This window comes from Falsiroseomonas sp., assembly GCF_051860665.1.
Taxonomy (GTDB): Bacteria; Pseudomonadota; Alphaproteobacteria; order Acetobacterales; family Acetobacteraceae; genus Falsiroseomonas.
Genome location: NZ_JBHYDM010000010.1, coordinates 112,903 through 170,573 on the forward strand (window position 1 = coordinate 112,903; position 57,671 = coordinate 170,573).

Consider the following 57,671-nt stretch of genomic DNA (forward strand, 5'->3'; position numbering starts at 1 on the left):
GGCTGCTGCGCGACCTGGCGGATCGACTGGAGGCCGCGCCGCAACCGCTGGCCGATGTGGCGGCGATGCTGGCGCTGCGGCGCGGCCATTTCCGGCATCGCCGCGCCGTGGTGGCGCAGCATGAGTCCGAACTGCCGGCGCTGCTGCGCGCGGCGGCGGCGCGGCCGGCGCGGGAAGCGCCGGCCGAGGGCGACCCCATTCCCGCCATCGCTTCCGCCTGGGCGGCCGGGCGCGCCGCCGCGCCGCAGGACCTGGCGGCGCTGGCCGCGCTGCATGAGGCCGGTGCGCGGATCGACTGGCAGAAGCTGGCGGATGGGCGAAGGCCGGTGCTGGTCCTGCCGGGCCATCCCTTCTTCCGCGCGCGCTACTGGGCCTTCGATGCCATGGCGGGCTTTGCCGCACCCGCCGCGGCGGAACTGGTGCTGGAGCCGGGCCTGCCGCTGCTGCGCGACCATGTGGTGCAGGGGCGCAGCATCCTGCCCGGCACGGCGACGCTGGCGATGCTGCGGCAGGCGGGGCTCGGCGATGCGGCCGGAACGCTGCGGGACATTGCCTGGCTGGCGCCCGCGCTGCCGGGCATGGTGCTGCGGGCTGCGGCGGAGGATGCGGGCTGCACGGTCTCGGAGAATGGGCGCCTGCTGGCACGCGCCGCGGTGGATCGCGCGCCGCCGGCCATAGTGCCGCCGATGGACCTGGGTGCGCTGGCGGCGCGCTGTGCGCGGATGATGACTGGAGAGGACTGCTACGCCGCCTTTGCGCGTCTCGGCTTTGCTTATGGCCCGACGCTACGCGTGTTGGCGCGGCTTCGGCTGGGCCAGGGCGAGGCGCTGGCCTTTCTGGTGCCGGGCGCGGGGCTGGATGCGGCGCGGCTGGATGGCGCGCTGCAGGCGGCCGCGCTGATCGGGCTGGAGGCGGCGGGCGCCACGGAGGGCGCGCGCTTCGTTCCGGCCGGCCTGGAGGCGCTGGAGATCCACGCCGCGCCCGCCGCTGGCATGCCGCTGGTCGCCCATGCGGCACTGCGCGCGGATGCAACGGCGGAAGCGCCGGGCTTCGACATCACGGTGGCGGAAGAGAGTGGCCGCGTGCTGGCCGTGCTGCGCGGCCTGCGCGCCCGCCGCCTGCCGGCCGAGGCCTCGGCCGCCATCGGCACGCTGGCCTTCGTGCCATGCTGGCAGGCAGCGGAACCTGCCGCAGGCGCCTTGCCGGAGGGCGAGTTGCTGCTGCTGGCCCGCGATGCGGCACTGGCCGAGGCGCTGCGCGCCGCGCTTCCGGCCAGTCTGCGGCTGACGCTGGCGCGGCCGGACCACGACTTCGATCCCACCGATGCCGAAAGCTGCGCTGCGCTGCTGCAGCGTTTTGCGCCCACGGTGGTGGTGAACGCGCTGCGCCTCGACACCGCCCTGGGCGAAGGGGTGGGCCAGGCGCTGGCGACGATGGGCGTGGAGGAGGGGGCACGGCTGCTCTTCCTGCTCGCCCGCACCGCGCGGCCCATGGCGCTGCTGCATCTGGAACCCGCGGCGGAGGGCGGCGCGGGCAGCGCCGCCGCAGCCCTGCTGCGCAGCGCGGTGGCGGAGAACGGCGCCCTGCGCGGCCGCGTGCTGCGCATGGCCCAGCCGAGCGCCGCCGCGATCCTTGAGGAACTGTCCGAGCCCTGGCCGGAGGTGGCGGAGATTCGCCGGGACGCGGCGGGCCGCGCCCTGCTGCGTCGCAGCCCCGCGACGCTGGCCGAATCCCCACAGGACTTGGCGCGCGCCGGCAGCACCTGGCTGGTCACCGGCGGGCAAGGTGGGCTCGGCCTTGCGCTGGCGCGGCACCTCGCGGCGCAGGGGGCTGCGCGCATCGCGCTGCTGTCGCGCGGCGCGCCCGATGCGGCGGCGCTGGCGGCGGTGGAGCAGGCGGGCGCCGTGGCGCTGCACCTGCAGGCCGATGTGGCGGACCCCGTCGCCCTGCGCGCGGCATTGGCAAGAATGCGGCGCCAGTTCGGGCCGCTGCATGGCGTGGCGCATGCCGCGGGGCTGCTGCGGGATGATCTGCTGGCGCGACAGGCGCCGGAGGATTTCGATGCTGTGCTGGCGCCCAAGGCGGCCGGTGCGGTGGCGCTGGACCAGCTGACAGCGGCCGAGCCGCTGGAGGCCTTTGTGCTGTTTTCCTCCACCGCGGCGGCGCTCGGCGTGCCGGGGCAGGGGGCCTATGCGGCGGCCAACGGCTTTCTCGGCGGTTTCGCCGCGCAGCGGCAGGCATCGGTCGCAGCGGGCCGGCGGCAGGGGGCGACGCTGGCGGTGGATTGGCCGCTCTGGCAGGGCGGCGGCATGGCCCCGCCGGCGGAGGTGGTGGCGGAGTTGGACCGGCAGCTCGGCCTGGTGGCGATGCCGCAGGCCGAAGGCCTGCGGGTGCTCGGCGCCGCGCTGGCGCTGGGCGTGCCGCGGCTGCTGGTGCTGCATGGACGCAGGGACCGGCTGGGCAGCGCGCTGCGGCCGGCGCGGCGCGCCGCCGTGGCAGCCGGTGGCCATGTCGAGCCAGCGCAGGTCGTCGCCTATCTCGCGCGGTTGCTGGAGGAGGTGATCCGCCTGCCGCCCGACCGGCTCGATGCCGATGAGCGGCTGGAGGAATACGGCCTCGATTCCATCGGCATCATGCGCCTGAACGCGCGACTGGAGGCCGATCTCGGTGATGTCTCCAAGACGCTGTTCTTCGAGCATCGCACGGTGCGCGACCTCGCCGCGCGACTGTTGGGCGACCATGGCGCGGCGCTGGGCGCGCTGCTGGCGCCGGGCGCCACGGTCGCGCCGCCGCCGGGCGCGGAGGCGCTGCCCGCGCCACGCGCCGTGGCGGCGCCGGGAAGCGGTGACATTGCCATCATCGGCATCGCCGGAAGCTATCCCATGGCACCGGATCTCGACATTTTCTGGGAGAACCTGCGCGAGGGTCGGGACGCCATCACCGAAATTCCGCCGGAGCGTTGGCCGATCGAAGGTTTCTGGGACGCCGATCGCGCGCGGCCGGAGACCAGCTACACGAAATGGGGCGGTTTCCTCGCGGATGCCGACTGTTTCGACGCGCGCTTCTTCGGCATCTCACCCATCGAGGCCGACAGCCTGGATCCACAGGCGCGCAAATTCCTCGAAACCTGCTGGGCGGCGCTGGAGGATTCGGGACGCACCCGCGCCACCTTGTTCGAGGGCGATGCGGCACCCGAGGCCCGGCGCGGCGGCGTCTTCGTCGGCGTGATGAATGGCGACTATGCGCTGCTGGGGCCGGAGGAAGCGGCGCGCGGCAATCTCATCGGGCCCAATGCCTCCTACTGGAACATCGCCAATCGCGTCTCCTGGATCCTCGACCTGCACGGCCCGAGCCTGGCGCTGGATACCGCCTGCTCCGCCTCGCTCAGCGCCATCCACGCCGCCTGCCAGGCGCTGCGGGCGGGGGAATGCAGCATTGCGCTGGCCGGGGGCGTGAATCTCATTCTGCACCCCAGCCGGCACTGGATTCTCTCGAAATCGGGCTTCGCCGCCCCGGACGGCCGCTGCCGCAGCTTTGGCGCGGGCGGCGACGGCTATGTGCCGGGGGAGGGCGTGGGCGCGGTGGTGCTGAAGCCGCTGGAGCGGGCGCTGGCGGATGGCGATCGCATCCATGCCGTCATCAAGGGCAGCGCGCTGAACCATGGCGGCCGCAGCGGCGGCTTCACCGTGCCGGACCCGGCGGCGCAGGGCGCGCTGGTGGCGGAGGCGCTGGCGCGCGCCGGCACGCCGCCCGCCAGCATCTCCTACATCGAGGCGCATGGCACCGGCACGGCGCTGGGCGACCCGGTGGAGGTGGCGGGTCTCGGCCGCGCCTTTGCGGGGTTGCCGGTGGAGTCGCTGCCGATCGGGTCCGTGAAATCGAATATCGGGCATCTGGAGGCAGCGGCGGGCATTGCGGGCCTCACCAAAGTAGTTCTGCAGCTGCGGCACGGGATGCTGGCGCCGAGCCTGCATGCCGAAGTGCTGAATCCCGATCTCGGCCTGTCCCGCACGCCGCTGCGCGTGCAGCGCCAGGCGACGCCCTGGATCGCGCAAGGCGGGCCGCGGCGCGCTGGCATCAGCAGTTTTGGCGCGGGCGGCGCCAATGCGCATCTGGTGGTGGAGGAAGCGCCGTCGGTCGCCACGCCGCGGGCGGCTCCTGGGCCCTTCGTGGTGCCGCTTTCGGCCGCGACGGATGCGGCGCTGCGCCGGTCTGCCGCTGCCCTGGCCACCTGGCTGCGGGCGCATCGCGAGGTGCTGCCCGCCGATGTGGCGCGCACGCTGCAGACGGGGCGGGAGGCGATGCGCTTCCGGGCCGCCTTCGTCGCCAGCAGCCTTGCGGAGCTGATCGCGGGCTTCGACGCCATCGCCGCCGGCCAGGGCTTTGCCGAGGGCGAGGTCAAGCGCGATTCCAGCGGCCTGGCGCCGGAGGACGACCTACCGGCCCTGGCCCGTGCCTGGGCGCGGGGCGCGGCAAGGCTGGACTGGGACGCGCTGGCACCCGGTCGGCGCCCGCCGATCTCCCTGCCCGGCATCAGCTTCGAGAAGCGGCGCTGCTGGGTGAAGGTCACGCCGCGCGCCGTGCCGGCGAAACCCGCGCTCGCCCTGCCGCGCGGCGTCAGCCTCGGCACGCCGGATGCGGAGGGCCGCTGCGCCATCGCCATCGCGGCGGAGGCGCCGGTGCTGGCGGAGCATCGGGTGGGCGGCGCGACCATTCTGCCGGGTGCCTTGCTGCTGGCGCTGGCGCTGCGCGCCAGCGGGGCGCGGGCGCTGGCGGATTGGCGCTTCCTGCGGCCGGCGGACACGGCCGCCATCGCGGCGGGCCTTTCCGTTCAGCTGGCCGAGGGGCGCATCGCCCTTGATGGCGGTGCGCGTCTCGCCGAGGGCCGCGTGGCGACCGGCGTGGCGACGCCACCCGAGCTTGCCGTGGCGGCCGAAGACGCCCCGCAGCGGATCGAGGGCGCGGCGGCCTATGCGCTGCTCTCCGGGGCGGGGGCCGATTACGCCGGTGGCTTCCGCCGGCTTGTCTCGTTGCAACGCGGTGCCGAGACCGCAGTGGCGAGGCTGGAACCCGGCGCGGCGGATTGGGCGGAGGCGCTGGACGCCGCCTTCCAGATCACCTTCGCCCTGCTGCCCGAGAATGCGCCGCCCGGTGGCTACCTGCCCGCGGCGCTGGAGCGGCTCGACATCCTGGGCGAGCCCCAATCCGTCACCCGCATCCTCGGGCACCGTCGCAGCGCGGAGGGCGCGGACATCGTGCTCGACCTGGTGCTGGAGGATGCGGCCGGCACGCCGCAGGCCGTCCTGCACGGCTTCGTCGCCCGCCGCGCCGCCGCCCTGCCGGCGCTGGAGGCCTGGCACGCGCTATGGGACCCGGTGCCGATGCCGGAGTCGGTCGCCCCGCCGCGCGCGCCCGTGCTGCTGGCGCCGCATGCCGATCCAGCACTGGCAGCGCGGATGGGCGCGGTGCTGGGCGTGCCGCCCGGCGCGGGCGCGCTCGACCTCGGCACCGATGCCGTCTGGCTGCTGGCCGGCGGCGTCGCCGACCCGGCCGCGCAGGTGGAAGCGGCCGTGCTGCATCTGGCGGCGCTGCTGCGCGACCTCGCCGCCCGCCCCGCGCCGCCGCGGCTGGTGGTGGTGACGCTCGGCGCGCAGCGGGCCCGGCCCGGCGAGCGGCCCTGCCCGCTGGCCGCCGCGCTGGCCGCCTTCAGCCGCGCCGCCGCGCGGGAGCAGCCGGAGCTGCGCCTCGCTCTGCTGGATGTCGATCCCGCCGATGCGGAGGCGCTGGCCCTGGTGCCGGCGCTGGCCGCACCGGGCGCGGACCTGGCCCTGCGCGATGGCGTGCCGCTGCGCCGCGGCTTTGGCGCGCTGGACCTGCCGGCCAGCCCGGCGCCGGCGGAAGGCGTGGTGCTGATCGCGGGCGGCGCCGGCGGGCTCGGCCGGGCACTGGCCGAGGATCTCGCCGCCGGGGGCGCCCGCGTGGTGCTGCTGGGCCGCAGCGCGGCGAGCGCGGCGGTCACCGAGACCCTGGCCCGCGCGGCGGGCCGCATCCTGCATCTGCGCGCCGACCTGGCGCAGCCGGCGGCGCTGGAGGGCGCGCTGGCCGAGGCCACGGCGCGCTTCGGCCGCATCACCATGGTCGTGCATGCGGCGATGGACCTGCGGGAGGGCCGCGTGCTGGCGCAGCCGGATGTGGATATCGCCGCCGTGCTGGCGCCCAAGACCATCGGCCTCGCCAATCTTCTGGCCGCCCTGGCGCGGCAGGAGGCGGACGGCCCGCCGGCGCGTCTGGTGGTCTTCTCCTCCGCCAATGCCGAAACCGCCAATCCCGGCCAGGCCGCCTATGCCGCCGCCAGCGCCTTTGCCGATGCCTTCGCGCTGCGCCAGGATCGCCCGGTGCTGGTGCTGGATTGGGGTTTCTGGGGGGAGGTCGGGGCAGTGGCGACCGCGGCGCATCGCGCGAGCCTCGCGCGCATCGGCGTGCATCCGATCGGTACGGCGGAGGGGCTTGTGTTGCTCGGCCGCGCCCTGGCAGCGCCGGGGCTGGAGCGCCTGATGCCGCTGCGCATCGCGGACCGTGTGGCGGCGGAGCTGCGCGCCGATCCCCGGCGCCGGCTGGCGGTGCCGGCGGAGCCGTCGCTGCGCCTGCTGCCCGCCGCGCGCGCGGCGGCAGAGGCGGTGCAGCAGGCGGGCGGCACCGTGCTGCGCAATGCGGCCCGGGATTTTGTGGCCATGAACCGGCACGGCGCCGCGCTGGCCCGTGCCGCGCTTTCGGCCGCCGGCTTCCCGCAGGCCGCCCCGTCGCAACAACGCCTGCAGGCGGCGGTGGAGGCGATGCTGGCCAGGGCGGAGCCGCTGGAGGCCGCGGCGCAGGAACGGCTCGCGCAGGACCCCTCCGCCGCGCCCTATCTGCGTCTGCTGCAGGCCTGCACCCGGAAGCTGCCGGAGGTGCTGACAGGCGAGGTGGATGCCAATGCCGTGCTCTTCCCGGGCGGCCGCTTCGACCTGGTCGCGCCGATCTATGCCGGCAATCCGGTGGTGGACCATCTGCAGGAGATGCTGGCACAGGCGGTGGCCGCGGCGGTCGCGGCGCGGCCGGGGCCGGTGCGCATCCTGGAAGTGGGCGCCGGCACCGGCGGCACCACACGCTTCGTGCTGCGCGCCCTGGCGCCCTTCGCGGACCGCATCGACTACCTCTTCACCGATATCGGCCCGGCCTTCCTGGAACAGGCGGAGCGCGAGCTGCGGCGGGAGGCACCCTTCCTGCGCACCGCCTGGCTCGATATCTCGGCCTCCGCCGCGCCGCAGGGTTTTGCACCGCGCAGCTTCGACATCGTGATCGCGGCCAATGTGCTGCACGCCACGCCGCGCATCGCGCAGACCCTGGCCAATCTGAACGCGCTGCTACGGCCCGGCGGGCTGGTCGCGATCAACGAGGCGACGGCGGCGCAGGAGTTCAACACGCTGACCTTCGGCATGACCCGCGGCTGGTGGCTTTTCGCGGATCCCGAGGCGCGGCTGCCGCATGCGCCCCTGCTGGACCTGCCGCGCTGGCGCCACAGCCTGGCCGCGGCCGGCTTCGCGGGCACCACGGCGCTGGGCGACCCGGCGCTGCAATGCATCCTGCTGGCCGAGGCGGATGGCTTTGCCCGGACCGCGCCTGCCGTCGAGGCACCGCGCGTGGCGGCTGCACCGCAACGGGTGGATGACGACATCGAGGAAAAGCTGCGCATCACGGTGGCGGAGGCGCTGCGCCTGGCGCCGGAAGAGGTGGAGCCGGAGGCCAGTTTCTCGGAATACGGCGCCGATTCCATCATCAGCGTGGAGCTCGTACGCCGGGTGAACGAGGTGTTCGGGATCGACCTGAAGACCACCGCGCTGTTCACCTACGCCACGGTGCGCGAGCTCGCCGCCTATATCCGGCTGGAACATGGCGCGGCGGGGCCCGTGCCGGCGGTGCAGTCAGAGGTGGCAGATCGTATCGCCGGGTCGCGGGAGCGAACCGACCGGTTGCGCAGCCTGATCCGCCGGCGCATGGAAGCCAGTGCCGAGCCGCCACCGCCGGAGGAGGGCGCCAGCGACCTGGCCAGCCTGCTGCGGCGCCTCGAGGCGGGGGAGATCGGCTATGAGGCTGCGATGGAGATGCGCGTGACCGATGCCTGATCCCGTCAGCGGCTTTGCGCCCAATCTGTTCCGCGGGCGGCGCGTCTTCGTCACCGGCGGCGCCGGCACCATCAACCTCGGCATCGCGCGCGGTTTCGCCGCACTCGGCGCCGACCTCGCGCTGTGTGGCCGCAACCGCGAGACGCTGGAGGCGGCGGCGGCGGAGTTGCGCGGGCTCGGCGCCACGGCGCTGCCGCTGGTCGCCGATGTGACGGATTATGCGAGCCTGGAGGCGGCCATGGCGGCCTCTCGCCAGGCGATCGGCGCCATGGATGTGCTGGTCTGCGGCGCCGCCGCCAACTTCCCCGCGCCGGCGGAGCAGATGACGGCGGAGGGATTCCGAAAAGTCATCGCGGTGGACCTGATGGGGTCCTTCAACGCGGCGCGGGCGGCCTTCACGCAACTGAAGGCGCAGCGCGGCAATATCATCTTCGTCTCCGCCACCAATGCGCTGATGCCCTTCGCCTTCCAGGTGCATGTCGGCGCCGCCAAGGCGGGGATCGACAGCCTGATGCGCGGCCTGGCGCTGGAATGGGGCAAGCACGGCATTCGCTGCAACAGCGTGCTGCCGGGCCCGATCGAGCGCACCGAGGGCCTGTCCCGCCTGCTGACGGCGGAGGATATCGACACCCTGAAGGGCTATGTGCCGCTCGGCCGCTTCGGCACGGTGGAGGATATCGCCAATGTCTGCTGCTTCCTCGCCTCCCCGATGGGCGGGCTGCTGACCGGCGTGGCATTGGTGGCCGATGGCGGCCAGAGCTTTTCCGGTTCTGCCATGCTGGCGGAACTGATGATGAATCCCTGAGAGGCAGGCATGGACCGCTCCGAGATTTTTGGCATTGTCGCGCGCCAGATCCGGGCCGTGCTGCCCGATGTGCCGCAGGGCGAGATCCGGGAGGATCGGTCGATGGTCGAGCTCGGCGCGAATTCCATGGACCGCGTGGATGTGCTGGTGGGCTCCATGGAGGAGGTCGGGCTGGCGCTGCCGATGACCAGCTTTCTCGGCGTGACGAGCATCGGCGGGCTGGTGGACCTGCTGTGGTCGCGGCACCAGGCGGCGCATGGCTGAACCCCGGCGCGTCGTCATCACCGGCCTCGGCGTGCTGGCGCCCGGCGGCGTGACGGATGCCGCCGGCTTTGCGGAGATGCTGCGCGCGGGGCGGGTGGCGCCGCTGCAGGACGAATGGCCGGGGCTGGCGATGCGGCTGGGGACCATCGATGCGGCGGCCTTGCCGAGATCAGCGCAGCGGGTGGCGCGGGGCGGGTCCCGCGCGCTGATCGCCACGCTGTGTGTCGCGCTCGCCGCCTTTGCGGAGGCGCGCGTTGTGCAGGCCGCCGCCTTTGGCGTGCTCGTGGCGGGCAGCAACATCGCGCAGGCGCGCGGCTTCGATACCGCGCGCAAGTTTCAGCAGGAGCCGGCCTGGACGCCGCCGCGCCACGCGGCGGAAGTTTTTGATACGCATCTCGCCGCCGTGGTGGCCGAAGCCGCTGGCGCGCAGGGGCCGGGGCTTTCCGTCGGCGGCGCCTCGGCCAGCGGCAATGCGGCGGTGGCGGTGGCCGCCGACCTGATCGCCATGGGGCGCATGCCAGGCTGCCTGGTGGTGGCGCCGCCGCCGGATTTCGGGCCGGTGGAATGGCAGGCGCTGGCCGCGCTTGGTGCGCTGGCGCCACCGGGCGCCGCCTGCCTTCCCTTCGACCGCGCCGCCGCCGGCTTCGTGCCTGGCGAGGGCTGTGGGGCACTGGTGCTGGAATCCTTGGAGTCAGCGCAGGCGCGCGGCGCCACGCCACTCGCCGAAATTGCCGGCCATGCCCAGGCGCAGCAGGGCCGCGCCGGTGTGGCGCCCGATGCCGGAACGGCGCTGCGCGTGATGCGCGCGGCGCTGGGCGACCTGCCGACAGCGTCGCTCGGCTTCGTCAGCGCGCATGCCACGGGCACGCCCGCCGGCGATGCGGCGGAGGCCGAGGCGCTGGCGACATTGCTGCAGGGTGCGCCAGTGCCTGTGAACGCCACCAAGGCCATGATCGGCCACGCCATCCAGGGCGCCGCGCTGCTGGAGCTGGTGGCCTGCGTGCTGCAATTGCGCGGCGGCTTCGTGCATGGCACGCCCGGCCTGACCCAGCCGATCACCGACCAGCTGCATCTGCCGACCACGACGCTGATGCGGCAGTCGCACTACGCGCTCAGCCCCGCCTATGGCTTTGGCGGGCTGGCCACGGCCGTGCTGTTGCGCAACGCAAGGAATCTCGCATGAGCGACGCCATCGGCATCGAGGATCTCGGCGTCTATGCCGGCCGCGCCAGCCTCGACGTGGCGATGCTGGCCGAGGCGCGCGGCTTGAACCATGCGCGCTTCGCCAATCTGCTGATGAAGCGCAAGAGCCTTTGCGCGCCCTGGGAGGATGCGGTCTCCTTCGCCGTCAATGCGGCGCGGCCGCTGGTCGCGGCCCTGTCGCCGGCACAGCGCCAGGCGATCGAGCTGGTGATCATCGCCACCGAATCCGGCCTCGACTGGGGCAAGTCCGCGGCGACCTATGTGCATCACTACCTCGACCTGCCGAAGCATTGCCGCCTGTTTGAGGTGAAGCAGGCCTGCTACGGCGGCACCGCAGCCCTGCAGATGGCGGCGGCCATGGTCGCAGCCTCGCCGAATCCCGAGGCGCGGGCGCTGGTGATCGCGACCGATCTTGGTCGGCCGGTGCCGCATTCCTATGCCGAACCCTCGCAGGGCTCCGCCGCCGTGGCGCTGCTGGTCTCCCGCAACCCCGTCGTGCTGGCGCTGGAGAGCGGGGCGAGTGGTGTGCATGGCTATGAGGTGATGGATGCCTGCCGGCCGACGCCGGAGATCGAGACGGGCGATGCGGATCTTTCGGTGCTCAGCTACCTCGACTGCCTGGAACACAGCTTTCGTGCCTATGCGGCGCGGCAGCCTGGCGTCGATTTCGTCACCCACTTCGCGCGGCTGGCCTGGCACACGCCCTTCGGCGGCATGGTGAAAGGCGCGCATCGCAACATGATGCGAAAATTCCGCCAGGCGCCGCCCAGCGCGGCGGAGGCGGATTTCGAGGCACGGCTGCGCGGGTCCCTGCTCTTCTGCCAGGAGGTGGGGAACATCTATTCCGGCACGGTCTTCCTGGCGCTGGCCGGTGCCCTGGCATCGCCGGATTTCGTGCCGGAGGCGCCGGTGCGGATCGGGCTCTTCTCCTACGGCTCCGGCTGCTGTTCGGAATTCTATTCGGGCCTTGCGGATGCGCGCTCCGCGCAGGCGGTGTGCGCGCGCGGCATCAGCGCGGCGCTGGTGGCGCGGCGGCCCATGGACATGCCGCGCTACGAGGCGCTGATCGCGCGCACACGGGATGGGCTGGTGGGCACGAAGCAGATCACGGTGGCCAGGGACGGCCTGGAACAGCTTTGGGAGGAAGGGTTTGCCGGCAGCGGCCTGCTGGTGCTGGACCGCATCGAGAACTACCAGCGGCGCTACCGATGGGCCTGAGCCTCGCCCGCCGCGGCAAGGTCCTGGCCGCGACGCTGGACGCGCCGGCGCGCGGCAACCCGCTGAGCCGCGCCAGCATCGCCGGGCTGCATGCCGCGCTGGATGAGGCGGAGGGCGATGCGGCGCTGCGCATCCTGACCATCCAGGGCGCCGGCGGCATCTTCTGCGCCGGCATGGATTTTTCCGAGGCCACCGCCACCAGCGACATGGACGAGGACGGCATCCGCGCCCTGGTCGGCAGCCTGTATGACCTGTTCGAACGCTTCGGGGCCAGCGAGATCGTCACCGTCGCGCTGGTCGATGGGCCGGCGACAGCGGGCGGGCTGGGGCTGGTCGCGGCCAGCGACGTCGCCATCGCCACGCCGCGCGCCAGTTTTCAACTGTCCGAGATCCTGTTCGGCCTGCTGCCTGCCACCGTCGCGCCCTTCCTGGTGCGGCGCATGGGGGTGCAGGACCCGTATCGTATGACCCTGACCGCCGAACGCATGGACGCTGCGACCGCGCTTTCGCGCCGCCTGGTGGACGAGGTGACGGAGACGCCCGCGGATTCGCTGCGCCGCCTGCTGATCCGCATGGACCGCGTGGCGCGGCGCGATGTCGCGGCCAGCAAGGCCTATTTCCGCCAGCTCTGGATCATGGACGCGGCCACCCGCGGCCACGCCATCGAGACCATCGCCACACGCATCGCCGATCCGCGCAGCATGGCCGCGATCCGTGCCTTTCTCGAATCGGGGGGCGCGCCGTGGAGGACGCCGTAGCCCTGCACTGGCAGAACGAGATCGCCGTGGTCACGCTCCAGGACCGCGCCGGCCGCAACACCTTCTCGGTCGCGCTGGTCTCCGGCCTCGCCACCGCCTTTGCCGCGATCGCGGCGAACCCCTCAGCGAAGGTCGTGGTGCTGCATGGCGCGGAGGGCATCTTCTGCGCGGGCGGCACGCTTGAGGAACTCATCGGCATCGCGGACGGGCGCCAGAAGTTCGACGAGGCCGGCTTCTACCGCATGCTGCTCGACTGTCCGCTGCCGGTGATTTCCGCCATGGACGGGCATGCGCTGGGTGGCGGGCTGGTCTTCGGCCTCTATGCGGATCTCTCCGTGCTCGCGGTGGAATCGCTCTACGCCACCAACTTCATGAAATACGGATTCACGCCCGGCATGGGCGCCACGCTGATCGTGCCGCATCGCCTCGGTCCTGCGCTGGCGAACGAGATGCTGTTCACCGCCAACGGCTATCACGGCGGCGCGCTGCGCGAACGCGGCATCGGCCTGCCCGTGGTGAAACGCGCGGAGGTGCTGCCCACCGCGCTGCGCCTGGCGCGCGACCTGGCGGCAAAACCCGCCGTGGCGCTGCGCCTGCTGAAGGCGGCGCTGGCTGACCCGATCCGGGAGGCGCTGCCCGCCGCCGTGGCGCGCGAACAGGCGATGCATGAGGTCACTTTCGCCCAGCCCGGCATCCACGAGCAGATCCGCAGCCGCTTCGGCGCGTAAACCTCAGAGCTGGGATTCGATCGGCAGCCAGCGCAGCACCCGCGCCAGCACGCGACGGCGCAGGGAGGCATCGGGTTCGCGATGCAGCTTGCGCAGCACACCCTGCGGCCCGGCGCCGGTCCAGGTCAGGCGGCCCTGCTCCAGCCCCAGCCGCCAGCTGCGCGCCGGATCGGCCAGGCGGTCATGCTCGGCCCGCAATTCCCGCGCCAGCACCGGATGATCCACGAAGGCGCCCATTTCGGTGTTCAGCGCGGCGGAGCGGGGATCGAGGTTGAAGGAGCCGACGAAGATCGGCCCGTCATCCACGACGAAGGCCTTGGTGTGCAGGCTGGCGCCGCGGGATCCGAAGGCGCTTGTCTCCTCATCCTCGCCGCTCGGCTTCAGCTCGAACAGCGCGATGCCGGCGCGCAGCAGCGGCTCCCGGTACCCGGCATAGCCGCCATGCACCGCCACCACATCGGTGGCCGCCAGGGAATTGGTCACCACGGAAACGCGCACGCCGCGCGCCGCCATCTCCAGCAGCAGCGCCAGGCCGGCCTGTCCGGGGACGAAATAGGGGGAGATCAGCAGTGCCTCCCGCTGCGCCTTGCGCAGGGCATCGGCGATCTCGGGCGCGATGCCGCCGGCGGCGCGGGCCAGGCGCCGCGCCGCCAGGCCGCGCTTCGCCTTCTCCGGCGGGTCCGCCACCACCTGCACCGCGGCGGGGGCGATGGCCACCATGCCGCGCGCCAGCGGCGCCGCGGCGCCGCCGCATTCGCCGAGATGTGCCAGGTAGCGCACCGCCTCCGGCTCCGCCGCCGCCTCGGCCAGGGCGCGGCGCAGCTTCGGCAGGCCGCGATGCTTGTCGGCGGGTGGGCAGACCACGGCGGCGGGGCGGGCCAGCCTGTTGTGCCAATAGCTTTCGAAGACGCGTTGCGTGCCGCTCGCCGCGGCGCCCGCCAGCACCAGGTCGAGGTCGCGGAAATTGAACTCGCCGGCCTTGGCGCCGAAATACTCGTCGCCGAGATTGCGGCCGCCGGCGATGGCCACCCTGCCATCGGCGATCCAGGCCTTGTTGTGCATGCGCCGGTTCAGGTGCCAGCCGCCGAAGACCATCTCCAGCAGGAAGCCGGCGCGGCCGAAGGCGCGCCAGCGCGTGCCGTTGAACAGCCGCACCGCGATCATCGGATGGGAATCCAGCGCGGAGAGCACGCGTTCCCGCCCCAGCGCATAGGCATCGTCCAGCAGCAGCCGCACCCGCACGCCGCGATCCGCGGCGGCCAGCACCTCGCGCGCCAGCAGCCGGCCGGTCACGTCGCCGTGCCACATGTAGTATTGCAGGTCGAGGTTGCGGCTGGCGGCGCGGGCGGTGGCCACGCGCACGGCAAAGGCATCCAGCCCCTCAGGCACCAGGGCTGCGCCCGCCTGGGCGCCACCCAGCCCCGCCAGCACCTCCGCCAGCGCCTCGTCGAGTGCCGAGCCGCGGCGATCCGCCATCGGCCCGCCATCCGGGCGGGGTGCCAGCGTCATGGCCGGGGTCTCTCGCATGCCGCTCCTTTCCGCCAACGGGCGCCGCCTGGATGGATCTGGCGACGCGCATGGCCCGCCGCAAGCGAACGGCGCAGCAGCGTGACGGTTGCAACGGTCCTGCCGGTCAGGCGGCCTGGTGCAGCGCCTGTTCCGCGCCCAGCCGGACGGAGGCGGTGAGTGGCAGGTGGTCCGAGGCGACACGGGCGAGGGCGCTGTCATGCGCCGTGACATCCGCCACGATGCCGCGCGGCCAGCCCAGGATGCGGTCCAGCGCCAGCACCGGAAGCCGCGTCGGGAAGCTGGCCGGGCCCTGCGTCACGGGACCGAAGAAGGGCTCGAAGGCGCGCAGGGAGGATTTGGCGCCGGGGCGCCATTCGTTCAGGTCGCCCAGCAGCAGAGTGGGGATCGGCTCCTCCCCCTCCGGCTGCTCGGCCAGCGCCTGCAGGATGGCGGCCGCCTGCCGGGCGCGGCAGCGGCGCAGCAGGCCCAAATGGGCGGCCACCACACGCAGCCGGCCGGCTGGCAAGTCGAGCTCCGCCACCAGCGCGCCGCGGGGTTCGGCGCCCGGCAGGGCCAGGCGGCGGATGCGCGCGGGCGTGCCGGGGCGCACCAGTATGGCATTGCCGTGCCAGCCATGGCCATCCGGCAGGTCGGAGACCGGCAGGGGGGCCAGCCCCGTCTCCCGCTCCAGCGCCACCGCGTCCATCAGGCCGACACGGCGGCCGAAGCGGCGATCCGCCTCCTGCACCGCGACCAGGTCGGCGCCGAGTTCCGCGATGACGGCCGCGGTGCGGGCGGGGTCGAAGCGGCGATCGGTGCCGACGCATTTGTGGATGTTATAGGAGGCGACCCGCATCTCACCCGGCCCGCAGGGCGGCACGATGGTGCTGAGCGGCGGCGTGCGGGCCGGGCGGCGCAACTCCACCATCAGCCCCTGCACGGCCGCCTGGGTACGGCGCAGGCGTTCGGCGACCTTGCGGCGCGTGGCTTCCGCCCCCGAGGCGGGGCGGCGGGCGTGATGCATATCGGTCATGCGTGGTTCGGGGCCGGATTCCGTCTGACGGGGCGCTCCGGCGACCCGATGGGAGAGGGGAACAGCGCCGCAGAAGTAGTCCCTGCGGCGGCGGCTTCCAAGGTCCCATCGCGGCCGGATGCATGAACATCCTGCGCCTCAGGGATGAACGCGGCGTTGCAACTCTGGCGGGACAGCTCCGTTGTCCCGGCGCCCGAGACAGCGCCTGCCGCAGCAGTCGGCCGCGCCGGAGGATCCACGCTTGCCCCCTGCCGATGCCGAGGTCATGCCCGCCGCCATTGTCACCGCGCCCGGCACAATCCGGATCCCGGCTTTGCCGCGGCCGGCGCCGGGGCCTGGCGAGGTGCGCGTGCGGATCGAGGCGCTGTGGCGGCGGCGCAGGACATCGACCTGCTGCACCTGAACCTGCCGACCCAGGCCGCCGCGTTGCGCACAGGAATTCGTCCTCGCGGCGGGGCGCTGGTGGGATGAGGGCAAGGGCGGCGCGCTGCCGGACGCCGCGGCGGGTCGCATCGCCTAGCCGGTGCGGGCGGCTGGCGCCTGTCGCGGCGTGAATGGCCAGGGCTTCGCCTTCCAGCATCCCGTGCCGCTGCGGCGCGAGAGATCCGCGCAGGCGCAGCGATTCACGGCGGCCCGGCAACTCTTGGCCCTGCTGGCCGCTTATTACGCAGCAGCCTCAGTTTCCTGATCTTCCCGCGTGGAGTCGCCATGCGCTTCGTATTCTACACGCACTCGCTGGTCTCCGACTGGAATCACGGCAACGCCCACTTCCTGCGCGGCGTGATGCGGGACCTGCTGGCGCGCGGGCATGACGCGGTGGCGCTGGAGCCGGCCTATGGCTGGAGCCGGCAGAATCTGCTGCAGCAGGCCGGGCCGCAGGCCGTGCCGGATTTCGCGCGCGCCTTCCCGCAGCTGCGCCATCAGACCTATGAGGATGATTTCGACCACGCCGCCGCCACGGCAGAGGCGGATGTGGTGATCGTGCATGAGTGGACCGATCCCGCCCTGGTTGCCGCGCTCGGCCGGCTGCGGCGCCAGGGCGCGCGCTTCCGCCTGCTGTTCCACGATACGCATCATCGCGCGGTCTCCGATCGCAAATCGATCGCGGCGATGATGCTGCAGGACTACGACGGCGTGCTGGCTTTTGGCGAGACGCTGCGCCAGCGCTACCTCGACAGCGGATGGGGCGCGCGGGTCTTCACCTGGCACGAGGCGGCGGATGACGCGCTGTTCCGCCCGCTCGCGGCGCAGAAGACCGGGGAGCTGGTCTGGATCGGCAACTGGGGTGATGCCGAGCGGACGGAGGAGCTGCATCGCTTCCTGATCGAGCCCGCAGCGGCGCTCGGCCTCTCCGGCATCGTGCATGGCGTCCGCTACCCGGAGGCGGCGCTCGAGGCGCTGCGTGAGGCGGGCCTCGATTATCGCGGCTGGATTCCGAATGCCGGGGTGCCCGCGGTCTTCGCCGCGCATCGCGTCACGCTGCATATTCCGCGGCGCCCCTATGTCGCGGCGCTGCCCGGCATTCCCACCATCCGTGTCTTCGAGGCGCTGGCCTGCGGCATCCCGTTGATCTGCGCGCCCTGGGAGGATGTGGAGGGCCTGTTCCGCCCCGGCACGGACTATCTTCTGGCGCGCGACGGCGCGGAGATGCAGCAGCGGCTGCGCGAGGTGCTGAACGATCCCGCTTGCGCCGCATCGCTGGCGGCGGCGGGGCTCGAGACGATCCGCGCAGGCCACACCTGCCGCCATCGCGTGACCGAACTGCTGGAGATCCTGCGGCGCCTCGATGCCCCCCTCGAGGAAGCGGCATGACGGTCGCCTTCTACGGATCCAGCCTGCTCTATCTGCAGACCGGCCAGCGGGCCAATCTGGCGGAGCGGGAGCGGCATGCGCGATTCCGCTTCGTCCACCACGATGTCTGCGATCCCGTCGAGGCGGCGCAGCCGGTGGACGAGGTCTACAACCTCGCCTGCCCCGCCTCCCCGCAGCAATACCAGGCGGATCCGGGCCGGGCGGAGGCGCTGCTGGGCTGGCGGCCGGAGGTGGCGCTGAAGGATGGGCTGCAGCCGGCCATCGCCTGGCTCGCGGCATTGCAGAACCGGCCGGCCCCGGCCGAGTTGGTCGCGGCGCTGCCCCCGGCCGCATAGCGCCATCCCTTTCGGCTTGTGCCGTTGCGAAGGCTTGCGGCCGGAGCCAAGTCACCTCAAATCCTGCGCAGTCAAAGCTGGAACCATATCCGTGGCGAACTGGGAATGATCGGTCACGTTGCTCACGGGAATGTGAATCTCAGGCCGAAAGGAAGAACTGACTTGAGCTTGAGAGCAATAAATTGCGCGACGCGAAGATTCGTTTCTGAAAATTGTTCGCGTTTGTAGCGCGGCACGACCATGGGGTGAAGGCAAAGGCACTCAAATATTTGGGTGCAGCGCCGATTCCGGGCCTGGATGTCATTGCGTTAATGCTAAACCGTCCCGGTCACGCAATCCTGCAAACAAGAGGTCTCGTGCATGGCTGGTGCCGGTCAGGGCAGTGCCGATGCGGCGCGGGTGGCGCGAGAGGATGCGGCCTTGATCGTCCTTCTGCTCGGCGCCACTCCGGCCGCGCTCGACACCATCCTGGAGGGGCTGACGTGGCCGGAGGATGTGGTGCTGCTGCTGCGGCCGCTGCCCGGGCAGGCCGCCGCCCTGCTTCGGCCGCGGGCCTGCGGCGCCGCGCCGCAGCTGGCGGAGCAGGGTGCGCCGCTGCTCGGCGGCCGGATCCTGGTGCTGCCGGCGCATGTCGCCTTCCGGATCCTGGACGGCCGCCTGGAGGCGGGCGAGGCGCCTGATCCGCAGGGGGCGCCGGATGCGCTGCTGGCCAGCCTTGCCGAGGCGCTGGGCCCGCGCGGCGTCGCCGTGCAGCTGGCCGGCGCGCTGGCCTCGGCGGAGGGTCTCGCGACGCTGCGGCGCGCCGGCGGCTGGGTGATGGCCGAGGCGGCGCAGAATGGGCCGCCCGAGGATGCGATCGACCAGCGGGTGCCCCTGCTCGCCATCGGTCCGGCGCTGACCGCCTGGGCCAGGGCCCTGCGCCGTGGCTTTGGGCAGGAGATGCTGCAGGCCATCCACCAGCCCGTGGCGCTGCTCGATTCCGGGCGCCAGGTGCTGGCCGCCAATACGGCCTTCGAGGCCGCCTTCGGCCGCGCGCCGGAGCGGCTGGAAGCCGCCCTGCGCGGCGCCCCGCGGCTGGAGGCGCTGCTCGCGGCTTCCGCCAGTTCCACGGCGGGCAGCGCGGAGTCCATCGTGGAAGTGCCGCAGGGCGATGGCGAAACCCGGCTGCTGCGCGTCTCCGCGTGCCGCGTGCCGGGTGGCGAGAGCGCGGCGCGCACGCTGCTGGCGATCGAGGATCTGACGGAGCAGACCCGCCTGGCCGGCCGGCTGGAACTGGCCAAGGCGGTGGCGGAGCGGGCGGATCGCGACAAGTCCCGCTTCCTGGCCGCGGCCAGCCACGACCTGCGCCAGCCGCTGCAGAGCATGAGCATGCTGCATGGCCTGCTGGCCGCGAAGGCGACCGATGCGGGCATGCTGCGGCTGATCGGCCGGCTGGACGAGACCATCGATGCCATGTCGGGCATCCTGGATGCGCTGCTCGACATCAACCGCATGGAGGTGGGCCGGGTGCATGCGGATATCGCCCCGGTGCCGCTCGGCGCGCTCTTCGCCAGCCTGGAGCGGGAATTCGCCGACAGCGCCCGCGCCGCGGGCCTGGCCTGGCGCATGGTGCCGAGCGATGCGGTGGTGCTCAGCGATGCCCGGCTGCTGCGGCAGGTGCTGCGCAACCTGCTGTCCAATGCCCTGAAATACACGCGCCAGGGCCGCATCCTGCTGGGCTGCCGGCGTGCCGGCGGGCGGCTGCGGATCGAGGTCTGGGACACCGGCATCGGCATCCCGCAGGGCCAGATGCAGGCGGTGTTCGAGGAATTCCATCAGATCGGCAAGACAGCGCGCGCGCGCAGCCAGGGGCTCGGCCTGGGGCTGGCCATCGCGCGGCGCCTGGCCAAGCTGCTGGGCCATCCCATCGGCGTGCGGTCGCGGGAGAATGTGGGGTCCTGCTTCCATCTCGACCTGCCGCTGGCGCATGGCGGCGCGGAGGCGGAGGACCCGGCGCAGGGCGTCCCGGACGCCGCGGCGCATATCCTGGTGATCGAGGACGATCCGGCGGTGGGCGATGCGGTCTGCATGCTGCTGCGGCAGGCCGGCTACACGGCTGTGCTGGCGCATGACGGATCGCAGGCCATCGCCCTGGCGGCCGACCAGGCGCCTGCGCTGATCATCACCGACTACAACCTGCCCGGGCCCTTCAATGGCGTGGAGCTGACGCTGCAGCTGCGCCAGGTGCTGGTCCCGCCGCCCGCCGCCATCATCCTCACCGGCGATACCTCCGCGCGCACGCGTCAGGAGATCGGCCTGCTCGAGGTGGAGCACGCGCCGAAGCCGATCCGCGCCGATGACCTTCTGGCGCGGGTGCGGCGCCTGCTGCCGGTGCCGGTGCCCGTGCCGGTGCGCCCGGCCCTGCCCACGCCGGCGCTGCACCCGGCCCGTGCCGCGGCGGCGCCGGATGCGATGCCTGACCTGCCGGTGCCAGCTTCGGCGGATGCCGGGCCGGCCGCCGCACCGCCCGCGAAGGTGCGGACCGGCGGGCAGGTCTTCATCGTGGACGACGACGCCATGCTGCGTCGCGATGTCGGCGAATGGCTGGCCAGCAATGGCTGGTCGGTGCAGAGCTTCCCCAGCGCCGAGGCCTTCCTGCAGGCGGATGAGCCGACCCGGCAGGGCTGCGTGCTGGTGGATGCCGTGATGCCGGGCATGGACGGCCTGGCGCTGCTGGCGGCGCTGCGGCCGCATGCCCAGCGGATGCCCGCGATCATGGTGACCGGGCATGGCGATGTGCGCATGGCGGTGCGGGCGATGACGGCGGGTGCGATCGATTTCATCGAGAAGCCGATCGGCCGCGCCGACCTGCTGCGCAGCATCGCCACCGCCAATGCGCGGATCGCCAATGCGATGAGCGAGGCGACGGCGCGGGCGGAGATGGCGGCGCGGCTGACGCGGCTGACGCCGCGGCAGCGCGAGATCCTGGATCGTGTCGTGGCGGGATCGCCGAGCAAGATCATCGCGGCGGAGCTGCTGTTGAACCAGCGCACGGTGGAAAACCACCGCGCCGCCATCATGGCCAAGATGGGCGCGCGATCGCTGCCGGAGCTGATCCGCAAGGTGGTCTCCGCCTCCGGCGCCGGCGGCTGAGCCGGCGGCGGCCGGCAGCTAATCGGTGCTGCCGCCCGGGGCCTGCATCGGCTGGCCGCGGGCGACGGCGCGGGCGAAGGCCATCAGCGCCGTCCGGCGGCGCGGGTCGCTGATGGTGGAGAAGACCTGCACCAGCTCCACCAGCTCATCCGTCGCCCCCTCGGCGAATTCGGCCAGCGGCTCGCTGCGCGGCGCGGCGGTGCCGACGAGCGCCTCCGGCCGCACGCCGAGCGCATTGGCGATGCCGAGCAGCCGGCTGGTGGCGATCCGCGTCGCGCCCGTCTCATAGCGATGGAATTGCGCGCCGGTGACGCCGACGATATCGGCGACCTCCTTCTGCGTGCGGCCCGCGGCGCGGCGCAGTTCCTTGATGCGCCCGCCGACATTCGCATCCGCGAGGGTGGGGGAGCGGTTGCCGCCGGGCGCCGCCGCGGCGGGCTCGGGGCCCATCGCATCCTCCTGCGCGAAGCCGGGGGTGCGTGCCTCGATGGCGGCTGCCCGGATCGCGGCGGGAATAGTCTTTGCCATGCCGTGCATTCTACTGGTCCTTGGACGGGCGGCAACGCGCCGCATCTTCGCAAGCCGGATTGTTTCCCGCCGGCGTGGGGCGGGGCGCACAGGCTCTCGCCTGCGGGATCGGAGCGAACCGTCGGCTCCGCGCTTGCATCGGATTACAGGCGTTTGCGCCTGCGTGGCAGGACCGGAAAATACTCACGTAAAGAACAGCGGCAGGCACCGCGGAAAGCGAGTGTGCGCGGTGCCTGCAATACGTCGCCTGGGTTGTGTCAGAACTGCAGGAACACGTCGCCGTTCATCAGCAATGCGGCGCCATCGTGCAGTGTCTCTCCGTTCATTGAGAGATAGTCGATGTGGAGGTTGCGATCCGTCGCGCCGGTGCCGCCCCAGGCATCGTTGATGAAACGTACGCCCAGCACGTGATCGCCTGCGTCGAAGTCGCCGCGCAGCGCGTAGATTTCCACCTCTCCGGCGGCATGGGAGGCGCCGACGCTGCGCGGGCCGCCGAGCTGGACGCCATCGAGGAAGAGCAGGAATTGCGCATCCTCTCCCCACCGATCCTGCGATAGCGCCAGGCGCAGCAGATCGGGCCCGCTGCCGATCGTCTCCACCACGCCCTGCGCCGGCGTGCCGACGATGTCGAATGTGACGGAGCCGTTGCGGATGAGCGAGGCGGACTGGTCCAGGTCCGTACCGTTCAGCGAGATCGCCTCGACATGCAGGTTGCGATCCTTGCCCTTCACCCCGCCATAGGCGTCGTTCAGGAAGGTGATCGCAAGCTTGTGCGGCGCATCGGCGAAGTCGCCGGTCAGGGTGATGACCTCCGACTCTCCCTTGGCGCGTTCCGCGCCGGCCAGGCGGATGCCGCCCTGCTGCACCTCGTCCAGCGTGATCACGTAGCGCGCATGGCCCTTCCAGGCATCGCCGGAGATGCGGATGGCCAGAACGTCCTGCGGCGGTTCCGGCGCGCTCACCAGTTCTTCCGCCTTCAGGACGAAGGTGGCTTCGCGCGTGGTCTCCAGCATCTCGGACCGGCCGGTTGCGACGCCGTCCACCAGGATGGACTTCACATAGAGGTTGCGGTCCGCATCCGGGCTGCCGCCATAGGCGTCGTTCAGGAAGGCCACCTTGATGACGTGGTCGCGCCCGGCCGCGACCTCGCCCAGCTCGTAGCGCTGGCCGCCGGCGCTGTGCAGGGCGGAGACGGCGCCGCGGAACAGCTCCACGCCATCTACCTTGACCACGGCGATGGGATTGCCGCGCCAGCTTTCCGCGCCCAGCACGATGGCGAGCGGCACCATGGCGGGCGCCGCGGGCGGTTCCACCGGGGGAACCACGATGGGCGGCACGACGATGGGGGGGGTGGCCGGGCTGCCGCCGCCTGGCGCCTCGATGGCATAGGTCGGGTTGCGGCCGAAATCGTCCGGGGTGGAGAAGGGCGCCTTCTCCGCGATCAGCGCCTCATAGGCCGCCTTGGCGGCGGCGGAGCCGGTGACCTCATGGATGCCGGCGAGTGTCGCCAGCGCGAGCTGGGCATAGTCGCCCTCGCTGTGCTTCCAGCTGTTGTCGCCATTGCTCCAGCCGCGTGCCGCGGTCTGCGCGCCGATCTCCTCCCAGCTCGTATAGATGCGGCCTGTGGTGGCGTCGCCGATCGCGATGAGATAGGCGGCGCCGTCGCGCGTCTCGAAACCCTCATCCTCCGCCATGAAGCGGCCGACGAGGAAGTTGGACTGCCACTCCAGGAAGGTCTTCGCATCCGCATTGCCCTGGCGGGCGGCGGCGATGACGGTGGAGGCGAAGTAGTCCTGCTGCCAGGGCGGCAGCGCGCCGGCGGTGCCATAGGCGCCGGGCACCCAGCCATGCGCCTCGCCCTGCTTCGCGGTCCATTCCGGGATCATCGAGACCAGCCAGGCGTAGTTCGCGGCCGAGGCTTCCTGGAAGAAGGCCTTCTCCGCACTGCCATCCGGGCTGACCAGGGCGGCCTCGTCGATCTGCCGCAGCGACCAGGCGGCGCCGCGCACCTGGTTGCTGTCGACCACGTTGTCGGCATTGCCGCCGCGCACATCGGGCCATTGGCCGAGGATGTTCCAGGCCGCCTGCGCCTGCAGGTTGTCCAGCATCCAGCGCGCGCCGGTCATCAGATAGGGCACGTAGGACAGGTCCGGCTGGTGCGCCGCGTCGGTGCTCCAGCCCGAGAGGGAATCGAGCTGTTGCGTCAGGCCCTTCGAGCCGGCATCGCCTGGCCGGCCGTTGCCGCCACGGCCATCGAGCCAGAGGTTCGGATAGGCATCGGTGTCCAGCCAGCGGCCATTGGCGGCGTCCCAGAAGTGCCAGGGCACGGCGCTGGCGGTCTCCGCCTGGCCCAGCGCATAGGCCGCGGCGCGGGCATCCTGCGTCATCAGCCAGACGGTGTTCGGCAGGGTGGTGAAGCCGATATCGGCGCGGCCGCCGGTGCCGGGCATATAGGTGGCGACGCCGTTGGTCGCCATCGGCGCGTCCCAGCCGGGGGCCTGCATGGCCTGGGCATAGCCGGCGAGAAGCTTTGGATCGACCGCGAGGCCGAGGTCGTAATTCGCCACCGCGCCGGTCGCCTGCAGATGGGCGATGTCATGCTGGATGTTCAGCCAGCCCGCGGCGGGTGATCCGCTGCCCTGGCCGCCATCCCGGGCGTTGCTGGCGAAGCTTTCGTGCCAGTTCTGGTACTGGCTCTGCGTCACCGTCTCCCGCGCCACGACCTTGCCGTCCATCCGCACGGTGATGTCGGTGCTGGCGCGGCCGCCCTGGGCCTGCATCGCCTGGTCGTTGTTGAACTGCGCCTCCACCGCGAAGCCGCCGCCGCGGAAGGCGGTGACGTCGAAGACCATGCGCTGGGAGCCGGGCAGGTCGATCTCGACCCGCGCCTGGCTGGCGAGCGGGCCCTGCTGCCAGAAGCTGGCGCTGCCATCCTTCAGCGCCGCGCGCAGCGCCGCCAGCACCTCGACCGTCTGCTGCGCGCCGCCATGGATGGCGATGTCGACGGTGAAGGAATGGCCTTTCAGGCCCTGCGCCAGGTCGAGGGCGGCGGGCGGGGGGCCGGACTGGGTGCCGGAGAGGACGAGGTGCAGGCTCTCACCCGCAGCGAGCGCCGGGCGCGCGACGGAAAGCACCGCCATCTTCACCGACCCGTCCTCGTAGCGGGTCTTCACATCCATCTGCACGGCCAGGCTGGTGCTGCCCGCCTGGGCTGTGATGGCGGCACCGGCCGGCACTTCGCCGCGCTGGAAGACCTGGCCGAAGGTGGCGATTCCGGCGGCGAGCCTGCCGGCGCCGGCGTTCTGGAACACAAGGTCGTGGGTTGTATCAGTCATTCAAGGTTCCCCCGGCGCCAAGGCAAGGCGACGCCACTGCGACCGGAGGTTGCATCATATTTTCGCGAGTGTCGGTTACAAACACGTTAACTTCAACTTTCGTACTTGGAGTGTAAAAGCAGCCACGCCTGCCGCAAAGATCGGTGGCCGGGGTTTTCGCGTTCAGCCCATGTATCCAGGTCTGTTACGACAGATAAGTCTGCTGTCGGGGCCGAAATGCCACGCGAATTGTCACCGATTTTATTTCATCGGTGTCGGGTCGCCGCATTTTGAACGTGTCTTTGGCGATCTCATGGCTATGCCGGCTCGCTTGACGCGCGCCGCGCCTCTGACTTCTCCAAAGGATTCCGCGATGCCGGGTACCCACACCACCATCCGCATGCCGATCTGGCGCGACAGCCGCCGGCGCCGGGTGCTGTCCGGCCTGGCGCGCCCCCTGGTCTGGCTGCTGAACCGCCCCGCCGCCGCAGGACTCGGCCGTGCGCTGTATGACCTCGCGCTGCGCTGCAACGGCATCGGCATCAACTTCCCCGGCCGGCACGGCCTGACGGCGGCGGAGGAAGCCTTCCTCGCCCGCAACGCCGCCCGTCTGCAGGGCGGCGTGCTGCTGGATGTCGGCGCCAATGCCGGCCACTACGCCGCGCATCTGCGCCGCCTGGCGCCCGAGGCCCGCATCCTGGCCTTCGAGCCGCATCCGCGCACCTTCCAGGCGCTCTGCGCCGCGCTGCAGGGCAGCGGGATCGAGACGTTGCAGCTGGCGCTGAACGCGGATGGCGGCAGCCTGGAGCTGCACGACTTCGCCGCGGGCGACGGATCCACCCAGGCCAGCCTGAGCCGCGAGGCGGTGGGCTTCTACAGCGCCGCCACCGTCTCCCACCAGGTGGACTGCGCGCGGCTGGACGATGTGCTGGACCAGCAGGGCATCGGCCGCGTCGCGCTGCTGAAGGTGGATACCGAAGGCTTCGACCTTGCGGTGCTGCAGGGCGCGGCGCGTGCCATCGCGGATCGCCGCATCGACATGATCCAGTTCGAATTCATCCCCGCCAATATCGCCACGCGCGTCACCATGCGCGACATCTACGCGGCGCTGCCGGGCTATGCTATCCACCGCCTCTGCCTGAACGGCGCGCTGCTGCCGCTCGGCGGTTACGACGTGAAGTGGTGCGAGATCTATGTCACGCAGAACCTGGTCGCGCTGCCTGCCTGAGGCAGCGCGGTTCAGCCCTCGATCAGCGCGGCATAGGCCTGGAACATCGCCTCCTCGCTGAAATCCAGCACGGCGCGGGACCGGTTGGCGGCCCCGATGGAGCGCCGCCGCTCCGGCTCCTCCAGCAGCGTCGCCAGGGCAATGGCGAAATCCGCATCGTCCTTCGGCGTCACGAAGGGCAGGTTCGGCGTGGCCAGCATGGCGGAGACATCGCCCACGTCGGTGGCCGCCACCGCCAGGCCCGTGCCCATCGCCTCCAGCACCGAGAAGGGCATCTGCTCGGTGTCGGAGGACAGCGCGAAGACGTCGAAGGACCGGTAGGCGGCGGCGGGGTCCGGCACATGGCCGGCGAAGGTGACCTGCCCGCCGATGCCGAGTTCCGCCGCCAGGGCCTGCAGCCGCGCGCGGTCCGGCCCATCGCCGAGGATCGCCAGGCGGAAAGGGGTGCGCCGGCGCGCCAGCAGCGCGCAGGCCCGCAGCAGGCGGTCCAGCGCCTTCTCCGGCCGCAACGCCGCCACGGTGCCGATCAGCGGGATCCCGGCCGGGCCGGGGGCCGGGCTGGCCACCGGGCCATCCGGGCGGAATCGGTTCAGGTCCAGCCCGTTCGGCACATAGCGCAGCCGGTCCTGCGGCAGCCGCCATTCCTCCTGCGCCAGGCGCAGCAGCGTGACGGAGGGCAGCACCACGGTGCTGCGCCGCAGCGCCCAGCGCCGTGCCAGCACGCGCCGGCGGAACTGCTGCGTGGCTTCCTCCGGCCCGAAGCCGTCCTCGATATGCAGGTGGCGCAGCCCGGGGACGGCGTGCTGGGCGATGGCCCAGTCCATGCTGCCCCAATTGCCGGTCACCAGCACATCCGGGCGCAGCCGGTGCAGCAGGGACTGGATCTGCCAGATGCGCCCCGCCGTGCCGCGCGCGCGCGGCGGATCCAGCAGGGTGAAGGGCACCTGCGCGCCGATCCGTGCGGCGCAGGCGCCATCGCCGTCCAACGGCACGACCACATGCCGCCAGCGCGCGCGGAAGCGATTGGCCAGCGCCGCATAGCGCACCTGCGCGCCACCCACCGCGAAGCTCGGGAAGACATGCATCACCAGCCGGGTTTGCGCAGGGCTGCCGGCCTTCCGGGTGCCCCGCATCCGGCCCTTCCCCGCCTCCGGCCGGGCATCGCTTAGCCGTGCCAAAAGCGCGGCGGCGGGCATCAGCGGCGCACTCATGCCTGCGCCCGCCGCGACAGCTTCGCGCGCGCGCCATCCGGGCGCAGGGCCGCGCATTCGGCCTCCGCGATCGCCACCACGCGGCGGGCATTGCCGGCCCAGGTCAGGTCGCGCGCCACCACCTCCGCCCGCGCCGCGGCGCCGAGGCGCGCGCGCAGACCCGCATCCTGCGCCAGCCGCGCGACGGCGCCCCAGAAGCCGCCGGCCTCGCGCGGATCGAACAGCAGCGCGGTTTCGCCGTGCCGCAGCACCTCCCGCAGATTGGGTTGGTCGGGGGCGACGATCGCGCGGGCGGCAGCCATGTATTCGAAGACTTTCAAGGGAGAGGCATAGGGCACCGCGGCCGGTTGCAGCGCGATGTCGAAGCCGGCGACCAGCGCCGGGATGTCTGCGCGCGCGGCGAGGCCGGTGAAGTGGACGCGATCGGCGATGCCGAGCTCGGCCGCGAGCTTTTCGAGTCCCGGTCGCGCGGGACCATCCCCGACGACAACCAGCGACAGGCGCTGCTCACCGCGCCAGGCGGCGATGCCGTGCAGTGCCTTGTCCAGCCCGTGCCAGTCCCGCACGAAGCCGACGAAGCCGAGCACCAGCGTCTCCCGCATCCCGGTCTCCACAGGTTCCGGGAAATCCGCCAGGTCGATGCCATTCGGCACCACGGTGATGCGCGCGGCGGGCACGCCGGCGGCGGCGACACGGCCGGCCAGCACGTCCGTCACCGGCAGCACGCGCTGCGCGCCGCGCCAGGCCAGGCGCTCGATCCAGGCGGAGAGGCGCGGCAGGCCGAGACCGCCGAACTTCGCCCGCTCCTCGGCCAGGGGCGCATTCACCTCCAGCAGCAGCGGCACGCCGCGCATGCGCGCCACGATGCGGCCGGCAAGGTGGTACAGGTTCGCGCGCTCGTAGATCACATCCGGCGCGAAGGCCGCGGCGGCGCGATGCAGCCGCCAGGTGGCGGGCACCGCATAGGCGATCTCGGCCAGCGCCTGCGCCCAGGCCGGTAGCAGGCGGCGCAGCCGGGCCAGACCGCGGCTTTCCCCGCCCAGCGCCGCCTTGTCATAGCCCGCGGGGCCGGTGACCCGCACCTCATGCCCCGCCGCCCGCAATGCGGCCACCATGGAATCCAGATGCACGCCCTGCCCGTCGCGGGAGCGGATGCGGTGGCTGTAGAGAATCCTCATCGTCCCATCCATCCCGCAAGGCGCCGCCGCAGCAGCGCGAGCAGCCCGAGCGGATGGCCCGCATGCGCCAGCACCAGGCCGATGCGCTGCCGCCGCGCCGCCACCCAAAGGCCCTTGTAGCCATCGTCGCCGCGGCCGAAGTCCAGCTGCTGCACGGCTTCCTCCTCGATCAGGTGGCGGATCATCATCGCCGTCAGCGCGGTGCCCGGGGAGGCCGCCCGCTGCGCCTGCAGATGCGCCAGCTTCAGCAGCCAGGCGCGCCCGCCGGAGACCAGCCAGTATTGTGCGGCCACCGCCTGGCCCGCCGCATCGCGCAGCAGGCCGAGCCGCAGGGCGCCCTGCGCCGCGGCGGCGCGCATCAGCGCCGGGTCGAAGCCGGGCGCGGGCTCCGCCGGCTTCCAGCTGCCGGCATGCACGGCGAGATAGCCCGCGATGGCACGGTCCAGCGCGGGGCCGGGGCGGGTCTGCATCTCGAACCGGAAATCGCGGCCGGCGCGGTCCAGCTTGCGGCGCACGGTGCTGCGCAGCGCCGGCGGGCGCGCGGCAAGGTAGCCGGCCCAGCCCGCGCCCGGCACCAAGGCCTCGTGCCAATTGCCGAAATGGCGGTAGCGCTGCACGGCGAGTCCGGCGCTGGCGATTCCCGCCAGCCACTCCTCCAGCCCCGGCGCATCCTCCGCCAGAGCTTCCAGCCGCAGCGGCGCGCGAAAGCGCAGCGCGGCGCCGAAGCTGGCGCCGGCCGTCTGCCATGCGCTGGCGCCCACACCCCGCGCCTGCAGCGGCCGCCAGGCGAGCGAATAGGGCGTGGTGAGGCTCTGCAGCGCCCCGCTTGCGCCACGCAGCAGCGGCAGCAGCGCCGTCTCCTCCGCGCAGAGGCCGAGCAGCGGCGTGGCGCCCCGCGGCAGCGCATGCGCGAGGGTCGTGTCGTGCCAGAGCCGCGTGGCGAAGATGTCGCCCGCGTCGACCGGCTGCAGGAAGCGGTCGCACCAGCCCGGCAGGCGGCCCTGCGGCAGCGGCAGCAGGCGCAGCGGCGCGGGTGCAGGCCGCGTGACGGCGGCCGCCTGGATGCCGGCGAGGCTCAAGGCGTCGCGCGCCACGGCGGATGGGCGGGGCGAAACTCGTGCAGGCGATCGCGCATCATGGGACTCTCCGCTGCCTCCCGCTGGTGATGATCCTGGGGGGCCATGGCCATCGGCCGGATCCCGGCCCGCGCCGTGGCCCGGGGCGGCACCTGCCAAGCAAACCGCTTGCCAGGAATATTCTTGTTATAGATCAGCATGATGGCTGGCTTCCGGTGACGGCTTGCGCGGGGCTGTAAGGCGCATCGACAGGGCGGCTCATGGCGCCGCCGCCGGGCCATCGCGCAGCGCGTAGAAGGCGCGACCGGCCCATTCGTGGATGGCGAACCAGCTTTCGGCCAGGTGGTCGCCGCGCGGCCGCAGCGCGGACCAGGCAAGGTGCTGCGGCCGTGCCTGGCGCACCGGCGCCGGCTGCACGCCAAATCCCTGCCGCGCGAAGGCGTCCAGCGCGCGCTGCATGTGCCAGCCTTGCGTCACCAGCAGCGCCGCCGGCACGTCCGCCGCGCGCAGCAGGGCCGCGGAGAAGACCGCGTTCTGCCGCGTATCGGCTGCGCGCGGTTCCACCCAGCGCGGCGCCAGGCCGAAATCCGCCTGCAGGCTGCGCGCCATCAGCGCCGCCAGCGGCGGCTGGCCGGGCGAGATCGGCCCGCCGGTGACCAGGATGGGCAGGCCGCTGGCGCGGGCGAGCGCGGCGCCGGCACGCAGCCGCTCCAGCGTCAGCAGGCCGACATCCGCCCCCTCGTGCCCCTCCGCCACATCGCCGCCGAGGATGATGATGGCGCCCGGCGCGACCCTGGCCGGCGGCGCTGCGAAGCTGAGGGATTGCACCAGCAGCCCGGCGGCCAGCGGCGTGGCCAGAAGCAGCACGCCGGCCCCGGCCAGCGCCGCCAGCAGCCCCGGCCAGGCGCGCCGCGCACCGCGCGCGGCCAGCAGCCCGGCGAGGATGCCAAGGCAGACAAGGCCGAGCGGCGGCAGCAGCAGCGGCGCCAGGATGTTCTGCAGCAGCGTCACGCCGGGGCCGGCGCCGGGTCGCGCAGCTCCCGCCAGCTGCCGAAGCGGCCGCCGATCTCCTCGCGGAAGAAGGCGTAGTAGTCGTCGAGCCAGCCGAGGAAGCGCGCCAGCTGCGCCGCATCCCGCACATAGGGCGTATTGCCGGGCGCCAGCGACGGCGAGTGATAGGTCAGCACGAAGCTGCGATGGCCCTGCGCCAGCATGTGCCGCGTCAGCCGCTTCGCCTCCTCCAGCGTCATGCCCTCCGGGCTCAGCCGGATGCGCTCCAGCAGGCCGAGCCGCGCCAGCGCGCCGCCGAGCCTGAGGCGCTGCCCGCCCCTGCCGAAGATGCGCGGCGCCAGGCGTTCCGCGCGTGTGGCCGAAAGCCGGCCGACCAGCGCGGCGGAGACGGGAATCTCCAGCAGCGTGCGGTCGCGATCGGTCCAATAGGGCCTTGCCGAGAAGGCCCAGTTGCCGGAGAGGCCGCCGGCCAGGCCGCCCGCCGGCCAATGCGGCGTCACGCTGCTATCGGCCAGGTAGCCGAGCGACTTCAGGATATCGGCGGTGCGCGGGCCGGCGCCGAAGCGGCCGGTGCGGTAGATGCGCGGCACTTCGCCAAAAGCCTCGGCCAGGGCATCGGTCAGGCAGCGCGCCTTGGCCAGTTCCAGCTCCACCGGCAGGTTGCCGGCATAGCTGTTGCGCTCGTTCACCGCCTCGGTGAAGGGCGGCGTCACCCAGGGGTGCATCTGCGCGCCGATCTCGCAGGCGCCATCGGCCAGCAGATCGCGCAGCGGCGCGCGCCCGGCCTCCTGCGTCGCGACCGGATAGTCCACCAGATACAGCGGCACCACGCCGTGCCTTTCGAAGACCCGATGCGCGCGTGCCTGCGCGGCCATGGAGGAGACATCCGGCGCATCGCGACGGAAGGGGCCGGACCAGTCGAAGGCCTCCTCCGCATCCACCATGGTGATCAGCAGCGGTGGGGAATCCGCAGGCGTCGCCAGCGGTGCGTGGAAGCGATGGTCAAGCACGGAGGCATTGGCGCCGAGTCGCGTTTCCTCCGGCGCCACGGGGTCCGGCTTCCTGCCATAGACGGCCAGGTAGCGCTCCGCCACGCCGCGCATGCCGAAGCGCGCCCGCGCCAGCTTGCGGCCCTCCGCGCCCAGCCGCGCGCGCGCTTCGGCATCCGTGGCGAGGCGGATGACGCCGGCGACATAGCCCTCCTCGTCGTCGAAGAGATGGCCGGTCTCGTCCTGGAGGACGAAACTGTCGTTCACGCCGGGCAGGTGGCGCACCACCACGGGCAGGCCATGCGCCATCGCCTCCGGCACCACCGTGCCGAAACCTTCGAGGTGGGAGGCGAAGACCAGGATGTCGGCAGCGCGGAAATAGGGATGCGGATCGCGCTGCTCGCCGGCCAGGATGACGCGATCGCCGAGGTTTTGCGCCGCGATGACATCGCGGATCGCCGCCAGCTGATCCCGCTCCAGCACCGGGCCCACCAGGATCAGCCGGGTATCCGGCCGCACCGCCAGGATGCGCGGCAGGGCGCGCACGAGAAACAACGGGTCCTTGCGCGCGCCGAGGCCGCCGACGAAGAGCAGCACCAGCTCCTCCGCCCCGATGCCCAGGCTTTCGCGCATCCGGGAGCGGCCATCCGGCGGCGGCAGGGGGATGCTGACGCCGCAGGGAATCAGGTGGCAGCGCCGGGGGTCCGCGATGCCGCGGGTTTCCGCATCCAGCTTGGGGCTGATGCTCACATAGCCGTCGAACAGCCTGAAGCCGCGCGCGGCCAGCCTCCGCAGGCTGGGGCGGTACTGGTTGATCAGCACCGGCAGGCTGTCATCCAGCGTGGCGGAGAGGATCAGCCGCCGCCGCGCCAGGCGCGCCAGAAGGTAGGTGACGAAATACCAGTCGGCATGGGTGCGGACATGCACCGCGCTGTAGCGGTGCAGATGCGCGATGAACCAGGCGGCCATCCGCAGCTGCCGCCGCAGCGTGCCGAGCGGACGGTCCGACAGGTAGATGACGCGGCCCAGCGTGGAACAGGCGGCCGGGTCCTGCGGCGGGCGCGGCGTATGCGTCACCAGCAGGTCGTGCCCAACCTCGGGCGCGATTTCCTGCATCACCGCGCTGCTGCGTTCCAGGAAGACGCCCTCGCCGGTGAAGGCGGGGCGATAGTATTTCAGCACATGCAGCACCCGGCCGGGCCTGCGCACATCCGCGCGGGTCATGCCCGACCCCCTTGCGCGCAGGCCTCGCTTTGCGCTGCATGGCGCCGATGAAGATCGAGATCGTTCCCCGCCCCGACCTGCAAAGCCTGGGCGCGGAATGGCGTGCGCTGGAGGCGCGCGCCGCAGACCTCTCCTTCTTCCGAAGCTGGAGCTGGGTGGGCTGCCTTGCGGAGGAACGCTTCGACGATGCGCTGCTGCTGCGCGCGGTGCGCCAGGGGCAGGTGGTGGCGCTGGCGCTGTGCAACCGGCGTGGCGGACGGCTGTGTCTCGGCGAGAGCGGCGATGCGGCGCGGGATGCGCCCTTCGTCGAGCATAACGGCCCCCTGATGCTGGATGAACCCGGCCTCTGCGCCGCGCTGCTGCGCGCCGCTGCCGCGGTGCCCGGCGTGCGCCGTCTGGTGCTGGGCGGCGTGGCGCCGGCGGTGCTGGCCGCAGCACCCGGCGTGGCGCTGCGCTGCCAGGAAAGGCAGGCGCCCTTCGTCGATCTCGCGGCGATCCGCGCGGGCGGCGACCACCTGGCCACGCTGAGCGCCAATGCGCGGCAGCAGATCCGCCGGTCCCTGCGGCATTTTGCCGAAATGGGGCCGCTCGCGCTGCATCGCGCGGGCAGCGAGCCGGAGGCACAGGCGATGCTGGCGCGGCTGATCGCGCTGCATGAGGCGAGCTGGCAGGCCCGCGGCCGGCCCGGCGCCTTCGCCACCCCGTATCTGCGCCGCTTCCACACGGCGCTGGTGGCGCGCAGTTTTGCGCGCGGCGAACTCGATCTGCTGGAGTTGCGCGCCGGCGCCACGACGTTCGGCTTCCTGTACAATTTCCGGCTGCGCGGCCGCGTCTCCGCCTATCAGAGCGGTCTTGCATCCTTCGCGGAGTCGCAGGCCAGGCCCGGCCTTGCCTGCCATGCGCTGGCAATCGGCGACAGCCTTGCGCGCGGCGATGCCGTTTACGACTTCCTCGGCGGCGACGACCGCTACAAGCGCAGCCTGGCGCGGGACAGCGCGCCGCTGTTCTGGGCGGAGATGGTGCCGCGCTGGTCGCCCACGGGCCTGGCGCTGCGCGCCGTTCATGCGCTGCGTCCGCACGCCGCCTCGCTCCGCAGCACCAGGCGTGGCCGCAGCGAATCGGGGCAGGGCGGCGCGGCGTGACGCAGCCGCGCCAGGGCCAGCCAGGCGAAGGGGTCGCGCCAGGGCCTTGGGCGGCGTGCCCGCGGGTCGGCGGCGATCCAATCGCGCAGCATGGCATCGGCATCGGCCGGCAGGCCGGCGAATCCCTCGGCGTAGATGAGGCTGCGCAACGCCGCCGATTCCAGGCGGCCGCGACCCTGCCGCACCAGCCGGTGCAGATGGCGGCGCAGATCCTGCCAGCGCCAGGGCTGCCAGCGGGGCGTGGTCCAGCTCGCCGCCGGCTCCACCGCGATGCGCCAACCCTCCCAGCCGCCCTGCGCCGCATCGAGATCGTGCAGCAGGAAAGAGCCGAGCAGCCCATCGCCGCGATAGAGCCCGACCGGCAGCCGCAGCCCGGCCGCCGCCAGCCGCTCCACGAAGGCCGCGCGCAGCGCGAAGAGCGAGCCATGCAGGCCGGAATGGCGGAGCATGCCCTGGCGCAGTGCCGCCGCGCTGCGGCCGCTGCTCGGCACGGCGGCGGCGGCCAATGCCTCCGGCTGCCGTTCCAGGCGCGCCGCCAGCCGGTTCAGCGAATCCGGCCAGATCTCGGCATAGGCATCGATGCAGACATACAGCGCGGCCGGCGGGCGCAGCGCATGCAGGAACAGGTTCAGCGCATGCGACTTGTCGGGATGCGGCACCTCATAGACCGCGCCTTCCAGCCCCGCCGCGCGCAGCGCCGTGGCGGCCAGGGCGGGCGATCCATCCGTGGTGCCGTTCAGCAGCACCGTGACATGCAGCGCGACATCCGGCCCGGCCTCGCGCCCCGCGCGCGCGATGGCGCGCAGGCAGGCGCCGATGCGCGCCGCCTCGTTGCGCCCGAAGACGGCGACGGACCACCGCGCGGGCGCGGCCTGATGCGCGCTCATGCCCGCGACAGGGGGCGGCGCAGGGCAAGCCGCCCCAGCAGGCGCCGCAGCAACGCCAGCAGATCCGCCTCCGCCCCCTCCGGGCGTCCCGACAGCGCCCAGAGGGTGAAGAGCAGCGCGGCATAGCTGGTGCTGCCCAGCGCCACCCCCTCCAGCAGCCGCAGCGCCGCGCGCCCGCCGGTCTCCGGCGCCGCGGCCCAGCCCAGGCCCGCGCTCCAGAGCAGGGCCGCCATGGCGCCGGTGGCCAGGGCCGGTCGCCAGAGCTGCCGCACCAGCCGGCCCAGGCTGATCCGCAGCAGGGCCAGGGCGCGCTGGACCAGCAGCATGTGCTCCGCAAGCACCGCCAGGCCCACGGCCAGCGCGGCGCCGGTGAGCCCGTGCCCCGGCGTCAGCAGCAGCAGCAGCCCGAGCCGTGCGCCCCCCGCGCCGAAGGCGATGGCCAGCAGCGTCGCCAGCCGCGTATGGGCCACGAGCAGCGCGCTGCTGACATTGCCGAAGGGCGTCAGCACGCTGGCAATGCCGAGCACCACCACCACCGGCACCGCCTCCAGCCAGGCCTGGCCGAAGCCCAGCGCGATGACGGGGCCGGCGATGGCGGAAATGCCGATGCCGGCGGGCAGGGTCAGCAGCGCCAGCAGGGCGCAGATGCGCAGGTAATTCGCCCGGCCGGCATCCGCCTCGCTGCGATGGCTGGCGGCGAAGCCGGGCATGCAGGCGCGGCAGACCGGGTCCACCAGCTCCGAGGAGGGCAGCACCGCGACCTCCACCCCCACGGCGTAATGGCCGACCGAGGTGGGGCCCAGCACGCGGCCGATCACCAGGCTTTCCGAGCGTTCCTTCACCATGTTGGTGACGCTGAGCGCCCAGGTCCAGGCGGAGACGCCGGCCAGGCTGCGCCAGGCCACCAGGGTCAGCCGCGGCCGATAGGGGTGCAGCACATAGCTCATCAGCACCAGGCCGAGGCGGTTGACGAAGATGCCGGCCACCAGCGCCCAGTGGCTGCGCACCAGGAAGGCCAGCCCGATCGTCACCAGGATTCCGGCCAGGCGCGGATAGAGGTTCAGCGCGAACTCCCGCTCGAAGCGCAGGTTGCGGCGGAAATCGACGGCGCCGATATTGGCCAGGCCGCTGAGCGCGGCCGAGAGCGCCAGCGCCAGCAGCACCGGCTCCAGCCGCGCATCGCCGAAGAAGCCGGCGGCCGGCGCCGCGGCGATCCAGACCAGCGTGCCCACCAGCAGCCCGCGCAGCAGGTTCAGCGTGAAGCCGGTGTCGTACATGGCGCGATCGGGCGCCTTGGCACGGATGATCTGATCCTCCACGCCCAGCACCAGACACACCTCCAACGCCACGGCGAAGGAGGAGGCGAGCGCGATCAGGCCGAAATCCTCCGGCGCCAGCAGCCGCACCAGGATCAACGTGCTGACCAGGCCCATCAGCCGCGTCGCCATGCGCCAGGCCACCACCCAGGCGGCGCCGAAGGCGGTGCGGGACAGGATGCTGCCCTGCGCCGCCTGCTTCGTCTCAGGCGGCATCGATCAGGCCTGCGCCATCTCGGTCTCGGCCGGCTGCGCCGCACCGCGCAGGAAGCCTTCCATCACCAGCAGCTGCCAGATCGGCTGCGCATGGTCCGCGGCGCCGCTGGCATGTTCGTCCACCAGCCGCGTCAGCGCCGCGGCATCGAACAGGCCGCTGTCCAGCATCGCCTCGCTGCCCAGCCGCGCGCGCACCGTCTCCGCCCGCGCGCGGAACTGTTGCGCGATGCCCTGGGCGAAGCCGCGCTTCGGGCCGTGCAGCACCGCATCGGGCAGCAGCGGCGCCATGGCCTGGCGCAGCACCTGCTTGCCGGTGCCGCCGCGCAGCTTGAGATGCGCGGGCAGCTTCATGCCCCATTCGACGAGGTCATGCGCCAGCAGCGGCGGCCGCACCTCCAGCGAGACGGCCATGCTGGTGCGGTCCAGCTTGGTCAGGATATCGCCCGGCAGATAGGTGTGCAGGTCGGCATATTGCGCCTGCAGCAGCGCATCCTCCGGATCGCATTCCGCCATCAGCGCCACGAAACGGGCGGAAGGATCATGGCCTTCCAGCGCGCCGCGCAGGCCGGGCGAGAGCAGGGCACGGCGGCGCGCATCGTGCAGCTTGCAGACGGTGCGGTAGTAGCCGAGCGCGCTGTCCAGGCTCAGCTCGGTCAGCGTGTTGCGCGCGCGCAGCCAGCGCGGCGCGCCGGCCAGCACCGGATAGGCGGCGGCCAGCCGGCCGATCACCTGGCGCCGGACACCCGCAGGCAGCAGCCGCCGCACGCCCTCCGAGAGGTTGTGGAAGCGGTAGCGCCGGTAGCCGCCAAAGACCTCGTCGCCGCCATCCCCGGAGAGTGCGACCGTGACGTGCCGCCGCGCCAGGCTGCAGACGGCCAGGGTGGGGACGGAGGAATGGTCGCCAAAGGGCTCGCCGAACAGTGCCGCCTGATGGCGCGCCGCGGCCAGGTAGTCCGTGCCGGCGGCCTGCGCATGGTGGCGCGTGCCGCAGCGGGCGGCGACCGCGGCAGCGATGGCGCTTTCATCCTCCGGTCCCTCGAAGCCCATTGTGAAGCTGTCGATCCCCGGACGGGCGCGGGCGGCGAGGGCGGTGACGGCGCCGGAATCGAGCCCACCCGAGAGGAAGGCACCGAGCGGCACATCCGCCATCAGCCGTGCCCGCACCGCATCGTCCAGTCGTCGCGCGAGCTCCGCCGGCGCATCCGCCGGCGCCGCGGCGGCGCGCGTCGGCGGCTGCCAGTAGCGGTAGAGCGCCGCGGGTTCCGGCCGCCCCCGCTGGAGCAGCAGCGCATGCGCCGGCGGCAGGCGCTGGATGCCCGCATGGATGCTGTGCGGATCGGGCACATAGCCGAGCGCGAGGAAATCCTCGACCGCCGCGGCGTTGATCCCGCGCGTCAGGCCCGGCAGCGCCAGCAGCGGCTGCAATTCGGAGGCGAAGGCCCAGCCTCCGCCTTGCAGTCGCGCATAATGCAGCGGCTTCTCGCCCAGCCGGTCGCGCGCCAGCAGCAATTCGCCGCGCGCGCGGTCCCACAGGGCGAAGGCAAACATGCCATCCAGCCGGTCCAGCACGGCCAGGCCCCAGGCCTTCCAGCCGAGCAGGATCGCCTCGGTATCGGATCGCGTGCGGAAGACGTGGCCGAGGCCTTCCAGCGTCTGGCGCAGCGCCGCGTGGTTGTAGATCTCGCCGTTGAAGGCGATCACCACGCTTCCATCCCCGGTCGCCATCGGCTGCTGGCCGCCGGCCAGGTCGACGATCGCCAGGCGGCGATGGCCGAGGCCCAGATGCGCCTCGGCATGATGGCCCTCGCCATCCGGCCCGCGATGGCGCAGCAGGTCCGACATGCGGCGAAGCGCCGTGCCATCCGGCAGGGCGGGATCGAGCGGGTGGAACAGACCGACGAGGCCACACATGCACGGACTCTCCTGGCGCGTGGTTCGGGGGGGGGGCGCTTGCGAGCGGACGGGGCCGCGTTCATCCTGATCGGGCAGGATGGCGGGAGGCAGGGCTTGGTGCGGCAGCGCGGCGTGGCGGAAGCCTGCGATCCATCGCCAGGCGGGATGGGCTAGGTGCCCGGCCGCTGGTCCTGGCGCACCGCCATCGCCGTCATCCTGGGCCTGTCCGTCGCCTCCTGGGCCCTGGTCGCGCTGCTCCTCGGCTGGCTTTTCGGCTGAGGCCGGCGGGCTGGCCGCGGCGCGGCGCCGGGCTGGATCTCGGAAAGCGCCGGGCTGCCCGCGCGCAGCCACCCGATCACCGCTGCCAGACCCTCCTCCAGCGGCACCGGCGGCTTCAGCCCCAGCGCCTGGCGGGCGCGCAGCACGGAGCCGACGGAATGGCGGATATCGCCGAGCCGGGCCGGCTGGTGTTCCAGCTGTGGCTCCCGCCCGCAGGCGCGGCCGATGGCGGCCGAAAGCTCGAGCAGCGAGCTGGGCTGGCCGGTGCAGACATTGAAGACGGGCGCGGCGGTCTCGGCCACCGGCAGCGCGGCGAGCAGGGCCGCCACCACATCGGCGACGAAGACGAAGTCGCGCGTCTGCCGGCCATCGCCATGCAGCGAAAGCGGCAGGCCGCGATTCAGCCTCTCGCAGAAGATGGAGATGACGCCGGAATAGGGCGAGCGCGGATCCTGCCGCGGGCCATAGACGTTGAAGAAGCGCAGCCCGGTCGTCGGCACGCCATGCACCTGGCCCGCGACCCGCGCATGCTGCTCGCAGCCCAGCTTGTCCGCGCCATAGGCCGATAGCGGCCGCGCCGGCGCATCCTCATCCAGCGGGCAGAGTTCCGGCATGCCGTAGATGGCGGCGGAGGAGGCATAGACCACCGGCACGGCGCTGGCGCGCCCGCTGCCCGCGCGCGCCGCATCCAGCACGGCGATGGTGGCGGAGAGATTGACGCGATGCGTCTCCAGCCAGGCTTCCGTGCAGCGCGCGACGGAGGCGATGGCGGCGAGGTGGAAGCAGCCATCCACGCCCTGCATCGCCGCGCGCACCACCGCCGGATCCTCCACCCGGCCGACGATCAGCGAGGCGCCGCGCGCAAGATTGGCGCGCGATCCGGTCGAGAGATCGTCGAGCACCCGCACCTGGTCGCCGCGCGCCAGCAGGGCGGCGCAGAGGTGGGAGCCGATGAAGCCGCAGCCGCCTGTCACGAGAAGTAATGCCACCGGACTACCGTGCTTTTTCCATGCCGCATGCTTAGCCCCTTTCCCCACAAAATAGACTGTTCGAATTAATGGTTCGCATGTTCTTGATAGTATGCGTTTTGATTATCCAAATTACGCTTAAGGTAATTAGTCGGCGCAATATTCTCATGGAATAAATTTGATCATTTTTATGCTGCCATGGATCGGATTTTGGAGGATGTTCCGCCGGCAATGAACGCCAGGAAGGGAGCAGAGGATGCGGATCAGCCTCATCTGCCCGGTCTACGACACGCCCCCCCCGCTGCTGCGCGCTGCGGCACGCTCGGTGCTGGACGCGACGCCGGGGGCGTCCGGCATCCTGCAGCTCATCCTGGTGGACGATGCCTCGCGCGCTGCGCCAACGCGCGCGGCCCTTCAGCAATTGGCGGTGGAGGATGCGCGCGTGCTGGTGCTGCGCAGCCCGCGCAACCGCGGGCCGGCGAGTGCGCGCAACCTCGGCCTTGAAGCCGCCATCGGGGACTGGATCGGCTTCCTCGATGCCGACGATCTCTGGCTGCCCGGGCATCTCGAAAGGCTGGCTTCCGTCGCCGCCACGCATCCCGATGCGGCCTGGATCGGCGCTGGCCATGTCCTGCTGCAACCGGGCGGCGGATGCCCGCCGGCGCCACGCCTGCCCGCCGCCGAGGGCCTGCCGCTGGCACCCGGCCTGCGGCGCCATGAAGGTGCCGGCCTGACGCGGCTGATGCTGGCCAATTTCTGGATGCATCTGGGCGCCATGGTGGTGCGGCGCGCGGTGCTGCGGCAGGCCGGCGGCTTCGCCGAGGGGCTGAGCTACGGCGAGGACATCCACCTGATGGCGCGGCTGTCCACCCTGGCGCCGCTGCACTACCTGGAGGCGGAGGGCTATGCCTGGCGTCGCGGCCGGCCGAGCCTGACCTCCAGCGCCGCGCGGCTGCGCTTCGATTCGCTGCGCGTGCACCAGATCGCCGCGCAGGACCCGCTGCTGCGCGGCTTCGCGCGGGAACATCGATGGGCGCGCTACAAGGCCACCAAGGGCCTGGCGCTGAACAACCTGCTGGCCGGGCGCCGTGCCGCCGCGCTGCATGCGGCGCTGCGGGCCTGGCTGCTCGATCCGCGGGAGGTCCACGACCTTTCGCACTTCCTGCGCCTCTGGCTCGGCGGCACCGAGGGCCGCGACCTCAGGCGCTACAGCCAAGCCGAACAGTTTTCCGTACGGAGCGCCCCTTGAACGCCATTCCTCTTGATGCGGCCGCGCCGGGCGAAGGCTCGCGACTCGCGCGCCTGAAATCCGCGGCGTTGCGCAGCGTCTGCGCCGCCACCCGCTACTACTTCCAGCGCGTGCCAGGCCGCTTCGGCAAGGCCTGGATCTGGCGCCACCTGGTGGAGCGCCGCCTGTTGTGGCGCAGCCTGGAGATCGAGGCGCGGTCGCATTTCGGCGCCCGCTTCGCCGGCAGCTTCCCCGACAGTGTGCACAGCACCATGTACTTCTTCGGCGTCTGGGAACCGACCATCACCGCCATCTACCGCGCCGCCCTGCGGCCGGGCGATGTGGTGGTGGATATCGGCGCCAATGTCGGCACCCATGCGCTGCTCGCCGCGCATCTGGTGGGGCCGACGGGGCGCGTGCATGCCGTGGAGGCCTCGCCCTGGATCCATGCGCGCCTGCGGCAGAACCTGGCGACCAATGGCGTGACCAATGTCCACACCTACAACCTGGCGGCGACCGAGGCGCCGGGCACCGTCTCCGTCTATCTGCATGACGCGCGCAACCTGGGCGGCACCACCATCCTGCCGACCGAGGCAGCACGCCTCGGCAGTGCGCATGAGGCGCTGGTGGAAGGCCTGCCGCTCGGCCAGATCGTGCCGCCGGCGGAGCTTCGGGCGGCGCGGCTGATCAAGATGGATGTCGAGGGCGCGGAATGGCTGGTGGCGCAGGGCATGCGCGACGTGCTGCCGCTGCTGCGCGACGATGCGGAGATCCTCTGCGAGGTGAATCCCGCCGCGCTGCGTCAGCTGGGCGGCTCGCTGGAGGCCTTCCTGGCGCTTTTCGCTGCGGCCGGCTTCCGGCCCTTCGAGGTCGCGAACCGCTATGCCGCGGATTTCTACATCGACCCGCCGCCGCTGGAGCTGGTGCCGCTGACGCGGCGCGACTTCGAACTGGCGGACCTGGTCTTCCGCAAGGCCGGCTGAGCATGCGCCGCCTGTCCGTCATCATCCCCACCTACAATCGCGCGGCGCTGCTGGCCGAGACGCTGCAGGCCGTGCTGGCGCAGAGCTGCCCGGCCGGGGAAGTCATCGTGGTGGATGACGGCGGCAGCGACGAGACCCCGGCGGTGGTGGCACGCCATGCGCCGCAGGTCGTCTACCACCGCATCGCGAATGGCGGCGACCTGGCGGCGCGCAATGCCGGGCTGGCGCTGGCGCGCGGCGAGCTGGTGGCCTTCTGCGACAGCGACGACCTGTGGCAGCCGGGGATGCTCGCCACCATGCAGGCGCTGTGGCGGGCGGAGCCCGGGCTGCGCGCCGCCTTCGCCAATTTCCGCATCCTGCGCGACGGTGCCTTGCAGCCGGGCGACAAGTTCGCCGATGCGCCGCCGGGCTGGTGGGGCGGGCTGCGCGCCATCGATGACGGGCTCGCGGTCTTCGATGCGCCGATCCTGGCGCGGCTGGTCCGCTTCCAGCCCTGCTTTCCCTCCTGCCTCGTCGCGAAGGCCGATTTCCTGCGCGGCATCGGTGGCTGGGACGAAAGCGTCGGCCGCCCGGTCAGCGGCGACCTGGCCACCATCCTGCGCATCGCCGAGCACGCGCCGATCGGCGTGGCGCTGCGACCGCTGGTCGCCATCCGCAAGCATGGCGCGAATTTCTCGGGCGATGTGCAGGCGATGAACCTGGGCGATGCGCAGGTGCTGGAGCATGTGCTGGCGCAGCGACCCGCGCTCGCCCCGCTGCGGGCGGAGATCACCGCCAGCATCGCCGCCCGCCGCGCCGCGGCGCTGGATACCGCCTTCGCGCGGCAGGATCTTGCCGCCGTGCGGGCGATCTATGCGCTGCTGCCGCCGGCAGGACGCGGCGGGCTGCGCCGGGTGAAGCGCGGCGTGGCCGCGCTGCCCGCGCCGCTCGGCCAGCTGGCCGGCGCCGCGCTGCTGCGGCTGGGCTCGCTGCGCGGGCGCTGACACGCTACCGGCAGCGCGGCATGTCGTTCGGCACGCGCGGCCGGCCCCGCGGCACGATGTTCAGGAGGGGGTCCCGCCGATAATCCGCGACGCCTGTAAAGGGCGCGCCGGCCTGGGAGAGCCAGTCATAGGCCGCGCGCGCCGCGCCCGATCCGCTGGCATCGATCACCGCGGCCAGGGATTGCAGCGCGAGCTGCGCGTAGTCGCCCTCCGTCTTGCTCCAGCCATTGCCGTTGGACAGCGAGGCGGCGCGCGTTGCCGCGCCGATCTGCCGCCAGCTGCGCAGCGGATTGCGCGCATCGGCATCAGCCTGCATCGCCAGCAGATAGGCGGCGCCGTCATGCGGCGGAAAACCCTGCGGCCCCATCAGGAAACGTCCGGCGAGGAAATTCGTCATCCAGTCGAGCACCGCCTGCGCATCCGCATTGCCGCGCCGCGCGGCGGCGGCGGCGATGGCGGCGAAATAATCCTGCTGCCAGGGTGGCAGCAGGCCCGGGCTGCCGTATTCGCCGGGGATCCAGCCCTGCGCCTCGCCCTGCGCGCGGGTCCAGCGCGGCAGTTGCTGGCGGATCCAGCCCCAGTTCGCCGCCGCCACCTCCCGCAGCCAGTCCGCATTCGGCTCCGCTTCCGGGCTGGCCCAGGCGGCATTGTCGAGCTGGCGCAGGGACCAGGCGGCGCCGCGCACCTGGTTGTCGCGCACCACATTCACCCCCTCCGCCAGGCCGGGCTGGCCGGCGGTGCCGCGGGCGCGCGGCCACTGGCCCAGCACGCACCAGCAGGCCTGGGCCTGCACCTCATCCAGGAAGGCGCGGCGGCCGGTCAGCAGCCAAGGCAGGGTTGCCAGGTCGGGCTGGTGCGAGGAAGCCAGGCTCCAGCCGGTATCCTGCGCGATCGGCTGGGCCAGCCCGCCGGGCGCGGCGCCGCCGCGGCCATCGGTCCAGAGCTCCGGCCAGCGCCGGGTGTCCATCCAGCGCCCGGCCTCGGTATCCCAGAAGTGCCAGGGGATGCTGCCCGCGGCCTCCGCCTGGCCGATGGCGAAGGCGGCGGCGCGCGGGTCGCCGGTCTGCAGCCAGGCAGCCTGCGGCATGGTCATGGGCCCGATATCGGCGCGCCCGCCGGTGCGGCCCATCTGCTGCGTGACGAAGCGCGGGCCGAGCGCAGATGCCCACGCCGCCTCCCGCGCCCGCTGGCCCATGGACTCCAGCAGCCGCGCCTCGACGCCCGTCGAAAGATCGTAGCGCGGCGTGGCGCCGGCCTCCGCCAGATAGGTCGCATCGGGCCGCACGAAGGCGGGCGTGGGGCCGCTGCGCAGCAGGCGGCCCCAACCGGTGTAGTGGTGGTGGCGCGCCAGTTCCGCCACCAGCGCCTCCCGCCCCTCCAGCAGCAGGCGCGCGGTATAGGCGAGGGCACCGCCGCCGGGACGCATGGCGCCGTCATTGCGCAGCCAGAGGTCGATGGCGATCGCGCCATCCGCCGTCAGCGTGAGGTCCGCCACCACGCGCAGCGAGGTCACGCGGCCGACCAGCATCGGTTGCATGATGCGCGCCTGCACGGCCAGCGGGCCGGCCTGCCAGAGTGCGGCCGGCTCTCGCAGCGCCTGGCGCAGCCCGGCCATCAAATCCAGTCGCTGGTCGGCCAGATGCAGGATGGCGCTGCGCCGGGACAGGTCCGGCGCGAAGGGCGCAGCGGCGACGGCCGGGCCGCGGTGCAGCACCACGCCGGCTTGCTCGCCTGCGGCCAGGGCAGGCGCGGCCAGCGCCAGCAGCGCGAAGCGGGCGGAGCCATCGACATGCCGCACCTTCACATCCGCCTGCAGCGGCACCGCCTTGCCGTCCGCCAGCCGTGCCGCAAGCCCGGCGCCCCGTGGCAGGTCGCCCTGTGCAAAGACCTGGCCGAAGGTGACGACGCGCCCGGCCGGCGCGCCGCGGCCTTCCAGCACCAGGCCGAGGATATCGCCCTGCTGCGACAGGCAGGGCATCGGCAGGCTGCGCACCACGCCGGCCTGCGCCAGGACGGCGGAGGGCGCCAGGGCGGCGACCCCGAGCCCGCCCAGGCCGCGCCGCGTCAGCCGCATGCCAGCACCTCGCGGAAAACCGCGAGCTGGCCGGCCGTGGTCTCCTCCCAGCCGAAGCCTTCGGCATAGGCGCGCGTCGCGGCGCGATCGATGCGCAGGCCGAGCAGCCGTCGGGTGGCGGCCGCGATCGCCTCCGGCGTCGTCTCCTCCATCACCAGGCCGGCGGCGGGGCTGCGCACGGCCTCCCTGCTGCCCCAGGCGGGGCTGGCGACCACGGGCGTGCCGCAGGCCATGGATTCCAGCAGCACATTCGCCCAGCCCTCCCGCGCCGAGGCCAGCACCAGCGCATCCGCGGCGCTGTAGTAGCGCGGCAGATCGGCATGCGGCTGCGCGCCCAGCAGATGCACGCGGTCGGCGACGCCCAGGCGCCGCGCCAGCGCCAGCAGCGCGTCGCGCTCCGGCCCCTCGCCCAGCACCATCAGCGCATGACCGGGCAGCAGCGGCAGGGCGCGGATCACCAGGTCGTGCCCCTTGCGCGGGATCAGGTGGCCGACCGAGGCCAGCAGCGGCCCGTCGCCGAGGCCCAGCGCCGCCCGCATCGCCATGCGGTCGCCGGTGGGCCGGAAGGCTGCGAGGTCGACGCCATTGCGCAGCACCGTCACCTTGCCGGCCGGCGCGCCAAGCGCCACCAGCCCGTCCTTCAGCCCGACGCTGACGGCGATCAGCGCCGCGGCACGCTGGATCGCCTGCTGGATCATCCGCCGCGGCAGACGGTAATCTGGCAGCTGCGAGATGTCCGAACCGCGCGCGGTGATCACCACCGGCAGGCCGAATTCGCGGCCGAGGCGAATGGCGGCGACGCCATCGGGATAGGCGTAATGCGCATCGATGGCATCGAAGCGGTGGCCGGCCGCGATCAGCCGCGCCAGCGCGCCGCGCGCCGCCGCATGCAGCGCCGCCGGGCCGGTGAACATGCCGAGGCCGGGCAGCGCGGCGAAGCGCGGGTGATGCACCGCGATCCCATGCCGGCTTTCCTGCGCCGCGATGCCGGCATAGCGCGACCAGGCCTGCACCCGCGGCCCGCCGAAGGGCAGGTTGCCGAAGGGAAACCAGGGCACCGGCGCCAGCACGGTGCTGGTGGCCTCACCGCCTGCGACCAGGTGGCGCAGGCGGTTTTCCACGAAGACGCCATGATGCGGCTGCGCCGCGTTGGGGTAGAGCGTGCTGAAGGTCAGCAGCCGCAGCGCGCCAGCGGGCCGGCGCGGGGCCTGGGCGCGCGGCGCGGGGCGCTCCAGCAAGGTCTGGATCGGGGGCATCAGCTTGCGCCTCCTCGCGCATGTCGAAGGGCCACCAGGCGCCGGTGCTTCCCGGCTTCTGTCGCGCCGACCAGACACAGAGCCAGGCGACGCCGAGCAGGGTGGAAAGGAAATACAGGCCATCCATGCGGCGGTTCCTTGGCGCTCGGGCTCATGCGGTGCGCCAGCCCCTGGGGCGCCATCCCTGGGCGGCGGCCCGCTGCGATACGGGCTCCGGCGCCGCCGCCAGGGCGCGGCGCACCAGCACATGCGCGGCGCCGATCACCACCAGCAGGGTCCAGAGGAAGTCCCAGTAGCTGAGCGACAGGAAGGTGCCGGCCACCAGATAGGCGACGAGCGAAACCTGCGACATGCGCCCCAGGTCATGCGCCCAGCGCAGCTCCGCGTGTCCGTGCGCCAGCCGCACCATGCGCTGCGCGTAGATGGCGCCGGTGACGATCAGCGCCAGCCAGATGAAGGCCGCGGGAAAACCCTGCTCGCCCAGCAGTTCGAACCAGATGCTGTGCACGGCGCGCGCCGGCCCATCCGGCTGCACGGTATCCACCACGGCCTGATTGTAGGGGCCGGTGAAGCCGGTGCCGGTCAGCGGATTGCGCAGCGCCAGCTGCCAGGAGATCTTCCACAGCTCCAGCCGGCCCATGGCGGAGCCGTCCTCCTGATAGGTGCCGATGGTCTCCATCCGCTCCATCCACTGCGGCGGCATGAAGGTGATGCCGCCGGCCAGCGCGACGGCGAGCACCGCGGCCGAGATCAGCTTGCGCTGGCTGCGCCACCACAGCGTCACGGCCACCGCCGCCAGGCCGAGCAGGGCGCCGCGCGAATAGCTGGCGATCAAGGCCAGCAGCGTCAGCGCCATGGCGGCGGCCAGGCCGAAGCGGATGAGGGCGTGGCGCGATTGCAGCCGCAGGTAGTTCATCAGCGGCGTGGCGACGAGCATGGCCGCGGCCAGGTGGTTGTTGTCGTGGATCATGGTCTGGGGCGGACCCCAGACGCGGTAATTGCCGCCGGTCACCAGGGAGAAGATGCCGCCGCGCACCCCGAAGTGGCCGATCGAGATCACCATCACCCAGATCAGCGCATGGATGCGCCAGCGATCGGTCAGCAGCGCGCCGGTCAGCAGCAGGCCGAGCAGCACCTTGCTGACGGCGCTGTACTTCTGCCAGACCTGCGCCGGATCCCCCGCCGCGACCAGCGTGGTCAGGGTGATGCAGGCGAGGAAGGCCACCAGCAGCGCGGTGATGGCATTCAGCGGCGGCCGCTTCGGCTCCTGCGCCAGCACGCAGCCCAGCAGCGTCGCGGCGAAGACCGCTGCGGCCCAGGGCTGTTCCATGGCGAAGCCATAGACCAGCCGGTGCGGATTCATGAAGGAGATCCAGCACCACAGCAGCACGCCGACGAAGGGGCGGAAGACCGCGATCGGCAGCAGGCCGGCCATGGTCAGCAGGAAGACGGCATCGCGCATCGCGGCGTGTCAGTTCGCCAGCGTGGCACGAAGCCGCTCGGCCGCCGCGCGTTCCGGGAAGGCGGTGGCGGCGGCGAGCACCGGCGCCAGCACGCGGCGCGCGCCTTCCGCATCGCCCACCTGGTGCAGCGCATGGGCCAGGTGGTAGCCGGCGCCGAGCTGCCCACCCGCGGCGACCGCCTGGCGCAGCAGCATCACCGCGAGCCTCGGCTCGCCGCTGCGCGCCAGGATCCAGCCGAGCGTATCCGCGGTCTCGGCATTGGGCAGCAGGTAGTAGGCGCGCTCCGCGAAGCCGCGCGCCTCCGCCAGCCGTGCCTCATCCTGTTCGCCCAGAACCCAGGCCAGGTTGTTCAGCGCCAGCGCATTCTCGGGCTGTGCCGCGACCACGCGGCGCAGTCGCGCTTCCGCCGGCGCCTGGCGGCCGGCCATCAGCTCCAGCTGCGCCAGGGCGGATTGCGCGGCCGGATCCTCCGGATGGCGCGCGACCCATTCCTCCAGCACGCGGCTGGCCTCCGGCATGCGGCCCGCGGCGCGCCAGGCGGCGGCCTCGCGCAGCGCCAGCGTCGCGCTCGGCACGGCAGCCTGCGCCGCCGCATAGGCCTCCGCGGCCGCCACATGGCGCTGCAGGCCCATCAGCACGTCGCCGGGCAGGGCAGGGGCCTGCGGGCCGGCCTGCGGCTGGCGTGCCATGCGCGCGGCTTCCGCCAGCGCCGCCTCCGGCCCGCCCGTCTCCCGGATCATGCCGAGCAGCGCCTGTTGCAGCACCGGCTCGCCCGGGCTGGCGCGCAGCCCCTCGCGCAACAGGGCCTCGGCCCCGCGCGCATCGCCGGCGCGCCGCTGCAGCAGGGCGCGCTGGCGGCGCGCGGGGAGGGAGGCCGGGTCCTCCGCCATCGCCTCCGCCGCCGCGGTCTCCGCCGCCTCGAACTGGCCGGCGGCGGCATGCAGCTCGGACCGCGCAAGCGGCAGCGCCGCGCCGCGCTGGTTGCGCAGCGGCGGCGTATCCAGAACCGCGAACGCGCCCGAAAAGTCGCGCCGCTGCAGCAGCAGATTGGCGCGCGTCAGGGCCAGCGGCGCGGCGGCGGGATGCGCGGCCTGGGCGACAGCCAGCGCCGCTTCCGCCGCTTCCGCCACCGGGCCCTGTCGCTGCGCCAGCGCGGCCAGGCGCGCCGCGGCCTCGGCATTGCCGGGTGCCGCCTGCAGCACGGCGCCCAGCAGCGGCACCGCCTCCGCCGCCGCATCCTGCAGCACCAGCACCCGCGCCAGGCCGAGCCGGGCCGGCGCGCTATCCGCGCGGCGGGCCAGCACGCCCTCGAAGGCGGCGCGGGCGCCATCCAGGTCGAGGCGCACCAGGCGCAGCGTGCCGACCAGCACGCCCGCCATCTCGCCGTGTCGTGCCGCCTCATCCAGCTGCGCGAGCTCCGCCGCAGCAGCATCGAGGTCCCCGCGCGCCAGCGCCGCGGCGGCCAGCATCTCCCGCGCCCCAGGCTGCGGTGGGCCAAGGTCCAGCGCGCTTTCCGCCGCACCCTGCGCGCCCCGCGCATCGCCGGCCGCCATGCGCGCCACGGCCAGGCGGGTCAGCAGCGCCGCATCCCCCGGCGCGATCCGCGCCGCTTCCTCCAGCGCCTGCACCGCGCGGCGCGGCTGGCCGATGGCGGTCTGCGCGCGGGCCAGCAGGTCATACAGCTCCGCATCGCGGGGCCGGTTCTGGGTCGCGCGGGTCAGCACCGCCACGGCCTCGCGGTGCCGACCATCGGCCATGGCCATGCCGGCCAGCAGCCGCGCGCCGCGCGGATCATCTGGCCAGCGCGCCACGTGGCGCCGCGCCGCATCCTCCGCCTGCGCCCGCTGGCCCAGCCCGCCTTTGGCCAGCGCCAGCAGCAGGAAGCCGTCCGGGAAATTCGCCAGCTGCGCGGAGATGCGCTGCAGGGTGGCATCCGCCGGTGCCCAGTTGCGCTGGCTGACGAATTGCATGGCGCGCAGATACAGCGCCGTGGCGTGGTTCGGCGTGATGGCGAGGACGGCGTCGAGATCCGCCGCCGCCGCCGCCGCATCGCCGCTGCGCAGCAGGGCATCGGCCCGGCGCAGCCGCGCCGGCACGTCGGCGGGTGCGCGTGCGATCACCCGCCCGAAGCTGGCGATGGCGCCGGCGCGGTCGCCGCGGTCCATCTGCAGCGAACCCTTGCGCAACCAGGCCTCGTCAGCCTCGGGATGCGTCTCCAGCAGCCGGTCCACCCGCGCCTCCGCCGCCGCGCGGTCGCCTTCCGCCACGGCCAGCGCGACGGCGGCGAGGCTGGTCTCCAGCGCCGCCGCATCCAGCCGCTCGGCCAGCGTCACGGAGCTGCGCGCTGCGGCCAGGTCGCCCAGGCTGAGCTGGGCCAGGGCGCGCCCGGTGGCCACCTGCGCCGCGACGGCGGGGGGGGACTGCACCTCCGGGAAATCGGCCAGCAGGTCGCGCGCCCGGCCCTGCACCAGGTAGCTGCGCAGCAGCAAGGCGGTGGCGGCCGCGGGGTCGTGGCCGCGTTCGAGTGCGGCGCGCGCTTCCCGCTGCGCCGTCTCGGCATCGCCCAGCAGCAGGCTGGCCTCCGCCAGGCCCATGCGCATCGCGCCATTCTCGGGCTGCTCGCGCACCGCATTGCGCCATTCGATCTGTGCCGCGCGCAGCTCGCCGCGGGCGGTGGCGGTGCGTGCGCGATCCTGCGCATCGGCGAAGGCCGGCACGCTGGCCGCCATCAGCGCGGCCAGGGTCAGCGCGGGAAGGCTGTGGAATCGGGCCATGGGGGGTGCCTTCAGGAGGGAGTCTGGCAGGAGGTGGCGGGTTCCGCGCGCTGCGGCGAAAGCCCATGCGTCTCCAGCAGGTCGTAGAGCGTGGGCCGGCTGATCCCGAGCAGCCGCGCGGCGGCCGAGAGGCTGCCATTGCCGCGCGACAGGGCGCGGCCGATCATCTCCCGCTCCGCCCGCGCGCGGGCAGCGCGGAGGTCGAGATCCTCCGCCACTGCCGGTGATTCGGCCGCGGCGAGTTCGAGATCGCCGGCATTCACCAGCGGACCCTCCGCCATCAGCGCGGCGCGCTGGATGCGGTTGCCGAGCTCGCGCACATTGCCGGGCCAGGGATGCGCCGCGATGGCGGCCAGCGCGGTGTCGTCGAAGCCGCGCAGGCGGCGCTGCGCCTCCTGCCCATGGCGGGCCAGGAACCAGCGCGCCAGCAGCAGCGCATCGTCGCCGCGTTCGCGCAGCGGCGGCACGCGCAGCGTCAGCGCGTTCAGGCGGTAGAGCAGGTCCTGCCGGAAGCCGCCGGTCTCCGCCAGCTCCTCCAGCGGCTGGTTGGTGGCGGAGACGACGCGCACATCGACGCGGATCCGGGTGCGGCCGCCGATGCGCTCGATCACCTGGTCCTGCAGGAAGCGCAGCAGCTTCGCCTGCAGGGACATGGGCAGGTCGCCGATCTCATCCAGGAACAGCGTGCCGCCATTCGCCGCCTCGATCTGCCCGGTCACCTGCCGCACCGCGCCGGTGAAGGCGCCGCGCTCATGGCCGAACAGCTCGCTCTCCAGCAGCGTCTCGGGGATCGCCGCGCAGTTCAGGGCAATGAAGGGTTTTGGCGCACGCGGGCCCTGGCTGTGCAGGGCGCGCGCCAGGGCTTCCTTGCCGGTGCCGCTTTCGCCCAGCAGCAGCACGGGGACGGAGACGGTGGCCAGCCGCTCGATGCTGCGGCAGAGCTTCAGCATGGAGTCATCGGCCGTGATGATGTCCGCGATCGGGCTCGGGCGCGGCGCGGCGGCCAGCCGCTGGTTCTCCTCCTCCAGGGCGCGGACATGCAGGGCGCGGCCGAGGATGGTGCGCAGCACGTCGAGATCGACCGGCTTCTCGCAGAAGTCGTAGGCACCGAGGCCGACCGCACGCAACATCGTCTCCCGCTGCCCCTGTCCGCTGGCGACGATCACGGGCAGGCCCGGCGCCAGGGCGCGGAGTGCGGCCAGTGTCGCAAAGCCTTCCGCGACGCCCTCGGCATCGGGCGGCAGGCCGAGGTCGAGCAGCACGGCGGCGGGCTGTTCGCGCTTCGCCATGGCCTCGGCCTGCCGGCGGTCGTTCGCGATGACGACGCGCCAGGCGGGAAAGGCCCAGCGGTATTGCGCGCAGAGGCCGGCATCATCCTCCACGATCAGCAGCTTCGGCTTGGTCATGCCGCGATCTCCTGCAACTGCAAGGCGGGGGCTTGGGGCTGGCACGGCAGGGTCAGGCGCATGGTGGTGCCGGCGCCGGGCGCACTCAGCGCCAGCAGGTCGCCGCCCGCATCGCGCAGCAGGTCGCGCGCCTGCCAGGCGCCGATGCCATGGCCATCGGCGCGGCCGGAGACCAGCGGGCGGAACAGCCGGTCGCGGATGAATTCCGGCGTCATGCCCGGGCCGCGATCGGTGATGTCCAGCACCATGCGCCCCGCCTGCCGTCCCAGTGTCACGCGCACCGGCACGGCGGGCGGCGAGGCTTCGATCGCATTGTCCAGCAGGTGGCGCAGCGCGGCGCCAAGATCCTGCGGCCGAATGGCCACGCGCAGGTCATCGGCGGTCTCCGCCTGCAGCTCCACCGGATGCGCCACTTCGCGCAGGATCTTCCGCAGTGTCTCCAGCGGTGCCAGCAGCGCGGGGTGTTGTGCCGGTTCGGGCTGCCGCAGCCTGGCGATCAGCGCATGGATGCGCCGGGCGGAGGCGCCGAGGGTCAGCAGCATGTCGTGCTGGAATTCCGGATCCGCGATATTGTGCTCGGCATTGGCCAGAACCAGGGTGAGCTGGCTTGCCACGTTCTTCACGTCATGCGCCACGAAGGCGAAGCGGCGGGCGTGTTCGGCCAGCGCCCGCTGGTCCTGCAGCCGTTCCGCGGCACGGCGCTCCGCCAGGAACATCGCGACTTCCCGCCCCACGGCGCGCAGCAGGTCGAAGGCCTCCGCATCCAGCCGGAAGCTGGCGCGCGGCGGGGCCAGCAGCACCAGGCCGAGCAGCCCGTCCTGGTGGTGGCGCAACGGCACGGCCAGCCAGAGCGCACCAAGGTCCCGCGGCACTTGCGTGACGATGCGGGAGCCATCGCCCAGCGCCGCGACCAGCGGATGGTCCGGCGCCAGCTCCAGCGGCTCCGGCGGCAGGTTCCAGGACCCCGCCCAGCGCAGCGGCGCCGCGGGCGTGTCGCGCAGCAGCAGCAGGCCGGCCGGGCTGTCCACCGGATCCGCCACGGCGATGATGGCGCGCTGTTCGGCTTCGGCATGCTGGGCGGAAAGGGTCGCCACGCAGCGCAGCCATTCTGCGCGATAGTCGAAGCGCGCGGCGAAGAAATGGTCCACGATGCGGCGCCGCAGGCGGGAGCGCATGGAGGCGGAGGAAGCGGCCACCGCGATGGCCAGCACCGCGCCGGCCAGCAGGCTGACCTGCGCCGCGCCGCCCCAATCCGCACCGAAGCGACGCAACCCTTCGCCCACCGCGCCGACGCCGGTGAGGAAGGTGCCGGCGATGATCAGCGTGGCGCCATGGAAGACCACTTGGCGGGAGACGGGCGGGTTGCGTCGCCAGCGGCGGTCGCGCAGCGCGGCCAGCACCAGCAGCGGCATGGCGAGCGCCGTCAGCACGGCGCGCGCATCGAGCAGTGCGGGTGCGTAGAAGCGATGCAGCGCCGCATCGGCATGCAGCACCACATCCAGCGCCGAAAGGCCGCCCAGCGTCAGGCAGGGCAGGATGACGTGCCAGCGCGCGGCGCGATCCGCATTGCGGTAGAGATTCTCAGCCACCAGCAGCACCAGCAGCGCGAGGCCGAGGCGTGCCATCAGCCCGGGCGAGCCCAGCGTCGGCAGCTGCGGCGCCGCCGGCAGCAGCGCCGCCAAAGCCAGCATGGTGAGGAGCCCACCCGCGGCGCCGAAGCGCAGCGCCAGCGGCGCGGCCGTGGCACCGCCATGCCGGCGCGACAGCAGCAGCAGCAGCCCGAGCCAGGTGGCGCTGCGCAGGATCTCCAGCGCGCCGGCCAGCCCATCCAGCGGCATGCGCGGCTGCGCGGCGACGGCGGCCGCCCAGCCCGCCGCGGCCATGCAGGCCAGCGCCAGCGGAAGCGCGGCGCGGCCACGGCCACCCAGCAGGATCAGCGCCGCCCAGCCGAGGCAGAGGGCCGCCGCGGCCAGGTGCAGCCATTGGGAGGCGCCGGTGATCACCGCTTCCGACCCGGCATCAGCGCGCGCCCTCCTGGAACAGCACCACGCGCACCGTCGCCAGCAGGATCAGCAGGTCCAGCAGCAGGCTGCGCCGGCGCACGTAGTAGAGGTCGTAGGACAGCTTCATGCGCGCCTCCTCGACCGAGGCGCCATAGGGATAGTTCACCTGCGCCCAGCCGGTGATGCCGGGCTTGACGATGGCGCGGTCGTGGTAGTGCGGGATGATCTCACCCAGCTGCGCCACGAAGGTCGGGCGTTCCGGCCGCGGCCCGACGACGGACATGTCGCCGCGCAGCACGTTGATGGCCTGCGGGATCTCGTCGATGCGAGTCAGCCGCAGAAAGCGGCCGATGCGGGTGACGCGCGGATCGCCGCGGATCGCCCAGCGCGCCACGCCGCCGGCCTCGGCATCCGTCACCATGCTGCGGAACTTGAACAGCATGAAGGGTCGGTTGTTCAGGCCGATGCGTTCCTGGCGGTAGAAGACGGGTCCGCGGCTGTCGAGCTTGATGGCCAGCATGGTCAGCAGCAGCAGCGGCAGCGTCAGCAGCAGCAGGGCGCCCGCCACGGCAATGTCGAAGCCGCGGCGGGCGGCGGCTTCCAGCGGCGTGGTCCGGCCGGCCTTGGCGCCGTCCAGCCAGCCGGCGGGCAGGCTTTCCAGCTCCAGCCGCTTCAGCCCCTCTTCGCTGAACTCTGCATCGGTGAAGACCTGCAGCCCCGCCGCGGCGCATCTTGCCCGCATGGCGGGTGGCAGCGGCGCGGAGCCCTGCGCGACCACGGCCCAGATGCGCCAGGCGCGCATGCGGCCGCTGACGAGCGCCTGGGTGAGTGCCTCTCCCACCGGCAGGGCGAGCGTGACCTCGAAGGGCTGGTAGCCGCCTGGCTTGGCCTTGGCACCCACCAGCACGACCCGGCGCAGCGGCGGGCGCAGCAGGGCGAAGCCGAGGCGGGTGAGCAGGATGGCCAGCGCGGTGCCCAGCATCGCCGCGATCAGCGCATGGCGCTGCACGGTGGAGATGCCGTCGCCCTCCGTGAATTGCAGGGCGAGCACGGCCAGCAGCAGCAGGATGGTGGTGCCGGCGAGGCCGGCCAGCAGCGTGGCGCGCAGGCCGGCGAGCGTGCCCGGCTGGTACAGGCCGACGGCGCCAGCCACCAGCAGGGCGACACAGGCGGTGGCGGCGGCCAGCAGCATCGCGGGGCCGAGGCCTTCCGCGGCAGCGAAGGGACCGGCACCGACCAGCAGCGCCAGGACGCAGAGAAAGATGGCGCCCGCCTCGCCGAGGCAGAGCGCCAGCAGTTCGGACCGCACGCCGTGGCCAAATAGATTCGTCATGAGAATTGCCCTCGTCGCGGGACATCATGCGGCAGGGCGCGCCGTTTGTGATCCGAATAATAATCACAAAATATTGTAATTGAGATAATTCACACGAATATGGGCGAAAACTGCGGTGGGCGTAAGCCTCTTCGACCGAACTCCCATGATTTTCCGCAAGGCGGCAGCTTTTTCTCCGAAATTGCGCCCAAGTTAAATACGCGGATCCAAAATCTAGATGGCGCTGCCCGGCGCAGTTTTGTATCGCTCCTGCCGTCCAGAGGCGCAGCCCGTCCGGGGTTCTCCCGGCCCATCTGCCCCATCCTCTCCAGCCAGCCAGGGGCCATCGGCATGAACAGCTTCCGCTTCGCAGGCCTCGCGGCCTCCGCGCTCGCCATCGGCCTGGCCGGCTGCGCCACGACCCCCGCCAGCCCGCCGCCGTCCAGCTCCGAGCAGCCGGCCGCCAGCAGCTATCTGATCGGCCCCGGCGATACGCTGAACGTCTTCGTCTATCGCGCGCCGGAACTCAGCGCCCAGGCCCTGCCCGTGCGGCCGGATGGCCGCATCTCGCTGCCGCTGGTGCCGGATATCGAGGCCGCGGGCCGCAGCCCCACCGAGCTCGCCCGCGCGCTGGAGGCGCAGCTGAAGGCCTATGTGCGGGAGCCGAATGTCACCGTCATGGTGCAGTCCTTCATCGGCCAGCCGAACCGCCAGATCCGCGTGATCGGCGAGGCGACGCAGCCCATGGCTATCCCCTATCGCGAGGGGCTGAGCCTGCTGGACGTGATGATCGGCGCCCGCGGCCTGACCCGCTACGCCGCCGGCAACCGCGCGGAGATCATCCGCCGCCCGCCCAATGGCGCGGCGACCGAGGTGATCCCGGTGCGGCTCGATGACCTGCTGCGTTCCGGCGATATCTCGCAGGACGTGGCGATGCGGCCGGGCGATACGCTGGTCATCCCACAGGGCTGGTTCTGACCGTGAACCTGCACGGGCTGCTCCGTCGCACCCTGGCGGCCGGCGCGCGGCATCGCTGGCGCGCGCTGGCGCTGGCCTGGGTGGTCTGCCTTGGCGGCTGGGCGGGGGTTGCGCTGATCCCCAACCAATATGCCTCCACCACCCGCGTCTATGCCGATGCGGATGCGATCCTCGGCCTGCTGCTGCGCGGCATCGCCATCGACAGCTCCCCGGCCAGCCAGGTGGAGACGCTGCAGCGCACGCTGCTCTCGCGTCCCAACCTGGAGAAGATCATCGCCCGCACGCGGCTCGAGGCGCAGGTGCAGGATGAGGCGAGCCGCGAGCGCGTGCTGAACCGCCTGGCGGCCGATATCCGCATCCGCACCCAGACGCGCAATCTTTTCACCATCGAGTTCCAGGACCGCGATCCGCGGCTGGCGCATGAGGTGGTGGCCACCGCGCTGAACCTGTTCATGGAGGCGGCGACCATCACGGATCGCCAGCAGATGGACAATGCGCGCGACTTCGTCTCGCAGCAGATCGCCTCCTACGAGGTGCAGCTGCGCCAGGCGGAGCGGCGGCGCGCGGAATTCCGCAGCCGCTACATCGATATCCTGCCCTCCGAGGCGCTCGGCGGATCCTCCCGCCTCGAATCCGCGCGCGCGCGGCTGACGCAGGTGCAGGGCGAGCTGGAGGATACGCGGCGGCGCCGTGACCTGACGCGCCAGCAGCTGGAAACGGTGGCCGAGGCGCCGGCCCCGGTGGCGTCCAGCGGCGGCGGCAATGGCCGCCTGGCCGAGGCGCAGCGGGCGCTGGCCGAGCTGCGGCTGCGCTACACGGACCAGCATCCGGATGTGCGGGCCGCGATCGGCGTGGTGAATGCGGCGCGCAGCGGCGGTGGCGGGGGCGGCGCCGCACGCCCGGCCGCCGCGCGGGAAAATCCGGCGCTGGAGCTGATGCGCGTGCGGCTGGTGGATGCGGAATCGCAGATCGCCTCGCTGGAGCGGCAGGAGCGCGAGGGCCTGGCGGAGGTGGAGCGGCTGGACGAGATCGCGCGCAGCGCGCCGCAGGTGCAGGCGCAGTTCCAGAACCTGGACCGCGACTACACCGTGCTGCGCCGGAACTATGAGGAGCTGCTGGCGCGGCGCGAATCGCTGCAGCTGGCCGGCGCCGCGCGGGACAGTTCGGACCGCGTCCAGCTGGAGGTGGTGGACCCGCCGACACGGCCGACGCAGCCGGTCTCGCCCAATCGCCTGCTGCTTTCCGCCGGCGTGCTGGTGGTGGGCCTCGGCGCCGGCCTCGGGCTGGTGCTGCTGCTGATGCAGTTCGATCGCAGCTTCTACACGCTGGCGGATCTGCGCCGCATCGGGTTGCCGGTGCTGGGCGCCGTCTCCGCCCCGCCGCGGCGCGGGGCGCTGCTCTCCGGCATCGGCTTCGCCGGCGGGCTCGTGCTGCTGTTCCTCGCCTTCGGCGCCGTGCTCGCGGATGCGCCACGCATCATTGCAAGGATGCTGCTGGCATGACCGGGATGATCGCACCGCGCAGCCATCTGGCCGAACGCGCCGTGGCCGCCATGGGGCCGCTTCGGGGCGGCGAGGCGGCGCCGCCGGCGGACCCCGTGCTGCGCGAAGTGCCGCGAAATGCGGAGGGCTTTGCCACGCCGCCCGTCGCGCCACCGCCGGCCGTGGGGCTGGAGGCGCTGCGCGCCGCGGGCCTGGCCTTCACGCCGCAGGCCGAGACACGTCCGCGCCTGGTGGAGGAGCTGACGCTGATCCAGCACCAGGTGCTGCGCGCCATGCCACCGCCCGATCCT

Annotated in this window: 39 protein-coding genes (2 of these 39 only partly in view); 18 read left to right on the forward strand and 21 right to left on the reverse strand. The window is 72.7% G+C overall.

What is annotated here, in order from left to right:
* The 7 genes in view from ACTIF1_RS12725 to ACTIF1_RS12755 are tightly spaced (at most 9 nt apart) and all read left to right on the forward strand, a layout consistent with a single transcriptional unit that may run on beyond the window.
* Positions 1-8,162, forward strand: the 3' portion of a protein-coding gene (locus ACTIF1_RS12725; RefSeq protein ID WP_439596800.1) for an SDR family NAD(P)-dependent oxidoreductase. Its footprint begins 6,733 nt before the window's first position; the window shows 8,162 of its 14,895 coding nt (coding positions 6,734-14,895); its start codon lies beyond the left edge, outside the window; its stop codon occupies positions 8,160-8,162.
* Positions 8,155-8,967 carry an SDR family oxidoreductase gene (locus tag ACTIF1_RS12730; RefSeq protein ID WP_439596801.1) on the forward strand — a complete coding sequence of 271 codons (813 nt, stop codon included), beginning with the start codon at positions 8,155-8,157 and terminating at the stop codon, positions 8,965-8,967. The genes ACTIF1_RS12725 and ACTIF1_RS12730 overlap by 8 nt, the downstream gene beginning before the upstream one ends.
* A gap of 9 nt (positions 8,968-8,976) precedes the next feature.
* Positions 8,977-9,231 carry a phosphopantetheine-binding protein gene (locus tag ACTIF1_RS12735; RefSeq protein ID WP_439596802.1) on the forward strand — a complete coding sequence of 85 codons (255 nt, stop codon included), beginning with the start codon at positions 8,977-8,979 and terminating at the stop codon, positions 9,229-9,231.
* Positions 9,224-10,414 carry a beta-ketoacyl synthase N-terminal-like domain-containing protein gene (locus tag ACTIF1_RS12740; RefSeq protein WP_439596803.1) on the forward strand — a complete coding sequence of 397 codons (1,191 nt, stop codon included), beginning with the start codon at positions 9,224-9,226 and terminating at the stop codon, positions 10,412-10,414. The genes ACTIF1_RS12735 and ACTIF1_RS12740 overlap by 8 nt, the downstream gene beginning before the upstream one ends.
* Positions 10,411-11,652 carry a hydroxymethylglutaryl-CoA synthase family protein gene (locus ACTIF1_RS12745; RefSeq protein WP_439596804.1) on the forward strand — a complete coding sequence of 414 codons (1,242 nt, stop codon included), beginning with the start codon at positions 10,411-10,413 and terminating at the stop codon, positions 11,650-11,652. The genes ACTIF1_RS12740 and ACTIF1_RS12745 overlap by 4 nt, the downstream gene beginning before the upstream one ends.
* Complete coding sequence (locus ACTIF1_RS12750; protein ID WP_439596805.1) at positions 11,643-12,410, forward strand: enoyl-CoA hydratase-related protein; 768 nt, start codon at positions 11,643-11,645, stop codon at positions 12,408-12,410. Before ACTIF1_RS12745 ends, ACTIF1_RS12750 begins: the two co-directional genes overlap by 10 nt.
* Complete coding sequence (locus ACTIF1_RS12755) at positions 12,395-13,138, forward strand: polyketide synthase (RefSeq protein ID WP_439596806.1); 744 nt, start codon at positions 12,395-12,397, stop codon at positions 13,136-13,138. The genes ACTIF1_RS12750 and ACTIF1_RS12755 overlap by 16 nt, the downstream gene beginning before the upstream one ends.
* Positions 13,139-13,141: 3 nt before the next feature.
* Here the strand turns inward: ACTIF1_RS12755 and ACTIF1_RS12760 are convergent, their stop codons facing one another.
* Positions 13,142-14,665 (reverse strand): phospholipase D family protein, encoded by a 1,524-nt coding sequence (locus ACTIF1_RS12760; RefSeq protein ID WP_439596807.1) that lies wholly within the window; start codon positions 14,663-14,665, stop codon positions 13,142-13,144.
* Positions 14,666-14,771: 106 nt separating this feature from the next.
* The gene (locus ACTIF1_RS12765; protein WP_439596808.1) at positions 14,772-15,680 is read right to left on the reverse strand and encodes an endonuclease/exonuclease/phosphatase family protein; all 909 of its coding nucleotides are present in this window, start codon (positions 15,678-15,680) and stop codon (positions 14,772-14,774) included.
* 708 nt (positions 15,681-16,388) lie between these two features.
* On the opposite strand from ACTIF1_RS12765, the gene ACTIF1_RS12770 reads away from it, so the two are divergent.
* The 3 genes from ACTIF1_RS12770 (at position 16,389) to ACTIF1_RS12780 (ending at position 20,959) form a co-directional block, all read left to right on the forward strand.
* Positions 16,389-17,492, forward strand: a complete 1,104-nt coding sequence (locus ACTIF1_RS12770; protein WP_439596809.1) for a CgeB family protein — start codon at positions 16,389-16,391, stop codon at positions 17,490-17,492.
* Positions 17,489-17,827: a hypothetical protein gene (locus tag ACTIF1_RS12775; protein ID WP_439596810.1), complete on the forward strand. Its 339-nt coding sequence runs from the start codon at positions 17,489-17,491 to the stop codon at positions 17,825-17,827. Before ACTIF1_RS12770 ends, ACTIF1_RS12775 begins: the two co-directional genes overlap by 4 nt.
* Before the next feature lie 360 nt (positions 17,828-18,187).
* The gene (locus tag ACTIF1_RS12780; RefSeq protein ID WP_439596811.1) at positions 18,188-20,959 is read left to right on the forward strand and encodes a response regulator; all 2,772 of its coding nucleotides are present in this window, start codon (positions 18,188-18,190) and stop codon (positions 20,957-20,959) included.
* An 18-nt stretch (positions 20,960-20,977) separates the two neighbouring features.
* Here ACTIF1_RS12780 and ACTIF1_RS12785 read toward each other — a convergent pair whose 3' ends face one another.
* Together ACTIF1_RS12785 and ACTIF1_RS12790 are read right to left on the reverse strand one after the other, a co-directional pair.
* Positions 20,978-21,487: a helix-turn-helix domain-containing protein gene (locus ACTIF1_RS12785; RefSeq protein WP_439596812.1), complete on the reverse strand. Its 510-nt coding sequence runs from the start codon at positions 21,485-21,487 to the stop codon at positions 20,978-20,980.
* A 257-nt stretch (positions 21,488-21,744) separates the two neighbouring features.
* Positions 21,745-24,822 carry a carbohydrate-binding domain-containing protein gene (locus ACTIF1_RS12790; RefSeq protein ID WP_439596813.1) on the reverse strand — a complete coding sequence of 1,026 codons (3,078 nt, stop codon included), beginning with the start codon at positions 24,820-24,822 and terminating at the stop codon, positions 21,745-21,747.
* A 352-nt stretch (positions 24,823-25,174) separates the two neighbouring features.
* Between ACTIF1_RS12790 and ACTIF1_RS12795 the strand changes: the two genes are divergently transcribed.
* On the forward strand, positions 25,175-26,029 hold the full coding sequence (locus ACTIF1_RS12795) for an FkbM family methyltransferase (protein ID WP_439596814.1): 855 nt from the start codon (positions 25,175-25,177) through the stop codon (positions 26,027-26,029).
* A gap of 11 nt (positions 26,030-26,040) precedes the next feature.
* Here ACTIF1_RS12795 and ACTIF1_RS12800 read toward each other — a convergent pair whose 3' ends face one another.
* From ACTIF1_RS12800 to ACTIF1_RS12825, 6 genes are all read right to left on the reverse strand, one after another.
* Entirely contained in the window at positions 26,041-27,162 is a 1,122-nt protein-coding gene (locus tag ACTIF1_RS12800) for a glycosyltransferase family 4 protein (protein WP_439596815.1), read from the reverse strand.
* Between the two features lie 74 nt (positions 27,163-27,236).
* Positions 27,237-28,418: a glycosyltransferase gene (locus ACTIF1_RS12805; RefSeq protein ID WP_439596816.1), complete on the reverse strand. Its 1,182-nt coding sequence runs from the start codon at positions 28,416-28,418 to the stop codon at positions 27,237-27,239.
* A complete protein-coding gene (locus tag ACTIF1_RS12810; RefSeq protein WP_439596817.1) occupies positions 28,415-29,497 on the reverse strand; it encodes a GNAT family N-acetyltransferase in 1,083 nt (360 codons plus the stop codon). The genes ACTIF1_RS12805 and ACTIF1_RS12810 overlap by 4 nt, the downstream gene beginning before the upstream one ends.
* A complete protein-coding gene (locus ACTIF1_RS12815) occupies positions 29,494-29,694 on the reverse strand; it encodes a hypothetical protein (RefSeq protein WP_439596818.1) in 201 nt (66 codons plus the stop codon). The genes ACTIF1_RS12810 and ACTIF1_RS12815 overlap by 4 nt, the downstream gene beginning before the upstream one ends.
* A gap of 58 nt (positions 29,695-29,752) precedes the next feature.
* Positions 29,753-30,505, reverse strand: coding sequence for a YdcF family protein (locus ACTIF1_RS12820; protein WP_439596819.1), 753 nt, complete (start codon positions 30,503-30,505; stop codon positions 29,753-29,755).
* Complete coding sequence (locus ACTIF1_RS12825; protein ID WP_439596820.1) at positions 30,502-32,718, reverse strand: glycosyltransferase; 2,217 nt, start codon at positions 32,716-32,718, stop codon at positions 30,502-30,504. Before ACTIF1_RS12825 ends, ACTIF1_RS12820 begins: the two co-directional genes overlap by 4 nt.
* 47 nt (positions 32,719-32,765) lie before the next feature.
* Here ACTIF1_RS12825 and ACTIF1_RS12830 point away from each other — a divergent pair, with 47 nt between their 5' ends.
* The gene (locus ACTIF1_RS12830) at positions 32,766-33,860 is read left to right on the forward strand and encodes a GNAT family N-acetyltransferase (RefSeq protein ID WP_439596821.1); all 1,095 of its coding nucleotides are present in this window, start codon (positions 32,766-32,768) and stop codon (positions 33,858-33,860) included.
* Here ACTIF1_RS12830 and ACTIF1_RS12835 read toward each other — a convergent pair.
* From ACTIF1_RS12835 to ACTIF1_RS12850, 4 genes are all read right to left on the reverse strand, one after another.
* A complete protein-coding gene (locus ACTIF1_RS12835) occupies positions 33,779-34,747 on the reverse strand; it encodes a hypothetical protein (RefSeq protein WP_439596822.1) in 969 nt (322 codons plus the stop codon). The two genes, ACTIF1_RS12830 and ACTIF1_RS12835, sit on opposite strands and share 82 nt — an antisense overlap.
* Entirely contained in the window at positions 34,744-36,279 is a 1,536-nt protein-coding gene (locus ACTIF1_RS12840; protein ID WP_439596823.1) for an oligosaccharide flippase family protein, read from the reverse strand. The genes ACTIF1_RS12835 and ACTIF1_RS12840 overlap by 4 nt, the downstream gene beginning before the upstream one ends.
* Positions 36,280-36,282: 3 nt before the next feature.
* Positions 36,283-38,190: an asparagine synthase (glutamine-hydrolyzing) gene (gene asnB / locus ACTIF1_RS12845; RefSeq protein WP_439596824.1), complete on the reverse strand. Its 1,908-nt coding sequence runs from the start codon at positions 38,188-38,190 to the stop codon at positions 36,283-36,285.
* Between the two features lie 152 nt (positions 38,191-38,342).
* Complete coding sequence (locus tag ACTIF1_RS12850; RefSeq protein ID WP_439596825.1) at positions 38,343-39,440, reverse strand: NAD-dependent epimerase/dehydratase family protein; 1,098 nt, start codon at positions 39,438-39,440, stop codon at positions 38,343-38,345.
* Between the two features lie 235 nt (positions 39,441-39,675).
* Between ACTIF1_RS12850 and ACTIF1_RS12855 the strand changes: the two genes are divergently transcribed.
* The 3 genes from ACTIF1_RS12855 to ACTIF1_RS12865 are packed head-to-tail and all read left to right on the forward strand — an operon-like array spanning position 39,676 to position 42,613.
* On the forward strand, positions 39,676-40,668 hold the full coding sequence (locus tag ACTIF1_RS12855) for a glycosyltransferase family 2 protein (RefSeq protein WP_439596826.1): 993 nt from the start codon (positions 39,676-39,678) through the stop codon (positions 40,666-40,668).
* Positions 40,665-41,630 (forward strand): FkbM family methyltransferase, encoded by a 966-nt coding sequence (locus ACTIF1_RS12860; protein WP_439596827.1) that lies wholly within the window; start codon positions 40,665-40,667, stop codon positions 41,628-41,630. Before ACTIF1_RS12855 ends, ACTIF1_RS12860 begins: the two co-directional genes overlap by 4 nt.
* A 2-nt stretch (positions 41,631-41,632) precedes the next feature.
* The gene (locus tag ACTIF1_RS12865; RefSeq protein WP_439596828.1) at positions 41,633-42,613 is read left to right on the forward strand and encodes a glycosyltransferase family 2 protein; all 981 of its coding nucleotides are present in this window, start codon (positions 41,633-41,635) and stop codon (positions 42,611-42,613) included.
* A gap of 4 nt (positions 42,614-42,617) precedes the next feature.
* On the opposite strand, the gene ACTIF1_RS12870 is transcribed toward ACTIF1_RS12865, so the two are convergent.
* From ACTIF1_RS12870 to ACTIF1_RS12900, 7 genes are all read right to left on the reverse strand, one after another.
* Entirely contained in the window at positions 42,618-44,687 is a 2,070-nt protein-coding gene (locus ACTIF1_RS12870) for a hypothetical protein (protein WP_439596829.1), read from the reverse strand.
* On the reverse strand, positions 44,678-45,943 hold the full coding sequence (locus ACTIF1_RS12875; RefSeq protein WP_439596830.1) for a glycosyltransferase family 4 protein: 1,266 nt from the start codon (positions 45,941-45,943) through the stop codon (positions 44,678-44,680). The genes ACTIF1_RS12870 and ACTIF1_RS12875 overlap by 10 nt, the downstream gene beginning before the upstream one ends.
* Positions 45,944-46,094: 151 nt before the next feature.
* Positions 46,095-47,405 (reverse strand): putative O-glycosylation ligase, exosortase A system-associated, encoded by a 1,311-nt coding sequence (locus ACTIF1_RS12880; protein ID WP_439596831.1) that lies wholly within the window; start codon positions 47,403-47,405, stop codon positions 46,095-46,097.
* A gap of 9 nt (positions 47,406-47,414) precedes the next feature.
* Positions 47,415-50,180, reverse strand: a complete 2,766-nt coding sequence (gene prsT / locus ACTIF1_RS12885; RefSeq protein ID WP_439596832.1) for an XrtA/PEP-CTERM system TPR-repeat protein PrsT — start codon at positions 50,178-50,180, stop codon at positions 47,415-47,417.
* Positions 50,181-50,191: 11 nt separating this feature from the next.
* Positions 50,192-51,586, reverse strand: a complete 1,395-nt coding sequence (gene prsR, locus ACTIF1_RS12890) for a PEP-CTERM-box response regulator transcription factor (RefSeq protein WP_439596833.1) — start codon at positions 51,584-51,586, stop codon at positions 50,192-50,194.
* The gene (gene prsK / locus ACTIF1_RS12895; RefSeq protein WP_439596834.1) at positions 51,583-53,589 is read right to left on the reverse strand and encodes an XrtA/PEP-CTERM system histidine kinase PrsK; all 2,007 of its coding nucleotides are present in this window, start codon (positions 53,587-53,589) and stop codon (positions 51,583-51,585) included. The genes prsR and prsK overlap by 4 nt, the downstream gene beginning before the upstream one ends.
* Before the next feature lie 16 nt (positions 53,590-53,605).
* Positions 53,606-54,922, reverse strand: coding sequence for an exopolysaccharide biosynthesis polyprenyl glycosylphosphotransferase (locus ACTIF1_RS12900; protein WP_439596835.1), 1,317 nt, complete (start codon positions 54,920-54,922; stop codon positions 53,606-53,608).
* Positions 54,923-55,252: 330 nt separating this feature from the next.
* Here ACTIF1_RS12900 and ACTIF1_RS12905 point away from each other — a divergent pair, with 330 nt between their 5' ends.
* The 3 genes in view from ACTIF1_RS12905 to ACTIF1_RS12915 are tightly spaced (at most 2 nt apart) and all read left to right on the forward strand, a layout consistent with a single transcriptional unit that may run on beyond the window.
* Positions 55,253-55,879 carry an XrtA/PEP-CTERM system exopolysaccharide export protein gene (locus ACTIF1_RS12905; RefSeq protein ID WP_439596836.1) on the forward strand — a complete coding sequence of 209 codons (627 nt, stop codon included), beginning with the start codon at positions 55,253-55,255 and terminating at the stop codon, positions 55,877-55,879.
* A gap of 2 nt (positions 55,880-55,881) precedes the next feature.
* A complete protein-coding gene (locus ACTIF1_RS12910; protein WP_439596837.1) occupies positions 55,882-57,381 on the forward strand; it encodes an XrtA system polysaccharide chain length determinant in 1,500 nt (499 codons plus the stop codon).
* On the forward strand, positions 57,378-57,671 hold the start of the coding sequence (locus tag ACTIF1_RS12915; RefSeq protein WP_439596838.1) for a hypothetical protein. The gene runs 594 nt beyond the window's last position; the window shows 294 of its 888 coding nt (coding positions 1-294); it begins with the start codon at positions 57,378-57,380; the stop codon falls past the right edge of the window. Before ACTIF1_RS12910 ends, ACTIF1_RS12915 begins: the two co-directional genes overlap by 4 nt.

Excerpts from the sequence above, each read along its gene's own strand:
- ACTIF1_RS12905 (WP_439596836.1), top strand. The coding sequence starts at position 55,253 with ATGAACAGCTTCCGCTTCGCAGGCCTCGCGGCCTCCGCGCTCGCCATC.
- ACTIF1_RS12900 (WP_439596835.1), bottom strand. The coding sequence starts at position 54,922 with ATGACGAATCTATTTGGCCACGGCGTGCGGTCCGAACTGCTGGCGCTC.
- ACTIF1_RS12770 (WP_439596809.1), top strand. The coding sequence starts at position 16,389 with ATGCGCTTCGTATTCTACACGCACTCGCTGGTCTCCGACTGGAATCAC.
- ACTIF1_RS12750 (WP_439596805.1), top strand. The coding sequence starts at position 11,643 with ATGGGCCTGAGCCTCGCCCGCCGCGGCAAGGTCCTGGCCGCGACGCTG.
- prsT (WP_439596832.1), bottom strand. The coding sequence starts at position 50,180 with ATGGCCCGATTCCACAGCCTTCCCGCGCTGACCCTGGCCGCGCTGATG.
- ACTIF1_RS12855 (WP_439596826.1), top strand. The coding sequence starts at position 39,676 with ATGCGGATCAGCCTCATCTGCCCGGTCTACGACACGCCCCCCCCGCTG.
- ACTIF1_RS12815 (WP_439596818.1), bottom strand. The coding sequence starts at position 29,694 with ATGCTGATCTATAACAAGAATATTCCTGGCAAGCGGTTTGCTTGGCAG.
- ACTIF1_RS12880 (WP_439596831.1), bottom strand. The coding sequence starts at position 47,405 with ATGCGCGATGCCGTCTTCCTGCTGACCATGGCCGGCCTGCTGCCGATC.
- ACTIF1_RS12745 (WP_439596804.1), top strand. The coding sequence starts at position 10,411 with ATGAGCGACGCCATCGGCATCGAGGATCTCGGCGTCTATGCCGGCCGC.
- ACTIF1_RS12775 (WP_439596810.1), top strand. The coding sequence starts at position 17,489 with ATGACGGTCGCCTTCTACGGATCCAGCCTGCTCTATCTGCAGACCGGC.
- ACTIF1_RS12790 (WP_439596813.1), bottom strand. The coding sequence starts at position 24,822 with ATGACTGATACAACCCACGACCTTGTGTTCCAGAACGCCGGCGCCGGC.
- asnB (WP_439596824.1), bottom strand. The coding sequence starts at position 38,190 with ATGTGTGGCCTCGTCGGTCTGTTCCACCCGCTCGATCCCGCCCTGCCG.
- ACTIF1_RS12865 (WP_439596828.1), top strand. The coding sequence starts at position 41,633 with ATGCGCCGCCTGTCCGTCATCATCCCCACCTACAATCGCGCGGCGCTG.
- ACTIF1_RS12870 (WP_439596829.1), bottom strand. The coding sequence starts at position 44,687 with ATGCGGCTGACGCGGCGCGGCCTGGGCGGGCTCGGGGTCGCCGCCCTG.
- ACTIF1_RS12805 (WP_439596816.1), bottom strand. The coding sequence starts at position 28,418 with ATGAGGATTCTCTACAGCCACCGCATCCGCTCCCGCGACGGGCAGGGC.
- ACTIF1_RS12875 (WP_439596830.1), bottom strand. The coding sequence starts at position 45,943 with ATGCCCCCGATCCAGACCTTGCTGGAGCGCCCCGCGCCGCGCGCCCAG.
- ACTIF1_RS12785 (WP_439596812.1), bottom strand. The coding sequence starts at position 21,487 with ATGGCAAAGACTATTCCCGCCGCGATCCGGGCAGCCGCCATCGAGGCA.
- ACTIF1_RS12830 (WP_439596821.1), top strand. The coding sequence starts at position 32,766 with ATGAAGATCGAGATCGTTCCCCGCCCCGACCTGCAAAGCCTGGGCGCG.
- ACTIF1_RS12835 (WP_439596822.1), bottom strand. The coding sequence starts at position 34,747 with ATGAGCGCGCATCAGGCCGCGCCCGCGCGGTGGTCCGTCGCCGTCTTC.
- ACTIF1_RS12825 (WP_439596820.1), bottom strand. The coding sequence starts at position 32,718 with ATGACCCGCGCGGATGTGCGCAGGCCCGGCCGGGTGCTGCATGTGCTG.
- prsR (WP_439596833.1), bottom strand. The coding sequence starts at position 51,586 with ATGACCAAGCCGAAGCTGCTGATCGTGGAGGATGATGCCGGCCTCTGC.
- ACTIF1_RS12780 (WP_439596811.1), top strand. The coding sequence starts at position 18,188 with ATGGCTGGTGCCGGTCAGGGCAGTGCCGATGCGGCGCGGGTGGCGCGA.
- ACTIF1_RS12730 (WP_439596801.1), top strand. The coding sequence starts at position 8,155 with ATGCCTGATCCCGTCAGCGGCTTTGCGCCCAATCTGTTCCGCGGGCGG.
- ACTIF1_RS12765 (WP_439596808.1), bottom strand. The coding sequence starts at position 15,680 with ATGACCGATATGCATCACGCCCGCCGCCCCGCCTCGGGGGCGGAAGCC.
- ACTIF1_RS12735 (WP_439596802.1), top strand. The coding sequence starts at position 8,977 with ATGGACCGCTCCGAGATTTTTGGCATTGTCGCGCGCCAGATCCGGGCC.
- ACTIF1_RS12840 (WP_439596823.1), bottom strand. The coding sequence starts at position 36,279 with ATGCCGCCTGAGACGAAGCAGGCGGCGCAGGGCAGCATCCTGTCCCGC.
- ACTIF1_RS12760 (WP_439596807.1), bottom strand. The coding sequence starts at position 14,665 with ATGCGAGAGACCCCGGCCATGACGCTGGCACCCCGCCCGGATGGCGGG.
- ACTIF1_RS12740 (WP_439596803.1), top strand. The coding sequence starts at position 9,224 with ATGGCTGAACCCCGGCGCGTCGTCATCACCGGCCTCGGCGTGCTGGCG.
- ACTIF1_RS12800 (WP_439596815.1), bottom strand. The coding sequence starts at position 27,162 with ATGCGGGGCACCCGGAAGGCCGGCAGCCCTGCGCAAACCCGGCTGGTG.
- ACTIF1_RS12795 (WP_439596814.1), top strand. The coding sequence starts at position 25,175 with ATGCCGGGTACCCACACCACCATCCGCATGCCGATCTGGCGCGACAGC.